Genomic DNA, 43,624 nt, shown 5'->3' on the forward strand with positions numbered 1-43,624 from the left:
TTTTGCTTCATAGATCAATTACCTAAAGGTATGAGGGAATCTTTATATTTTAAAGATGATGATTCAAGACTTTCATTTTTACAAGGTAATTTTGTTACATTGACTAATATGAAAGATGAAGATATTGATAGAATAATAAAGTATAGAATAAGTCCTATAAATGTTTCTGTGCATACAACTAATCCTGAATTAAGGCAAAAGATGCTTCACAATAGGTTTGCGGGTAATATTTATGAAAGACTTAAAAAACTTGGTAGCGCTGGTATAATAATAAATTGCCAAATAGTACTTTGTCCAGGAGTAAATGATGGTGAAGAATTAGTAAAAACCTTGGAGGATTTGTATAAACTCTATCCAAGTGTACAAAACGTAGCAGTAGTTCCAGTAGGAGTAACTAAGTACAGAGAAGGGCTCTTCAATATGACCTTATTTAATAAAGAAAGAGCATTAAAAGAAATAAATGAAGTGAAAAAGCTCCAGGATAAATATATTAAGGAAATCAATAGTCCCTTTGTAAGATTATCTGATGAATTCTATGTTTTATCAGAGTTAGATTTGCCTAAAAGTGATTTTTATGAGGGGTATGAACAGTTAGAAGATGGAGTAGGTATGATAAGAATATTTAGAGATAATATAGAGGATAACCTAGCAAGTTTGAGGAAAAATATAAAAGGAAAGTTCACTTTTATAACTGGAACATTGGCCTATAATGAACTTGAAAAATGTAAAGATAAAATTGAAGAAAACAATAGTAATATAAAAATAGATGTAATTAAAGTTAAAAATAACTTCTTTGGTGAAACTATAACTGTAGCCGGTTTAATTACTGGCAAGGACATAATGGAAGCCTTAGATAAAAACCAGGTAGGGGATTACATATTCATACCTAGAAATATGTTAAGAACAGGTGATGATGTGTTTTTAGACGATATTACATTAAAGGATTTAGAAAGCTACTACGGTAGAAAAGTTATTGTATGCGAATATACAGGAGAAGATTTAATAGAAAATCTAAATGAGTACGGTAAGGAGGAGTAATAATGGCAAAACCTATAGTTGCTATAGTTGGTAGACCAAATGTAGGAAAATCTACATTATTTAATAAGTTAGCAGGAAAGAGAATATCAATAGTTGAAGACACTCCAGGTGTAACTAGAGATAGAATTTACGCAGAAGCGGAATGGTTAAAGTATAATTTTACTATGATTGATACAGGTGGAATTGAGCCTAGTAGTGATGATATCATACTAGCACAGATGAGAAGACAGGCGCAAATAGCCATAGAAACAGCTGACGTAATAATGTTCTTAGTGGATGGAAAAAATGGTTTAGCACCAGCAGATTATGAAGTAGCTCAAATGTTAAGAAAAAGCGATAAGCCTATAGTTTTGGTTGTAAACAAAGTAGATAGGTTATCAGAAGAAGATAATGCTTATGAATTTTACAATTTAGGTATAGGCGATCCAATAACTATATCTGCCTCTCAAGGATTAGGACTTGGAGATATGCTAGATAGAGTAGTGGAACATTTCGATCAGATAATTGAAGAGGACGAAAATGATGAGTATGTAAGAATAGCCTTCGTTGGAAGACCTAATGTAGGAAAATCTTCTTTAATAAATAAATTGCTTGGAGAAGATAGAAATATAGTAAGTGACATTCCAGGAACTACAAGAGATGCTATAGATAGTTATTTGGAAACAGATGAAGGAAAGTTCATACTTATAGATACAGCAGGTATTAGAAGAAGAAGCAAAGTTAAAGATGAAATAGAAAGATACAGCGTTATTAGAACATATACAGCTATTGAAAGAGCAGACGTATGTATACTAATCATAGATGCAGAAGAAGGTATCAGCGAGCAAGATAAAAAAATAATAGGATATGCTCACGAGATGAGTAAGGCTATTATGGTATTGGTAAACAAGTGGGACTTGATTGAAAAAGAAACTAACACCATGATTGAATTCAAAAAAGATTTACAATCAGAGTTGAAATTTATGAGTTATGCTCCATACCTATTTATATCAGCTCTAAGTGGTCAAAGGGTGCATAAAGTATTAGAATTAGCAAAAAAATGCTATGACAACTATAATAAGAGAATAAAAACTGGTGTATTAAATGATGTAATAGGTAAGGCAATAATGATGAAGGAACCACCGGTGGTAGGTATTACAAGATTAAAGATATTTTATGTAACACAAATCGGTGTAAAGGCGCCAACCTTTGTTTTCTTCGTAAATAACCCAAATGCATTACATTTTTCTTATGAAAGATACTTAGAAAATCAGTTAAGAGACAGTTTTGATTTTGAAGGAACTGGCATTAAAATGGAGTTTAGAGAAAGGAAAGAATAGCTATGAGTTGTAGTATTACTTTCATCGGTGGTGGAAGCTTCGGTACAGCTTTAGGTGTTATGTTGGGTAAGAAAGGCCTAGATGTAAAAATATATGATAGAAACAATAATGTAATAGAAGATATAAATGTTAAAAGAGAAAATATGAAGTATTTGCCTCATGTTATAATTCCTTCCAATGTAATAGCTTATAATAATATGGAAGAGGCCATAAATGGTAGCAAATATGTAGTCTTATCTGTACCATCTAATGCAATTAGAGAAGTTAGTAAAAGTTTAAAATCCTACATAAATGAAGATGTAATAATTATAAACGTATCTAAAGGGATTGAAGAACATACTGGAAAAAGATTATCTCAAGTTATACAAGAAGAGCTACCTGAAAATCATGTGGTAATCCTATCAGGACCGAGCCATGCGGAAGAAGTGGGTCTAGATATCCCTACAACAGTGGTAGTTTCCTCAGAGGATATGAAGTATGCAAAAGAAGTACAAGAAATATTTATGACTAGTAAATTTAGAGTATATACTAATGAAGATTTAATTGGTGTTGAAGTTGGAGGGGCTGTAAAAAATATTATAGCCCTGGCAGCAGGAATTTCAGACGGTATAGGCTATGGTGATAATACAAAGGCAGCTTTAATGACTAGAGGTATGAGTGAGATTATAAGAATAGGAGAAAAACTAGGGGGCAAAAGAGAAACATTTTCTGGGCTAACAGGTATGGGAGATTTAATTGTTACTTGTACAAGTATGCACAGTAGAAATAGAAGAGCCGGAATACTAATTGGTAAGGGCTACTCCATGGAAGAAGCCATAGAAGAAGTAGGCATGGTAGTAGAAGGAATAAAAGCTTGTAAGGCTTTCTATGAGCAGAAGGAAGAATTAGGAGTATCTATGCCCATAACTGATGTTTTATATAAAGTTTTATTCGAAGGAAAAGACCCTAAATATGGTGTATATGAATTGATGACTAGAGATAAAAAGAGTGAAATTCACTAATTACTCTAGTGAAAGTTGAAAAGTAAAAAAATATAAGAGGAGTTTGTTCTTTTTTAGAGCAAACTTTTTTTATTTAAATCAAAGAAAATTCCAACTCCTAACTGTATAAAAATACTTGGGATTTTTATTTAAATAGTTATATTTGTAAGGCCTTATCAATATATATATAGTGTTAATATTATATTATGGGAGGGTATAATAGCTTGGAAAATTTTGATATATACAAAGATATAGCAGAAAGAACCCAAGGGGACATTTATGTCGGCGTAGTGGGTCCTGTTAGAACTGGTAAATCTACATTTATTAAAAAATTCATGGAGCTTATGGTATTACCAAATATGGATAATGAATTTAAAAAGAAAAGAGCCCAAGATGAGTTACCACAAAGTTCATCAGGGAAATCCATACACACTACAGAACCTAAATTTGTGCCAAATGAAGCTGTTGAAATAAAGCTCAAAGAGGGAGCAAAATTTAAGGTTAGGATGGTAGACTGTGTAGGGTATGTAGTTAAAGGAGCTTCTGGTCACATGGATGGGGAAAAAGCTAAAATGGTTTCAACACCATGGTATGATTATGAAATTCCCTTTGAAGAGGCAGCAGAGATAGGTACTAAAAAAGTTATAAATGAACATTCAACCATAGGGCTACTTGTAACCACTGATGGTTCAATAACAGACATTTCAAGGGAAGACTACCTAGAGTCAGAAGAAAGAGTAGTCAATGAACTTAAAGCGATAAACAAGCCGTTTATAATGGTTTTAAACACTAGACATGCATATGAGCCTGAAACAATAGAGCTAAGAAAGGAATTAGAAGCTAAGTACGACGTTCCAGTTCAAATAATGGATATATTAAATATGAAGGCAGAAGATGTAACTCATGTGTTTAACAGAGTACTTAAAGAATTCCCTGTTAAAGAAATTAACATAGATATGCCAGAATGGATAGAAAAATTAAAAGGAGAGCATTGGCTAAAAATTAATTTTATGAATCTCGTTAAAGACATGTGCAAAAACATATATAAAGTTAGGGATATTGGTAAAACTCTAGATGGATTTAAGGAGTTTGAATTCCTAGGAGCTTCAGAGCTAAGTGAAGTTAACATGGGTGAAGGAACAGCAAGAGTTAACTTGGCACCAAAATCAGGTTTGTTTTATAAGATTTTAGGAGAGCTTTGTAACAGAGAAATTAATAATGAAAATGAGTTAATGTCAATAATGGACGAGATGCATAGGGCTAAAGTTGAATTTGATAAGATATCTCAAGCTCTACAGGATGTAAAGGATACTGGTTATGGATTAGTAGCTCCTCAGCTTACTGAGATGAGATTAGAAGAGCCAGAAATAGTTAAGCATGGAAGTAGATATGGTGTAAAATTAAAGGCCAGCGCTCCATCATTACACTTCATAAAGGCAGATATACAAACAGAAATATCGCCTATAATGGGGACTGAAAGGGAAACTGAAGAGTTGGTAAAATCCTTATTAGAACAATTTGAAAATGACCCTTCACAGCTATGGCAAAGTAACATATTTGGTAAATCTTTAGAAGTATTAGTTAGAGAAGGACTTCAAAATAAATTATATAAGATGCCAGAAGATGTTCAAACAAAGATACAAAGAACTCTTCAGAAGATCATAAATGAAGGCAGTGGCGGACTAATTTGCATTATCCTTTAGGGGTGTCTCTTTATAGTGTTTTACAGTAAAATATTTATGAGTGGAGAACCAAGGTTAAAAGTAATAATAAATTACTATAAACTGAAAGGTTTCCACTCTTAATTATCATTGAAACCATCTATAACTAAAATGCAGATATATTGATTTATTGTATAATTATGTTATAATATTAGTATTATCTGGGTATGGCGCAGATGGTAGCGCGCATGTATGGGGTGCATGAGGTCGCTGGTTCAAGTCCAGTTACCCAGACCAGTGAATTCAAGGACTGTATAAATACAGTCCTTTTATTTTTGCTTTTATTTGACATACCTTGATTATCTAAGTATAATTATACTTAGATAATCAAGGTATAATTATTGGAGGTATTCATATGAAAATTGATAAAGGTCTAATAGGCGGAAGTACTATTTTGCTATTGCTGTCTTTACTAGAAGAAACCGATAGATATGGGTATGAGATAATAAAGGAACTTGAATTACGTTCTGATAAAGCTTTCCAATTCAAAGAAGGTTCGCTGTATCCAGTTTTACATAAACTTGAAAATAGCGGCTATGTAAAATCTTATATAGCTAAAGGCGATACAGGAAAAGAGAGAAGATATTATCAGATAACTAAAAACGGGAAAAAACAGCTTGTAGAGGAAAAGAAAAAATGGGAAGTGTTTTCAAGGTCTGTTAATAAAGTTATAGGTGGTGAATCAAATGCCTTCGCCTAAAAAAGAAAAGTTTTTAGAAGAGGTCTTGTCCTATATTAAATTTCCTTTTGATAGAGGTGATATCAAATTCGAGCTTGAGTGCCACATATTAGAGAAAATAGATTATTATACTGAACAGGGATATGATAAAGAAACAGCGGAACAGCTATCTATAGATGATATGGGAGATGCTAAGGATATTGGAATTGAACTTAATAAACAGCATAATCCATTTCTTGGTTGGATATGGAAGATAACTAATGTAATAGTTACCTTATTTGTAATATTTAATGTCTATATTATAGGAGCTCACTTTGTAATTACTTTATTTAATAATAATTCTATTAATGACATTCCAAAGTCAAATATAGTCTATAAAATTGATGTAGATAAAAAAGTTAAACTAGATGATAGGATTATTCATTTTACAAATGTTGCTTATGACAAAAATGGAAATATGAATATTTTTTACGAGTATTACAATACCAAGTTTTGGAGAACCGGATGGAGCCTTGGCACAATTGGGGATATAACTGATAATTTAGGAAACAAGTATGTCACTGGTTCAGGCCGAGGTGGTGGTGGAGTAAAATCCAAATGCATATGGACAGCTGCCAACTTTTCAAAGGAAGCAGACACATTAATTATAAGCTATGACAGCTATAATAGAAAATACAAAGTAGAAATCCCTCTACAAGTAGGTGATAACAATGAGTAGATCTAAAAAAGTTGTGAGAAATATTATTCTTTTAACAATATTATTCTTTTTATTTCTTATGGGGTCAGGCCTTTATTTGAGTCCATTATCAGCTCATGAACATTCTGAACGTAGTATACATTACGGTCCATCAGAAGTGGTACATGTAGAAGATTTTGGTGAAGGCAAATATATACTTGGCAAATATGACAAATGGGTCTCATGCAATACAGTGAATAGAAAATTGTTTTTTCTTTGGGGATTTGGTAATCAGGTAACTGGATTTGAAAATGATAAGACTAAAGCTGTGGATTATACTTGGGGCATGTCTAGACCGTATTATAATCTTTACGGTATTATAAATGATGATAAGGCGAAAAAAATCGAAATTACTTTAGATAATGGAAAGATTTTTACACAAACAGAGTTTTATGATGATTTGTTTTTGTTTACTTGGAGGTCAGATAATAACGAAGGCTGGAATTTTAAGAGTATTAAGGTATATGACTCTGATAACAATATAATTTTTGAAGATAAATATTAACATAAAATATAAAAAAGTATGCTAATAAAAGTTTTAGCATACTTTTGCAGTTATCATTAATGTGATTTAGAATTTTACCATAAAACCACTATTTTTCTTTCTACATAATAACTCTATAAATTCATATATTTCAATCTTCATATCCTCACACCTCTTGTATTTCTTTTAGCTATTTATAGAGTGTCAAAACCTTATTTATTGAATATTAATAATATATAAGGAGGTGTTGTCATGTCTAATGAGAACTTAAAATCTCAAAATTGTAATTGTAATGATCCTAGTAGTGATACTCAAACTCACGTTCATGAATTTGAAGGAAGTACAAGGTTAGCTGAACAAGGTGATGAAAGACACAACCATCGTTTTGCTGGTGTTACAAGTGAAGTTATTCCTAGGGGGAACTCTCACGTTCACGCTATTCTTACTAATACTGACTTTTTTGATCATCATCACGAAGTAGGTGTAACTACAGGACTAGCTATTGATGTTGGCAATGGAAAGCATGTTCACTTGGCAACAGGTGTTACTACAATAGATGACGGTCATAGTCATTCTTTTATTTTCGCAACCCTTATCCAAAGTCCATTAACTTAATAATATATTAGGTTATTACCTATTTAAAATATACGTAGCACTTGGATTATTTCCAAGTGCTACAAGTTTAGGTTTCATATATGAGAAAGAATTCATTACAAGAATATTATATAGTTTTTCTATTAAAAGAAATCTTAAAACTACTGTGTAAAACTATTTGGGAATTGCTTAACAATTCCTTGCGTCATCATATCAGCCATTTCCAAAGCTTGCTTCTCAATTTTATCAAATAGCTTGATACCCTCCGCATAGTTCTTTGTAATCATGGCAACAGCTTCAGATTTGGTCAGTGCTAAGTGCTCATGTAACATCTTTTTCCAATCTTCCTCTGACCAATATGGGTTGATACTAGCAAGGAAAGCTGCGATTTCATCTGCGTTAGCATACCATCTTTTTTCAGCATCCGCTGCTGTCTTGTTATCACCTGCATTAGCTGCCTTGACAAGTTCTGCAGCAATGACAAGATGCTGAGTAAATAAATCAGCAAATTTGGAGGCATTTTTATCTCCATAAAAAGGTCTCAAGGCTGCCTCGAAATCTTTAGGATTTCTGAGGAGACGATTGGTAACAAGCTCTACATCTGGCAAATTAAAAACCATGCTGAGTATAGTTAACCTGGTCCAGACAACGTGTTGCTCCCAAAGCATACGTAGATGATTGCTTAAAGTTGCTTCTGCTTTGCTGATTCCTTTAGGAACAGGATTAAAATTTTGACAGTAATATCTATATCCAGGGCATATATAAATAACTTGGCCAATATAAAGATTGTTTAAATCTATCCCTGGATTAAGGGAAGCAATTGCATAAACGGTAGTATAATATCTTTGAGCTAATAACCATAATGTATCATTTGGTTTAATAGTATAAGGGAATATTCTTGTAGGACATTGAAACATAATTAATCACCACTTTAATAATCTTTATACATTACTGTATGATTATGGAAATAAAAAGGTGTCATATATTTTGTAATATATTTGAGTTTATACAAGAATTGGATAATTTCAAATTTTTCTAATTATATGTTATAATTATGTATGCAAATATTGATTTATATTATATATTACATTCCTGAGGAGAGAGTAATGAGTAGCGATAATATTTCAATAAATAATTTACCAGAAGAATCTTCTGATAACAAATCTATCGATGAATCCCATGATATTAATCCATCAGTTAAACCTTCTGATGATAAGGCGAAAAATGAAAGTAAGAAGCCAATAAATCAAAATCTTTCTAGTTTGCTTTCAGATATTGAAAATTCAAAGAATTTAAACAATATATTAACTAAAAGTAATGTAGCTGAAAATCCATGTGCTGATTTGTCGATAAATACTACTATTAGTCAAACAGCAGATACATTAAAAAATATAAATTCTATCAAGGATGAATTATGCAAATTGCCTTTGGATCCATGTGAAAGTGAATATATTGCTAATAGTGTTTTTCCATTAGCAAATATACTATATTTGGTTTCAACAGCATCTTTAAATTTATCAACTTCAGTTAATGTTTTAACTACATCCTCTATAGTTCATCCTAAGAAATCGGACATTAAAGATACAATTGGTTTGATATATGATATTAATGAAGAGTGTGAGGATTTATTTAAGGTAATAAAAAAAAGATTAAAAATATTATTAAATGACTAAGAACAAAAATAGCACTTAAGATATCAAATTAAAATTGGCGTCATGGATGGGGTTAATACCTAGTCGATGGCCTTTTTATTTTATAAGCAAAGACAAATTTGGAAAGAGTTAAACAAGAATCGCTTATGCGATTTTTTAAATTTTTAAAGTGGTAGAATAAAAAAATTATAAAAGAACACTCTAAAATTAAAAGAGGAGGAATGTATATGGTTAATAAACGTAAAGTTACCAAGAAGCAAATGCTTTCGCTGGGGTTAAGAAAAACTGAAAACGGTGATTATGATTATATTGATTCAGGAGAAAAGGAAAGATCAAAATATAAGCCTATAAGAAAAGAGTCTAAATAATACTCTTTTTAATTGGAAAGTATAGTATGTCCCTTCATTATATGAATAAACAAATACATATAGAAATGATATAGTGGTATAATATAACAAAGAGGTGATTAACTTGGGACGTAAAAATAACAGAGGAAAAGGTAAAACACCCACTGACTTTAGCCATTTAATTGACAAAGTCGAGGAAAAAGAAAATACTAAAGAAATAAAAAGTGAAAAAGAAGAGTAATAACCTTCTTTTTTATTTTAGAGAAAAAGGGAATATGGTTAAGAAATATATTATTTGATATATGATTTTTAAATGATAGGAACATTATGTTGATGTTAATAATATATTAGTTAATAAGAAAGAACCTAAGCTTAAAGCAGTTACTGTGATTAAATATCCAGAATTGACTCCATAAGTAAAGGTTCTTTTTATATAAAATAGAAAGAATAATAAACATTTATTATGGATAGCCTAATACTAAAAGAGGTGAAGGCTATGGCAGATAAAAAGGTAGGAGATTTAGATAATCTTGAAAATGTTGCGGAAAACACCATTGCTTCCTTAGCTAATATGGGAGTATTTAATCAAGCGATATCAGGAATATCACCAATTACAGTATTAACTCCACCACCACCGTATTTTAGGCCAAATGAAAATAATAGTAGAGATAGTGAAGAAATTAATCCAGAAAAAGATACTTTTAAAGAATAATATATAAATAGATAAAAGAGGCAGTAAATGCCTCTTTTTCGCTTTAAAATAGATGTATACAATAGTTGAGTTAATTGTAGTAAAATTCATGCATATGAATAAAAAGGAAAATAACTTCTTATATAGAAATATATAAAGTGTAGAATATTATTTGAATAATTAATTAGAAGGTGAAAACCCTGTAAGAAAAGATTACAGGGTTTTGATTTTGTGCAAATAGCAAAAAATATTAATGATTTTTTATTAGATAAAAGTTAAAATAATTTTTGATTCAGTGTTCAATAAATCTAGGTGCTAAAATTTTTATATTCATACATACATTGAACAACCATAATATCCTGATTTTGATAGTATCAAATAAGAAAGGAGGGATATTATGGAAGTTAAAAAACTTATGAAAAAAATTGATGCACTTAGGAAGTATATGTACGAATTAATCGAAGAAAAATCAGACCTAGTAGACCCGGAAGTAGTTGAAGCAAGTCAAATGTTAGACTCGGCTCTTTATGAGTACTACAAAATTCTTGAAAAGAAAAGGAATACGTAGTAACTAGCAACTAGAAAAAAAAGGGGAGAGGTTACTGAATACCTCTCCTCCTCTAAATTATATTTTAATTAATTAGTAACTACATTTAGTATATAAAAGGTATTTATTTGGAAAACTAGCATTAGGAGGTGACTCAATTGTCAGAAATAGAAAATTTATTGAAGGATGTTAATATTCTAAGGGATAAATTAGAATATTTAATAGATAAAAAAAATGGTAATCTTATTGATCCAGAGGTGGTAGCAGCTAGCAAAGTATTAAATGCTGCATTAAACAAATATAATGGACTTATAGAAGGAAAGACTAAAAAGTAGCCTAAAGGCTATTTTTTATGTTTTGAGAATAATATCAAATGCATATTATGAATCCTCTTGTCTGGTTAATACAAAAGGCCAAAAATATAGTTGCTTTATTCACTAATATTTAACAAAGGGGAAGGTTATAATTATTTTATACTAATAAATTAATATAAAAAGTGTGAGGTGAATTATGGGACAATTTTTAGAGGACTTGAAAAATAATATTACTAAAACCTATGGAATAAGGTTTTTTCCTAAGCAAAAGAAAAGATTTTTAAAATATGTAGGAGATGAACTTAAAAAATTAGGACTTGAATATACTGTAATAAAAGGAAATTTGGTAGTTGGAAATGTGGATGGGGCAGAAACTATATTTACAGCACATTATGATACTCCGGGAATTATGCCTCATTGGATAAATTATATTATGAAACTATCAGGCCATACTAGGCAGATTAGCATGGTAATATTGATTTTTGTAATAATTTCAATTCTAAACTATTTTAATCTCAATTTTATAAATAATATATTATTTTTGTGGTTTATAACTATTTTAATTCCAAATAGAAATAACTATAATGATAATTCATCAGGAATAGTGACTTTGCTTAATATAGCTAATGAAATTTGCAATAATGATGATTATAAACATAAGAAGCATAAAATAGCGTTGGTGCTTTTTAATAACGAAGAGTGGGGATTGCTAGGGTCGGCATACATGAAAAAATATTGGACAAGTAACGAAGTTTTATTAGAAAATAAAAAAAATATAAATATAGATTGCATAGGAACAGGAGATAATGTTATGATTACCCATGGAAAGAATGAGGAATTAGCAGGAAGTATAGAAAGGGCTTTAATAGAATCTGGCAAAGGAAAAGAAGTTATAAAGTATAAATATAAACTAATACCTCTATCTGATGAATATAACTTTAGAAGGTATAATATATCAGGAATAATATTCTGCAATAAGGCATTAATTCCTGGGGGATATTATATTCCACTAGTACACTCATATAAAGATAAGGTATTAGATTTAGAAAATGTAGTGTGGCTTACGGAAGAATTATTAAAGGTGGTTTAATATTAACCACTAATATTTAGAATATGTAGCATTGAGTATGATAATAATAAACAATAACTAAGATTAATAAAAACACTAATGATAAGAGGTAGAATTAATGAAAGAATTAAATTTTAAAGATTTCCATATAAGCGAAGAAATATCAAAAGCTTTAGCTAAATTAGGTTATGAAGAACCTACAAAGGTGCAAAAGGAAGTTATTCCAGAGGCATTGAAGGAAAGAGATATAATAGTTAAATCAAAAACAGGAAGCGGTAAAACTGCCTCCTTTGGTATTCCCATATGTGAAAAGGTAGAGTTGGAAAAGGGAAATCCTCAAGTACTGGTACTTACTCCAACTAGGGAATTGTGTATTCAAGTAAAAGAAGATATATCTAATATTGGAAGGTTTAAAAAAATAAGAGCTACAGCAGTTTTTGGAAAGCAACCATTTAGCGTTCAGTCAAGGGAATTAAAACAAAGAACTCATGTGGTAGTAGGAACCCCTGGAAGAACTTTAGATCATATTGAGAGAGGGACTTTACAATTAGATGAGATTAAATATCTGATTATTGACGAAGGAGATGAAATGCTCAATATGGGATTTATTGAGCAGGTAGAATCAATTATTAATAAGCTACCTTCAAGCCGGGTGACCATGCTATTTTCTGCAACAATACCAGAAGAATTAGAAAAACTATGTAAAAAGTATATGAAAAACCCCATTACAATAGAGGTTACTCCAGAGGAAGTCACAGAAGGAAATATAGAACATATACTTTATGAAGTTCAGGATAAATATAAACCTAAAGTTTTAAATAAGGTAATAATCACTGAAAATCCAGACAGTTGTATTATATTTTGCAGAACCAAGGAGAACGTCGACAATGTATACAATGGTCTTAAAAATAAAAACTATCCCTGTGGTAAAATTCATGGAGGAATGATGCAAGATGAGAGATTAGAAGCCATGAAAAGATTTAAAAGAGGAGAGTTTATATATTTAGTAGCCACAGATGTAGCGGCTAGAGGCATTGACGTAGAAGAGGTAACCCATATCATTAATTATGATTTACCTATGGAGAAGGAAAGCTATGTCCATAGAACAGGAAGAACAGCTCGTGCTGGCAAAGAAGGGAAGGCCATAACCTTTGTAACACCATATGAAAATAGATTTTTAAAAGATATAGAAGAGTACATAGGATTTTCTATACCTAAAAGAGAGGAACCTATGGAGTATGAGGTTGATAATGCAAGAGAAGCTTTTCTAGAAAAAATAAAGGCTGCACCAAAATTAAAAAAGGATAAGAGTAGAGAATTGAACAAAGATATCATGAAAATATACATAAATGCTGGTAAAAAGAAAAAGATAAGACCAGGAGATATTGTAGGAGGTATTACAAGTATTCCAGGGATCACCGCTGATAATATTGGAATAATAGATATACAAGATAATATTTCCTATATAGATATATTAGAAGGAAAAGGAAAAGTTGTATTAGAAGGATTAAAATCTGTAACCATAAAAGGTAAGGTTTTAAAAGCAGAAAGAGCAAGAAAGTAAGGTAGATAAAATAACTAAGTAAAATAAATAGCCATCGGAGAATAGTAAAGTCTCAGATGGTTATTTTTTAATGGGAAAATTTTCAATCAATATAAGTTTTTCATTTCTTCTAAATTGCTTAATTTCATACTCTCTCTTTTGGGCAGATATCTTGTCCTCAAATTCCTCAAAATAAACAAGCTCTACAGGCAGTCGACAGCGAGTATACTTAGCTCCTTTACCACTAGAGTGAGTTTTTATTCTTTTGTTCAAATCATTAGTCCATCCAGTATACAAAGTATTATCTGAACACTGAAGTATATATACATAACACATACTTAATCACCAAGGTTATTATATCACAGTATATAACTCTTTATCTATTAGCATATTTCAGTTTTAAACAATAGAAATATCTATTTATATAAAATACATCAATAGATAACCATTAACACAATGATTTTACTTGCAGAAATTCAACAAAACAACCATACTATATATAAGTATATAATTAAAATCACTAAGAACTTATTTGCCCTATGCATAGAAGGTTAGTAGATAAGGCATTATAGGTGCTTTGGATTTGGGAATAAATGAAATAAAGGTATAGGGAGGTGCACTAAAATATGAGTACTATTTTTGATAGACCAATAACTGAAATTATAAAGATGCGACACTCGGTAAGAAGTTATGAAAATAAAAATATTCCAGAAGAAATTATTAAAGACATTGAAGGCTATATTAGTACTTTAGATAATCCATTCAATATTAAAATAAGAGTTAAGTTAATGAAGAATGAAGATTTAAATGGAAAATTAAAGCTTGGAACTTATGGCGTAATAAAAGGGGCTAGGTATTTCCTTGCTGTTAGTTGCGAGAAAGAAGAGTTTGCTTTGCAGGCACTTGGGTATACTTTCGAAAAGCTTGTTTTATACTGCACATCTTTAGGATTTGGAACAGTATGGCTTGGTGGAACTTTTACTAAAGGGACATTTGCAAAAGCTATGAATCTAAAAGAAAATGAGGTGCTACCAATTGTTTCTCCTTTAGGATATGAAAGTGGAGAACTTTCATTTTTAGCTAAACAATTTAATAAAAACACAAATAAACGTAAAGATTACTCAGAAGTATTCTTTAATGAGGAGTTTAGTTGTGGTCTTACAAAGGAAGAGGCAAAAGAATATGCAGAAGTTTTAGAAATGGTAAGGCTAGCACCGTCAGCTATTAACAAACAGCCTTGGAGAATATTAAAACAAGGAAATACATTTCATTTTTACCTAGAGGGATCTATAAAGTTAAAAAAAATTGATATAGGAATTGCTCTTTGTCATTTTCATTTAACAGCATTAGAAAAAGGTCTAAATGGAGAGTTTAAAATTGAAGAACCTAAGATAAATACTAAATTTAACTATGTTATTTCTTGGATAGAATTATAATATAAGAAATAGTAGCATCCAATTGCGACATGGGGCTACTATTTTCTGTGGAATTTTATAAGATTATAAAGCCTAAATTCACTATATCACTATAAAGGGACTATCATAATCCCTTTATTAATTTATATCTATTTTTCAAGTATATATTTAAGCTCCATCAAATTAGAAATTTCATAAGTAGGTTTTATTCCAGTTTTATTTACAATTTTATTAGAATTAAGCCAGCAGGTATCTATACCGAAATTTATCCCGCCTTGTACATCAGAGGTTAGGCTATCTCCTACCATCAATACCTTGCTCTTGTCAGTATACTGCATATTGTCTAAAGCTAGCTCAAATATTTTAGGATCTGGCTTTGATACCTGAGCCTCCTCGGATATTATTATATCTTCAAAATATTTTGCTATAATAGATTTTCTTATTCTATTATTTTGAACATCCTTAAGTCCATTAGTAATTATAGAAAGTCTATAATCTTTATGCAGACTTTCTATAAGATCTATACTATCATCATATAAAAAGGATGCGAAAGACAAATGCTTCATATATGATTTTGCAAATTCAACCTCATCAAATCCAGCATTTAATTTATCTGATAATCTTTTAAATCTTTCAACTTTTAATTTTTTCTGAGTAATGAGTCCATCTTCAAGCTCTTTCCATATAGCAGTATTTATTTCTTTGTATACTTTTAAATGATGATTTTCATCGTATTCTATATTAAATTCAAGCATAGTATTTTTAAGAGCATCTCTTTCGGATTTTTTAAAATCAAATAAAGTTTCATCTGCATCAAATATTATAATCTCGTACTTCATAATAATTCTCCTCCATATAGTTAGTTTTTCTAATTATACCATACTGCACTTTACAATCCTTTATAAATAAATTACAATATTCATATGAATTTTCACATGACATATGTCATGTTTAGGAGGGTTTATGAGAAGAATTTGGGATGATAAACTTTTAGAGCATTATATTGTTAAGCATAATATAGAAAATATATTTGATAAAGATATACTAAAGCATGCACAGCTTCATTTTTATGGAAAAGATGAGTATATATTAGAAGTAGAGTCTAATCTTGAATATTACTATCTACTTGTAGATGGAAAAATTAAAATTTCTTATCCTTTTGAAAACGGTAAATCAATGTTTTTAAAGTTTTATAAAGAATTTAATACAATAGGAGATTTAGAACTTTTAAAAAACATTCCTATACTCTGTAGCATTGATGCAATAGAAGATACTTATTTGATAGCAATACCTTCAGATATACTTAGAAAAAAGTATTTAAATAACCTAAAGTTTTTACACCATTTAATAGACTCTTTAAGCGAAAAACTTTATGCAACCATTAATAATAGTTCATACAACTTTGTATATCCCCTTATAAATAGATTATCTAGCTATTTAGTTGAGCATATAACAGATAAAAACTATGTAATTTTGAATTCGTCATTCATAGAGATTGCTCAGTTCTTAGGTACAACTTACAGGCACTTAAATAGAACCTTTAAAGAACTTGAATCAAAATCAATTATAAAATGTGAGGATAAAAAAATATATATATTAGATGAGGATAGACTTCGAGAATTATCTAAAAACTTATATATAAAATCTCTCTAAATATATTATAATTGCAATAGTATATTAAGATTGAAAAAATTCAGAAAACAATATTGAATTTAGAAAATATCTTTGAATATAGTGTAACTGTATTTAAAGGTATTTTTTATAAAATTATAATGTAAAATTATAGATACAAATGAAAGTGTAGTATAATAAATTAAAAGACTTACATATGAAGTAGGAAGGGAGCTTTTAAATGAGATTTGATGATGATGCTAAGAGTTGGGATACTGAGGAAAGGATTAATAGAGCAAAAATAATAGCAGATGAAATAAGTAAATCCATTGATATCAATGAAAATTATTCTGCTATGGAGTTTGGGTGTGGAACTGGTCTTATAAGCTTTAATCTTTATGATAGATTTAAAAGTATTACTCTCATTGATTCCTCAAAAGGAATGATAGACATATTAAACTCTAAAATTAATAAATACAGTGTAGAAAACATGTTTCCCTATCATATAGATATCTTTAATGAAAATACATTAAATAAGAAGTTTGATGTTATTTATAATTCCATGGTGCTCCACCATATTCATGACACTGAATCTACAATAAAAAAACTTTATGAATTACTTAATGAAGATGGCCAATTATGTATAGTAGATTTAGATGGAGAAGATGGCAGCTTTCACAAAGAACATAAGAATTTTGATGGACATAATGGTTTTAATCAAAAGGATTTGAAAAGTATTTTAATTGCTTCTGGATTTAAGGATATAGAGTCAAATACCTTTTTTTATGGTGAAAAAATTATAGGAGAAGAAAAGGCTAAATATTCATTGTTTTTAATGAAGGGAAGAAAGTAATTTAGAGGTGGAAATTATGAAAGGTGTATTACATCATGTTGAAATTTATGTAAGAGATTTAAATATAAGCAATGAATTTTGGGGATGGCTATTACAGGAATTAGGATATAGAGAATATCAAAAATGGGAGAAAGGCATAAGCTATATTTTAAAGGACACATATATTGTATTTGTACAAGCTGAGGAGAGGTTTTTAGATACACCTTATCATAGATGTAGAGTAGGATTAAATCATCTTGCTTTCCATGGGGAAAGTCGTGAGTTTGTAGATAGTATAACAGAAAAATTAAAAGAAAAAGGCGTAAAAATATTGTATGAAGATAGGCACCCCTATGCAGGAGGGTCAAATTATTATGCTGTATACTTTGAGGACCCAGATAGGATGAAAGTTGAAATAACTGCTAATTAAAAATACGCTAAAATGTGAAGTGAAAATTATTTATATTAGATTGGGGAATTGAAATGAAAAAGCATAAATTTTTATTTCTGTCCATGATTGTCATAGGAGCAATTATTCTTTCTATCTCATTAGCAAATATGGTTGGAGGAAAAGGATTTTATATATTTTATAATCTGATCTATGGATTATTGTTAAGCACAATTTTACCTGTATATTTTACATATAAAAGCAATGAGTATGAAATATTTTATGATCTTGGTGTTAGAAAAATTGGCATAAGGCAAATTGTTGTTTTAGTTGCCTTTGTGATTTTTTCCATAGGTGGTCAATGTATTCCCTTAATTATAAATTCTATTTCTATTCCATTTGAACTGCTTTCCCTTTGTATAGTGCCACTTATTATGACTACATTTTTTGAGGAATTTCTTTTTAGAGGATTTATGCAGACCAGACTTGAGAAGCAATACGGATGGTTACCGGCAATACTGATATCCGGTTTTTTCTTTTCCATCTATCATTTAGGATATCCAGGTTTTAGAACTATAAGTGATTTGCTGCTCTTGCTCGCTGTTGGTATAGGGTTCGCAGTGGCTTTTAAACTATCAAATAACAATGTTATTGTTTCATATTTTGTAAATTTGCCCAATGCAATTTTAACGTATTTATTAAAAAGAGATCAGTTTCCTGTCTTTGATAATTTCTCTACTATAATTGCAGGAGGGACAATTTTATTGATTATCTTAATTTTTATTTTTTCATACGAAAAGATAAGAAACAGGACTACGTAAAATGAGTATATATAAAAATATTGCAAGGAGGCTTATAACCTATGAAGACTATTATTGATAACAAAGAGTATACTATTGAATTTAAGCATGTAATTAGACAAGATATGATAAAACAAGTTAGGCAACTTTTCTTAGAATATACCCAATCATTAAAAATAGATCTTTCTTTTCAAAACTTCGAATCAGAGGTTGAGACACTGCCAGGAAAATATGGACCACCTGATGGAGATTTAATATTAGCATTAGTTGATGGTGAAGTAGCTGGGTGCATTGCTCTACGCAAGATCTCTGAAGGAATATGTGAAATGAAAAGATTATATGTTCGTGATAATTATAGAGGAATAGGAATCGGTAAAATGCTTATCGATATGATAATTAAAGAAGCCTCAAAGTTTAATTATCATTATATTAGGCTTGATACTCTTCCAATGATGGGAAAAGCGCAGGATTTGTATATATCATTTGGATTCTATGATATTGAGCCCTATGTATATAATCCGATAAAAGGAGCAAGATTTATGGAGTTAAAGTTAACACAACCCTGTTAATGAAATCAAAAGATGTATGAGAATATGCTCATGCTATTAAACAAAGGTTACATATTTAAAATTATATTATGGAGGCATTAAAAATATGTGGAAGTTATTTGCAATATTATCAGCAGTGTTTGCTGCGTTGACATCAATTCTTGCTAAAATTGGTATAAAGGGTGTGGATTCTAACCTTGCTACAGCAATTCGTACAATTGTTATTATATTTTTATCATGGGGTATTGTATTTGCAACCGGTGCACAGCATGGAATTAAAGGTCTAACAAAACAGAACTGGACATTTTTAATTCTATCTGGATTGGCAACAGGTTTATCATGGGTATTTTATTATAAAGCGATATCTCTTGGTAATGTATCACAGGTTGCACCAATTGATAAATCCAGCATTGTTCTTACACTAATATTATCTTTCTTCGTCTTAGGAGAGCAATTTACTGTAAAAACTTTAATTGCAGGTATACTCATTACTGCAGGTACATTTGTAATGCTATGGAAATAGATTATTTAAGATAAAATTGCGTCACAATTATTAAATATTGTTTATTAAAATCAAGGTTTAACTTTATTTGAAAGAGAGTTGATTATTTTGCAATATAGATTACTTGAAAGATCAGAACTTACACTACTAGGTGAAATTGATAGGAAAGAAATTGTAAATGAAGTTTATTATTTTAGAAGTAATAAGCTTGAAATAGTAGATGAATTTTATAATATTGAGGGCTGGATCTTGAAAGAACTCCATGAATATATTGATAGATTACAAGACATATATGATAGAAATGGAACTATATATGGGGCCTTTGACAATAAAACAATTGTAGGTTTAGGGGCTTTAGAAAGCAAATTTATTGGAAGAAATAATGACCAACTTAAACTTGATATGTTATATATAAGTAATAGTTATCGTAAAAAAGGTATAGGTAAAAATCTAGTGAATTTGCTTTCTAAAAAAGCAAAAGAATTAAATGCTAAAAGTCTATATATATCCGCTACACCTTTTAAAAATACAGTAGATTTTTATTTTGCTATGGGTGCAAAAGTGACAAATGAGATAAATAAAGACTTATATGAATTGGAACCATATGATATACATATGGTCTTGCAATTATAATAAATACCATGTTGATATTTTCACTCAATGTAATAATGAAACCTTCTATAGTAAAAGTATAATTATAGAAAATGTTACTTTATATAATGGGGTTTTATAAATGTAATACAAATAAAATATACCGCTTTGATTGATTATATTAAGAGTAGTAGAAAATGGGGTGTATTAATAATGTTAAACAAAATTGATTCAGAAACCATTAGGACGGAAAATGATGTATTTATTATGCTGGACAATCTATTGGACAGAAGAGAAAGTGAATGGTGGGATAAGTTTTATTCTGATAGAGATAAACCGATTCCATTTTTTAAAAACGCTCCCGATGAAAATCTTGTTTCATATGTAGAGACAGGGCTATTTAAACAAGGAAAAGTACTTGATATTGGTTGTGGATATGGTAGAAACTCTTTTTATCTTGCAAAAGAGGGGGTTGAAGCTCATGGAATAGATATTTCAATGACTTCTATAGAATGGGGAAAACAAATAGCAAAAGAGCAATCTATAAAAGTAAATTTATTATGTGAATCTATATTTAATTTTGAAGCTGAAAAGGAGAGTTTTGATTATATCTATGATAGTGGTTGTCTCCATCATATAAAACCTCATAGAAGAAACCTGTATCTAAAAACCATTTTAAAGTATTTAAAGCCAGAAGGATATTTTGGTATGACATGTTTTAATTTAAAAGGTGGAGCAAACATCTCTGATTACGATGTTTATAGAGAATATTCAATGCATGGAGGTATTGGATTTTCTGAATATAAAATAAAAAGTATTTTAGAGACTTATTTTGAAATAGTTGAATTTAGAGAAATGAAAGAAAGTATTGATGATAATATATTTGGAAAAAGTTTTCTTTGGACAGTATTAATGAAAAAGAAATAAAAGGTTTAAATCTATAAGAGAGATAAAAGACATTCTCATTGGGTATAAAAAAATGGGGAGAGGACATATGCTAAGACATTTAGGCACAAAGGTCTTAGAAACCGAAAGGCTTATATTAAGACCATTTAGGAAGGAGGACGCTAGAGATGCATATGATAATTGGACATCTGATCCAGAGGTCACTAAATATTTAACATGGACAACTCATGAAAATGCAGAAGTAACAAGAAAAATATTTGAAATATGGGTTAGTGAATATAATATTTATGAAAACTATAATTGGGCAATAGAGTTAAAAGATAGGGAAAGTGTAATAGGTTTAATTTGCCTTATGAATATTAATGATTATAAAGAAAATTGTGAAATTGGCTATTGCGTAAGTAAAGATTATTGGAATAGAGGTATAACAACTGAAGCTTTTTCAAGAGTAATTAAATTTGCATTTGAAGAAGTTGGATTTGAGCGTATAACTGGTAGACATCATATAAACAATTTAGCCTCAGGGAAAGTTATGGAGAAATGTGGTTTAAAATATGAAGGAACTTTGAGAAAAATTACTAAAACCAATACAGGATTATTAGTTGATTGTAAATATTATTCTATACTAAAGGAAGAATTCTGATCATCAAAAGAATACACAACAAAGGAGATAATTACAACCCAACCTTGTTGTGTATTTTTAAAGATAGCCGCTTTCTGTTTTATTTGGTGTTTTTAATAGTCATTTTACCGCCGTCTTCGGAGATTTGGAATCCATCGGGCGCATTTTCACTCCAGGTTTTGCCACCATCCGTGGAATAGCTCATGATGCCGTTTTTATTATTTACCATCAAGCCCTGGCCTTCACCTTCAGCGGGCGGAGTGTTGTGTGTGATGAGAGATTTTTCTCCACTGCCTTCAGATGGTAAACCCTCATTCCATGTTTTACCTTCGTCCAGAGAATAGCGTGTATCGCTGTTTGACGGAAGACCCTCATTCCATGTTACACCATCATCAGTGGAGTAGCGTGCAACACCATTTTCTATTTTCACCATATTCTTTTCATTGGCGACTGCTTTCTTGTCATTTGCATTCGCACTTGCGGCGAAGGCCGTAGTGGCTCCCACTGCGAGAATAAGTGTGCTGCATAAGATAGCGGTACTCAATTTCTTTTTTACCGGGGGCATGTTTGCAAATAGTTTTTTCATATTGATTACCTCCATTATTTTGTATAAGCAGCTGTCTTATAAGTATTAGTATAACTTCCTTAGCTTTAATGAACCTTAAAAATGAAGAACTAACCAAAGTATAATGTAGCTAATTACGTAATAGATTAATTTATGGAGACTATACTAATTGTAAATATCATTTTATACTAAAGGAAGAATTTTCATTATGAAAAGAGGAGTATTTTAACATGAATATAACCATAAGACAGGAAACCGAAAAGGATTATAAATTATCGGAATATACTATAGAAAAAGCTTTTGAAAACGCAGAGTATAGCGATCATAAGGAACAGTTTTTAGTTGAGAGATTGAGAAAAAGTGAAGTGTTCGTACCAGAGCTTTCTCTTGTTGCAGAGTTTGATGGAGAAATTGTAGGTCATATTATGCTTACAAAACTTATTATTAAAAATGGTGTAAGGGAATATGAATCATTAGCATTAGCTCCTGTTTCAGTCCTGCCCCAACATCAAAATAAGAGTATCGGTAGTATGCTAATCATTGAAAGCCTGAAAATTGCAAAAGAACTTGGCTTTAAGTCAGTAATTGTTCTAGGGCATGATAAATATTATCCTCGATTTGGATTTAAGCCTGCAGACTTGTGGGATATAAAAGCCCCCTTTGATGTACCAAAGGAATTCTTTATGGCATTAGAACTTGAAAGTGGTAGGCTTGCTGATGTGTCAGGAGTTGTAGTTTATCCTAAAGAATTCTTTTAACTTAGCTTTAGGATGTGCTATAGAGAAATAATAACCACATAAAAATACCGTAAAATTTGTTTCAGAGTTTTACGGCATTTCTATAAAATAGTTTATTCCTCAATAAAGTTCATCAATTCCATGTTAAACTTATCACGCTCTTCCCAGAACAATCCGTGACCACTATATTTAAACGGTACTAGCTTAGAGTTTCTAATTCCTTTATTTTGTGCAATAGCCAATGGAAATAGGGAAACTTTATCATGAATACCATGAAGAATTAAAGTGGGAACGTGAATTTTTCCTAGATCAGAAAATAAGCTTTCATCTCTAAGTGTGGTAGCAAGCGCAGCAGTTGACCAACCTGCTCCCTGTAGTCCTAATTGGAAGAACCAGTCTGAGAAAGGCCCTGTTGTATATTGAAAGAAAAATATGTCTCCAAATCCCTGCAGCATTTTAGGACGGTCACTATATGTTCCCTGAATAAGTTTAGTTACTTCCTCCTTTGGTAATCCATATGGAAAATTTGGCCGCCTAGTGAAACTAGGAGCGGCAGCAGCGAAAAGGGCAAGTTTGGATACTCCATATCCATTGTGGCGAGCCATATATCGAATTGCAATTGCTCCACCAACGGAATGGCCTGCCAGTGTGAAATCTTTTAATTTTAGTGCTTCAACCACACATCGAACATCGTCAGCCAATCTATTGTAGTCATATCCTCCCCAAGGCTTATCTGAATTACCGAATCCTCTAATGTCCATTCCGATGCATCGATATCCCATTTTAGGAAGCTCATTAAATTGATATTCAAATAAATTATGATTTGCTGGCCAACCGTGTATAAACAAGATTGTTTTGCTTCCATTAGGGTTAACATCTTCTACATAAATTTTTACATCAGGTTCTACTTTAATATAGTATCCCATATAAATTTCTCCTCCATTAATAGAATGATATTCAATAATATGTTATGTGCAAGCACATAAGAATGTGATTTGTAATATTTTTGAAATTAGTTTTAATCTTAGTTATATATTTTAGACTACCCAGAAAAATATGGAATAATAGCTAGAGGAAAATAAATTGGCAATGTTTACATTACATTTATATAATGTAATGTAGCCAATGCACTTCCGTTTATTTTAGGGGATAGGGCTATGTTTTTTGAAAATTATAATGTAAAATTATAGATATATAGGATTAAAATAGAACATAAATATAAAAATCATATATTATGTAAGGAGTTGGTAGGAAATGAAAAAAGTATGGAATTAATTAAACCTCGTAATAATTTTGCACATAATAATTTAAACAAAGCAAGATTATGGGTTCTTCCTTTGATGGTACTTGCTATACTGTTTCCACTAAGTTTTACTCAAACAGGTGAACTAATATAGGATTTTAGTATTAAAAATATAATGTTGAATGAATCAGCAACAGCCTATTGCCTTGTAACACCTACAATATTAGGAATACTTATTTTATTTTCCCAAATATAAATATAGAATTATTTAGGATTTCATCCTTTGTAGGACTTATTTTTGGTATATTGAACTGTATTATATGGTTTGTATTCTATCCAGAGTTGTATCTAATGGGAATACTTCATTTGCCATTACTAATATTATCTTTATATGGATGTGGTTTAAGCCTTACGTATAATAGAAATAAGAAACTATTATCAGCTGAAAAAATTTATTAAATATATTACAGGAGAAAAATTTATGAGCAAATTTAATTTTATAGCTTCTGATATTGAATTATCAAAGCTTACAGAAGATGATTTGATGGAAATAAGTACAAAAGAAATTTGCATTTGTGTTATAGCAAAATAGAATGATTATATAAAATCAATGAATTCAACTTGGCATTAAAAATTAGAACTTTATGGATTTATCATGATGATGACAAATTTATAGTAAAAGAAGAAAATAAGAACCTTAATATACTCAATTTATAATAAATATATAGAGGGGATGGAAGGTTACATGAGATACGGATGGCTTGATGAATACTGCTTTTCTAAAAAAGGAGCAGAAAAAGACTTTAAGGTAGAATGGGACGCAACAAGATATCTTATCCGAGGAAAAATGTTCGCTATGCAAGGTGGCGATAAAAATAAAAAAGCTATTATTACATTGAAATGCAAGCCAATGTTTGGCCAGCTTTTAAGAGAGAAATATGAACATATTATTCCCGGATATTATATGAATAAGGAACATTGGAATTCTGTATATTTAGAGGGAGATGTACCTGATGATGTTTTAAAACAAATGATAGATATGTCATATGAATTAGTATTAAATTCTCTAAGTAAGAAAAAGATACGAGAAATTTATGAACACACTAATGATTGACTCAAATAAAGAAGGAAAATACAGAATAGGTTGAGTTTAATTCGTTAAGGAAGTAGAAGTGGAGAGAAAATATGAATTGGATTGAACAAATAAAAGAATATAAGTCTTACAATGAACAAGAGAAAAAGGATAAAGAAATAATTTTGCATTCCATAGATACTTTAGATAATATTCTAACTAGGGATAACGAGATTGCACATATAACAAGTTCAGCCTTTGTAGTAAATAAAACAAAAGATAAGGTATTGATGATACACCATAATATATATAATTCATGGTCATGGACAGGGGGCCATGCAGACGGTGAAGAAGATTTATTAGAGGTTGCAATCAGAGAGGTAAAAGAAGAAACGGGAGTGAGTTGTGTTCATCCTGTTAAAACTGATATGTTTTCATTGGACATACTACCTGTATTAGGGCATATAAAAAGAGGAAAATATGTATCTTCACATTTACATTTATCCGTTGCTTACTTACTTGAGGGGGATGAGAGTGAATTGTTAATTGTAAAAGCAGATGAAAATAGTGATGTTAAATGGATACCTATAGAGGAAGTGAATTCGTATTCTAATGAACCTCATATGATAAAGTTATATAATAAATTAATATCAAAAATTAAATATTTATAAAATTAAATTTGCCAAACGCTTTAAGGAGAGAAGAAGATGGAAAAAATAATATACCAAGCAGATGCCTTTACAGAGGTTTTGTATGGAGGCAATCCTGCAGCTGTTGTACTAGATGCCAGAGGATTAAATGAAGAAGAAATGTTGAAGATTGCAAAAGAAATGAATTTATCAGAAACAGCATTTGTTTTTCCTTCGGATAATGATACTACAGAATATACATTAAGATTTTTTACTACAACTGGAGAAGTAGATTTATGTGGACATGCTACTATCGCTTCTTTTTTTCTATTAGGTACAAAGGGATTAATACAAGGTAATAACAATGTAAAAGTTGTTAGACAAAAAACAAAGGCAGGTATATTACCTGTTGAATTGTTTTTTAATAATAATAGAGTTGAAAGAGTGTTAATGACTCAAAGGAAACCTGAATTTGTTTCAAAGATTAAAGAGAAGGATATTTTGGCTGAAATTATGGGGATGAGCATTAAGGACATTGGTATAGAAAATTTTGATGTTGTTCCAGAGATAGTTTCTACAGGATTAAAAGATATTATGTTACCAGTGAAAAGTTTGAAAGCATTAAAATCAATTTCTCCTAATAATCAAAAGCTAAAAGAGCATTGTGAAAATTTAGATGTAATAGGAGTACATGCTTTTACACTTGAAACGGAAGAGAAAGACTCAACAGTATCATGTAGAAATTTTGCTCCTTTAGTTGGAATTGATGAAGAATCAGCTACTGGAACATCAAATGGTGCAATGGGTGCATATCTTGTAAAAAATAATATTCTTAAATATGAAAATGACATAACTATAGTATCAGAACAAGGACATTATATGGGCAGACCAAGTAAAATAATTATTAAAATAGAAGGGCCAAAAGAAAATTGTATTGTTAAAGTAGGAGGAGCAGCCGTAATAACAATTGAAGGAAAGATTATATTGTGAAAGAATATTGAAACTCAATATTAATTTTAGAAGATTTGGAGAGTGATATTTATCAAAAGAATATATTTTACTAGTATAGTTTTGCTTGCTTTTATAGCGTGCATGATAAGTAAGAGCTCCTATGTAATATTTATAGTTTTATGCTTAATAACTGATGCAGTTTCTTTTTTTAATCCTTACCACAAAAAGGATTTATATTATAGTAGACCAATGCATATAAAGGCAATATTAATTGGTATATTAATAGCTTTTGTGATAGAACATAGCGGAGAGCTTATAAAATATTTTATTTAATTTTTATAAAGACTTGTGCAGTTGCATTAGTAGATGCATTTAGCGGGGAATAAACTCGTAGGGATATTTAATATAGTTATATATTCTATTGGATGTATGTCAGCAACAATTATATTCTTATGTATAACTAGTTTTTTGAGTAAGTATATTAAAAAATTTATAAATGTTAAAGTTTTAAAATTAATTGACTATGCAGTGGGAATAATTTCAATTTGTTTTGCTATAAGGGTTGCTTTAGGGTAGCAAAACATAAAGATGTTCATATGGAGGGTTAGCATGAAGATAAGAATACTACATACCAATGATATTCACAGTAGATTTGAAAATTTTGCAAAAATAGTTAGTAAAATCAGAGAGCTAAAGGATGAAAATACTTTAATTCTGGACGCAGGGGATTTTAATGATTTTATGAGAATGGAGCTTCAGGGGACAAGAGGTAAAGCAGGATGTAGTTTATTAAGTGTTGCAGAATATGATGCTATCGCTGTAGGAAATAATGAAGGTTTTGCTGGATTAGAAGCTCTTGAAACCATGACATCAGCAAAAATAATTCCTTTTCTATCTTGTAATTTATATAAAGATAATATGAATAAAATTAAGGGATTAAAAAGAAGCATTATTATAAAAAGAGGGGGAGTGAAGTTTCTTATTATAGGAATAACCCCTCCTTATAATGAGTTTTTTTCGTTACTTAATATGTATGCTTCTGATCCTACTGAAGAAATTAATAATGAACTTAAAGAAAATAAGGGTAAATATGATATATGTATACTCCTAAGCCACTCTGGTTTGGAAAATGATTTATTATTAGCTAAAAAGGTAAAAGGAATTGATATAATAATAGGTGGTCATAGTCATACTCTTATGGAAAATGCTAAAGTAATAAATGGAACAATAATTCATCAATCAGGAAATTACGGAGAGTATCTAGGACTTCTCGATATTGAAATTAATGATGGAAAAATTATGAGTTTTAGCGAAGAAAATTTAGAGGTTGAGGATATAACTCCAGATAGTGAGATTATTAAAGAACTCTCAAAACAAAAGGAAATTGCAGTTGAAGTTTTAAGCCAACCTCTATATAAATTAGAACGTCATATATGGCATGATGTTGTTGAAGAAAATCCAATGACTAATCTTATAGCAGATGCATTAAGGGATGTGATACCTTGCAATCTAAGTATAATTAACAGCGGTATAGTAAGTGGTGGTATAAGAAAAGGTGACGTTTCTAATAAAAAGCTTCTTGAGATAGGGCCTTCTCCTTTGAACCCTACATACATGGAGATTAAAGGGAAATATATAAGAGAGGCATTGGAGTTATCTCTTAAGGCTGAAGTATGTTTACAGGATGGGAAAGGAGCAGGATTTAGGGGAAGGTATCTTGGAAGACTTCATGTGTCCAATGCCACTATTGAACATGATGGTAAGAATATACTAAGGGTGAAGCTTGAAAATGGTGAACTTGAAGAAGAAAAGATGTATAAAGTAGCAACTTCTGATTATCTTCAGAGAGGTACAGGTTATCCTAGCCTAGCAAATAATAAGAATGAAAGATATAATCCAGAATATATAAGAGATATTTTAAGAGATTACTTAAGTAGGAAAGAATTTGTAGAAAAATCCTTTATAGATAGATGGGTATATGCGGAGTAGTGCTTAAAAGAGAATAGGTTGAAATTCTTAATGAACTCTCAACCTATTTTTATATAAAATGCTAATTGATCTAGAATTTTATAATATTTAATGAACTTAAAAATACTATTATTAATAATACTGGAGTTATTCCCATCAATATATAGCGGTATAATTTGATTATGAACATATTTTTAAGATTTTCATTGTTACTTAATTCATTAATCAGGTATTGCTTTTTAACAAAGTAACCTATTAATATAGCGATTAAGAATCCTCCTACAGGCAATAATATATTGGATGATATAAAGTCAAATGTATCAAAGAAACCTCTGCCTAAGAATACTGGTACATTTCCTAAAAGGCTTGCTTTATCAGCAGATAATGTTGCCAGAGAACCGATTGATAATATTATAATGGCATTAATTATTACAGCTTTGCTTCTCTTCATGCCTTTTTCTTCAGTAAGGTAAGCAATTACTACTTCCACTATGGAAATCATGGCTGTAGTAGCTGCAATTGCAGTTAAGAAAAAGAAAGCTACTAAAAGAAGATTGCCAAAAGGAAGTTTTGAAAATACTAGTGGTATAGTCATGAATAATAATCCTGGTCCCGCTTCAGGTTTCATACCAAAAGAGAATACCGCAGGGAATATAGCTATTCCTGCAAGTAGAGATACTATTGTATCAGCAATAGCTACTTTAGCTGATGTGGTGAATAAGTTGGTATCTTTTGTAAAATAACTACCATAAGTAATCATAGCTCCCATGCCTAAAGAAAGCTTAAAGAAGGCTAACCCCATTGCAGATAATACTACTCCAGGAGTAATTTTTGAAAACTCAACTTTAAATAAGAAGCTTAATCCTTCATAAGCGCCAGGAAGAGTCAATGATCTAACACCACAAACAATTATTAATATAAATAATAACGGAATAAGAGTTTTAGTAACTCTTTCGATACCTTTTTCTACACCTTTAATTAGAATTAATGAAACCACCGTTATAGCAATAAACTGCCATACTAATGGAGGTAATGGACCTACTACTGTTTTATTGAAAAGTGCACTGACAGAATCGGAAGTTACATTTGAAAAGTCTCCTCTTAAGGCTTTAAATACATAGGAATAAACCCAGCCAGCAACAGAGGAATAAAAGAACATAATAAAATATGCAGAAATTATACTAAAAATGCCTATACTTTTCCAAAATGGATTAGGAGATAATTGCTTCACAGCGCCCATAACATTCTTATGAGTTTTTCTACCTATATAAAATTCGCTTACCATAACAGGAATACCAATGAAGATTATACATATAAGATAAACTAATAGAAATGCCCCGCCTCCATTTTGACCTACTACATAAGGAAATTTCCATATGTTTCCTAAGCCTACAGCAGAACCAAGAGTAGCGAAGAAAACAGCAATTGTACCAGAAAAACTTTCTCTTTTAATTTTTTTATTTTCCATTCTATCGAACCACCTCCATGTAATAGAAATAATTTATCATACATTAAATGACAAATCAATATTTTTACGACATATAATTATAATAAATTCATTTTTTAGACATTATCAGACAAATAAAGCCATTGCACTTCTATAATTATCTAAAAATAGAATATTTACTCATAAGGTATATCAATATTTTTAAAAATTAAGATTCCGTATTGGTAATTTTAGATTTATCTCATAAACAAGAAAAATATTTTAAAATTATACTATGCAGATGGCTTAAAAATATTTCTATATCAGGCAAGTAAAAAGGAGAAATTTTTTAATTTGAAATATAACGTAAAAATACCGTAAAATTCATTCCTGAATAATACGGTATTCAAAAGAGACTTAACTCTAACATAATGATATAGAATTAAAACTTACATATGCGCTTGTTCTTTTGTAATAAATGTTGCACAATCCGTTTCTTGTGTATTAGCTGCATTCTTAGGTTGAACTTCTATCTTTTCTGCTGTGCAATGGTCACCGGACATATAATAATGGCAAGTGTTAACAACACATTTAATTCCTTCATTAGGACGGCTCATTTTTTCTGGTATCATTCTTCCCACCTCCTGTATAAAAGTATTGAGTACATATGATATTATCTGTAAAATTAAAATTTTTATGCATGACGATAATCTCAAAACAATTAACAATTTGCCCTTAATTTATTGCTTTTATAAGATAATCATTATTCTTAATAATCAGCTTTTGAATTAATAAGCTATTTTTTTATATGTAATTATTCTATATTATGGATTATAATGTAATTAAAGCTTGCGGCATTAAAAGGAGAGGGAATATTAATTTAATGTTGTTGCATACATGTGTGCTAAATCTATAGTAGGAGGTGATATTGTGCTAAGTAAAATAGCCAAGGTATTATTGGTTTCTACATCTTTTTCTCCAGTTTTATTAACATATTCATTTGTATTATGGTTGGAAAATAAGCCCTGGATGAATATCATATCACCATTAATTATTACTATTGGATTGCTAGTAATATGTATGTGCTTATTAAAATTTGCTGGAGAAAATATTCAAATTATTGATTTCAATATTAATTCTATTAAAACTGCTGACGGTGAAGTAGTTGGATTTTTAGTAGCATATCTCTTACCCTTTGTCAATTTTGCCTCAAATGAAATAAACAAAAAAGTTTTAATATTCATTTTCATATTATTTTTTATTGTTGTATGGGGTACAAATTCATATCACATTAACCCTTTGATCACTTTACTGGGATATCATTTTTATGAGGTAACAACATCAAATAATATCACTTTTTTATTATTAACAAAAAAAGATTTAAGAAACACCACCAGTATTAAAAAAGTAGTTCAATTAACAGAGTATATGGTATTAGATACTAGGAGGTAAGGGAATATGTTTATTAATACAACATTTTTTATAATAATAAAAGAAGAAAGTGGAGAATTAATCATAAAACGATTAAATGTGAATAGAGAAGGACAAAACAGCTTATGCCATTTATTTTCACAGGCAGTAAATACTGTTTTAGAAGAAAATACTGAAGTTATCGACTTTGAGGTTGGCTATAATGCAGATATATATCAAATTCAACAAATTGTTGATTACAAAATCGATGACTTCATTTTAAATGCATTAAAGGAACCTACCAGCGTTGATATATTTGTTCCTGTAGACAATGAATACCCAGATATAAAATGTATATTTACTGGCACAATTGAAACTGAAACATTAATAGCCTTTCAAAGATTTAATAAAAGTCAATACATAACAAGTAAAGGATTGAGCTTTTTACATATAAATGGCACTCTCAAAAAAGTTAATTCCTTTGGAATAAGCATAAATACACAAATAGATTGTATCTATAGAAATAATAATCTATTATTTAAGTCTTATTACAATGCTAGACAAGTTTTCGATTTATCTATGTATTATAGAAGTGCAACAGATAAGGACTTAAGAACTTTTATAAATAATGATAAATTTTTTGTAATGGATAAAGATAATTTTAAGGAAAATGCAGATTCATGGGTTAGAAAAAAAGTGGCGCTAATTCAAGATTCTCAAGTTTTGCAAAAGAATGAAGTTAGTGAAATTGTAGAAGTAGCAAAAAAGTTTAATGTACCTTTAAATGTAGTAAATAGAGAAGGAACGGAAAGAATTCTTCTTCCAAATGAGAAGAAGGAAATGAAGGCAGTATTAAAGTTCTTAGATGAAGACATCTATAAGGGAGTATTTTCAGATATTACATTTGAAACAAATTCAAAAAGAAGATTTAGAAAATAATAAATACTAAAAAATTTTTAATATATATTATAGATAAATATGGATTTATTAACTACAGGAGAAATTGAAAGTGTTAATTTAACTGAATGGTTAGCAGTTGATCATGAAATTCTTCTAGGTAATACACTACAAGAAATTAATCTGCAAGCTTATTTAGAAGATATGCTAACTGAAATTAGGAACTTTGGAATAAATAAAGGCTTAAAAGCCATCCGATTTATTGGAGCAAACATATAGATATATTGAAAGAATAACCTGAATTAGCATTGGCTTAATTGAGCCCGTTAAATCTGATAAGTCTAAATATGTTCAAGATTCTGCTGGGAACTGATTAAATGATGCCAGCAAATCAAAATCTGAATGAGTTTTAAAGATTTGTAACGAATAGCTAGAAGAATCTAATATAAAAAACAAAAAGAATTGTTACAAGGGCAAGAAGAACTATAATAAAGAGGGAAAATCATAATAATTAGTAATTGTATATTTTTAAAAATTACAATGCTAAATCATGGATTTATAAGGAAATATAGTATAATGGATCTAATGACACTTAATTTTTATAATTTAGAAATTTAAAAAAGATTAATAATAAAAGGAGAAAAAATATGAAAAAGCTGTTGATAAGTATTTTGATTATTATGTCATTAATATCTATAATTGGATGTTCAAGAAAAGAAATTTCTAATCAAAATGAAGCAAAAGACTATAAAACTGAAGCTGAAGTAATTGTAAAATCAGATGAATTTAAAAGTCGTAATTTAGGTTTTTCACTTGTCTTCCCTGAAAGTTGGAAGAATAAGTATAAAATTGTAGAAGATGATACAAGCATTACCGTTTACTTTAAGCCAAAGGAAAAAGTAGAGGATGGTATGGGAATGTTTTTTACTATAATTAAAAAAACAGATGACTTAGATGAAAATATGTATGACTCAATTTATGGTTGTGAGAAATATTATGAAATAAATGGTGTAACCTATTTTTTAGGTGGAACAACAGACTTAGGGTTTTATGAAAACCATCCTGAAATAAATACTTTTCTAAATATGAAATCAGAAGTATCTGAAATTATAAAGACACTTAACTATTAAAGAATTATTAGTAACAAGTTTAATTTTATATTTTGGAATATTAATTGAATCATTAATAAAGTATTTTTGTACTAATGAATACAAAGTATAACTTTATATATGAAATTTATTAATACTTTAATATTAAGTTGCAAAAAGACATTAGAGAAAAGCGGAGGGAATATTGGAAAGAGTAAAATTTAAAAATTCGAGAAATTTAACTTTGGTAGGAAATCTTTATCCATCTGTTTCTAGTTCAATAATTATAATGTGTCATGGATTTTTGTCTGATAAATATTCAAAAGGAAGATTTGAGAGATTAGCAAAGGCGTTCAATGAATCTAAATATAGTGTTGTAACCTTTGATTTTAGCGGTTGTGGAGAGAGTGACGATGATAGTTTAACCGTAGATAAAAGGGTTGATGATTTGAATTCAGCAATTGCATTTGCAAAGTCAAAAGGGTATAAAAAGATTACTTTATATGGTCATAGCTTGGGTAGTCTTATTTGTCTAAAGTGTTATACTCCAGAAATCATAACAATGGTGTTATCGGGAGCCTTAACTGATTCAATGAAGTATGATTGGTATGAATTTTTTACAAAAGAACAAATGAAAGAATTAAAAGAAAAAGGATATATAACAGAATACTTGTCTGAAGGAGTAAGAAAAGAAATTATAATTGATAAGCAAATGCTTATAGATTTTGAATTAATCAATCAAAAAGAGCTTTTAAAAGATATTAACTGCCCTATTTTAATAATTCATGGTAATAATGATGAAGAAGAAAATCTTCTTTGTAAGAGATCTCGAAGCGGCATGTCATTGCTCTCTAAGGATTCTAGATTAGAGGTTATCCATGGTGCTGATCATAGTTTTCTTGAACATTATGATACTTTGATTCATCTAGTTAATAGGTGGTTTTTAAAGCAAAATTTATAAGGAGAAAAAACGAAAAAGATATATAGATTAATGATATTTTGTAAAGGAGAAATTCATGAAAATAATTACACTTATAGAAAATATAAATAATGATTCAAAGGATTTAATTAATGAGCATGGATTATGTCTTTATGTGGAAAAAGACAACAAACGTATACTCTTTGATACAGGTAGAACTGATGCATTTATTACTAACGCAAGGAAATTAGGAGTCTCCTTAGAAGATATTGACGTTGTAGTAATTTCTCATGGCCATTGTGATCATGGAGGAGGGCTTTTATCATTTTTAAAAATAAATAGTAAGGCAAAAGTATATATGAAAAGAGAAGCTTCAAAAGACTATTATTTTCATTATATGTTTTTTAATAAAAGCGTTGGAATTGATAAGAAGGTCTTTGAGGAATACTCCAATAGAATTAATTATATTGATAGTTTTAGTGAAATAGCTGAAGATGTTTATATTATTACAGATATAGATAAATCCTATAAGATTCCTAAGGGCAATAACTATTTATACTCGAGAGAAGAAGATAAACTAACTAAAGATAAATTTAAGCATGAGTTAATTATGGTTATAAGGGAGCAGGACGGGATATGCATATTTACAGGATGTTCGCACAATGGTGCTGCAAATATGATACAAGCATCCAAGAATGCTTTTCCTGATATAAATATTAAAGCTATCATAGGTGGTTTTCATCTAGTTAAATTGCCAATAATAAAGTCATCAAGTGCTTCACAAGATGAGATTAACATAATTACAGAAAAGATTATTTCTGAGAATATAGAAAAAGTATATACAGGACATTGTACTGGAGAAAAAGCATACAAAACATTGAAGGGTATTTTAGGAGACAGGATAGAGTATATTAAAACAGGGACAAGAATAAATATTTAATAACCATAGATTTACAGATAATTATAAGGTATTGGAGAATAACTATCGATAATAGTGATATGTAAATATAATATATAAATTTCTAAAATAAACTTTTAACATATGATTTAAGGAGAGTAATTATTATGCTTTTTAAAGATAATAAAAATATAAAAGAAGAGGAAATAGAAATAGGTGATGAGAATAACTCCATTCAAAATGAAATCAGGATTAAGCAACCACCGGTTTTATTTCAAGAAACTCAACATTTAATATCCAAAATTGAAGATATGTTGGGGCATAAGATGATCGTCTATTGGACATCAGAAAGAGGAGGAGTTTGCCAAAATGACGTATTAGCCCTCTATGAAATATTTAGGCAAATAGGAAAAAATGAGAAAATATCAATTTTTATTAAATCCGATGGAGGAGATGTGGAAGCAGCTCTAAGGATAGTAAATCTCATAAGGACTTATAGTAATAATGTTACGGCACTTATTCCATTAGAATGTGCTTCATCAGCTACAATGATTGCATTGGGTGCTAATGAAATTTCCATGGGACCTTTATCCTTTCTTACAGCAATAGATTCATCTATAATGCATAATTTATCTCCTATAGATGAGCGTGACAATAGAAGAGTGAGAGTAAGTCAAGATGAGCTTTATAGAATTGTTAAACTTTGGGACAATAATTCAAAAGAACATCATGGAAATCCTTATTCAGATATATTTAAATATGTTCACCCTCTTGTTATTGGAGCATTAGATAGATCTAGCTCTCTTTCTATTAAAATATGTAAGGAAATTTTGTCATATCACATGAATGATAATGAAGAGTGTGACAGAATAAGCAATCATTTAAATGGAGATTACCCATCTCATGGTTATCCTATAACATCAAGAGAGGCAAAGTCTATAGGATTAAATATAACAAATCTTAGAGAGGATATTAATAATCTTTTATTGGAGTTAAATAAATGCTATTCTGAAATGGCTCAAAGAGCTTTAACAGATTATGATGAGTACAATTATCATGATAATGAGATATTAAATATTCTAGAAGCATCAGACATTCAAGTATTCTATCAAAATGATAAAGACTGGAATTATATAAAAGATGAAAGAAGATGGCAAGTTCTCAATGATGAGAGCTCATGGCGTAAAAGTGAAGTGGTAGATGGGAAAGTTATTCACGATATATTTTACATAGCTTAAAAATACTATACAGAGTATATCTCAAATTATATAAAGTTTATAAAATTAATAGACGTTGGTATAAAAATTAAAAATAAAGTTTTAATAAGAAAGAGAATTAAATTCATCACTGGAAGGCAAAATAAAAGAAATGAAATTAATAAGATAGTAAAAGGTAATTTAAAAAAATCTAAGGAGGCGGCAGTCCAGTGAAAAGTGAGAGTAGTATAAAAATCATTCCTTTAGGGGGACTTGGAGAAATTGGCAAAAATATAACGGCTATTGAGTATAAAGATGAGATTATTGTTATAGATTGTGGAATATCATTTCCAGATGAAGAGATGTATGGCGTAGATTTAGTAATTCCTGATATATCCTATCTACTAGAAAACTCAAATAAAGTTAAAGGCATTTTTTTAACTCACGGTCATGAAGACCATGTAGGATCTTTACCATATATTTTGAAGCAGCTTAATGTACCTGTTTATGGTACAAGATTGACATTAGGTATAGTTGAAAACAAACTAAAGGAACACGGTATAGATTCAGATTGTGAGCTTAACACAGTAAAGGTTGGAGATACAATAAAAGCAGGAGAGCTAGATATAGAATTTATAAGAGTTACTCATAGTATAGCAGACTCATGTGCTATGGCAATTCACACACCAGTAGGTATAATATTGCATACCGGTGATTTTAAAATAGATTATACACCTATCGATGGAGCAGTTATGGATTTAGAGCGAATTTCAAGTTTAGGCAAAGAGGGTATACTATTGCTTATGGCTGATAGTACCAATGTAGAACGTCCAGGACATACAATTTCAGAAAAAGCTATAGGAGAAACTTTAACTAGAATATTTTCTAATGCTATAGGAAGAGTTATTGTGGCTACCTTTGCATCTAACATTCATAGAATGCAACAGATAATAGATGCATCTTTAAAGTATGGAAGAAAGGTAACTTTTAGCGGAAGGAGCATGGAAAATATATCACAGTTAGCTATGGAATTAGGTTACCTTCATATACCTGAAGGCCATATTATAACTGTAGATGAAATAAACAATTATCCTAACGAACAGATAACAATAATAACTACAGGAAGTCAGGGTGAACCTATGTCAGCTCTTGCAAGGATAGCTTTTTCTACCCATAGAAAAATTGCCATTGAACCAAAAGATTTGTTTATTATTTCAGCATCGCCAATTCCAGGAAACGAGAAATTAATATCTAGAGTAGTTAATCAGTTATATAAAAAAGGTGCAGACGTAATTTATGAAGATTTAGAAGAAGTGCATGTATCAGGTCATGCTTATCAAGAAGAGTTGAAATTAATTCATACATTAGTTCATCCTAAATTTTTCATGCCTGTTCATGGTGAATATAGGCATTTGAGACATCATGCTAATTTAGCTAAAAAACTAGGTATGGAAGAATCAGATGTATTTATTTTAGAAACAGGTGAAGTTTTAGAGTTATCTAGTGAAGAAGCTCAAATATCAGGAAGAGTTCCTACAGGGGCTGTATTTGTAGATGGACTTGGAGTAGGCGATGTGGGAAATATAGTACTTAGGGATAGAAAACATCTAGCTCAGGACGGCATGATTACTATAGTTGCGACCATAGAAAGAGAATCCTATAACATTATAGCAGGTCCAGACATAATCACTAGAGGATTTGTGTATGCAAAAGAATCAGAAGATTTAATTAATGAATCAAAAGAAATTGTTAGAAGAGAGTTGGAGAACTGTTTAGACAATAGAATTATTGAATGGTATGTATTAAAAGCAAATATGAAAAAATCTCTAGAAAAATTTCTGTATGAAAAGACAAAAAGAAGACCAATTATACTTCCCATTATTATGGAAGTTTAAAGTAATATTAGCTAATTTAGTTTACCCTTATATTAGTCGCCATGGAGTGTTAGACCATAGGCGACTTTTTCTATTGACAAATGCATAGAGGTTATATATTAACTAGATATAGTTTTCCTGTAGATTTTTAAAGTATTTTTAAGAATATATTTGCAGTATTCTTAAAATAGTAGCCTTAATTATGGTATACTTTATTATTATAAAAAGGAAGAGGAGGATATTACATATGAATACAGATAAAATATTATTTATATTAGTAGTTATACTTGCTATAAGTATTGTGGTATGCCTAATTAAAAAGGTAGCCAAGTTTATTATATTTGTTTTAGTAGCACTGTTTGCTTTTATTGTAATAAAAGGAGTTATCGATGGGAAAAGTCCAATGGATATATTTAATTCAACAAAAGCTAATGCTATTTATACAAAACAGCTCTATGATTACACAGGAAAGATAAAGAAATCAATCGATAATAGCTTAGATGCTATAGATAATAAATCCTTTGAAAAGTTTAAAGAGGAGAATAAGAAACTCAATGAATACTTAGAAGAAGTTCTAAAATTACCTCATGAGGAAGAATTAAATTCTATTCATGAAAAATACTGTGATTATCTGAAAGACATAGTAAAATCTTCAAATGCTTTAGTGGCCTCAGGAAAATTTACGGAGGATACTTTAAAGGACATGGAGCAGGTTAAGTTAAGTTTAAATGAGTATTTAAAAGGCTTAATGAGTGTTGAAAAAAAAGTTAAATAATTAAGGCACATCATGCACAAAATAAAGGGAGTAAAAATCTTTATTATGGCATGGTGATAAAAATGGAAAGCATAAGTTATAAGAAAGTAGTTCTTAAAATTTTATTAGTATTAGTGTGCATATTATATTTTTTATTTCTATATATGGATTGTTTCAATGTGAAGATGTTTATATCATCTGATGGAATTAAATATATATGTACAATACTTTGTTTTATAATATCCCTTATGATAGGTGAGGATTCTTTTAATAAGAGAGATTTATTTTTGCTTCAAGGAGGGCTTTTTTTTACTGTTATTGCAGATTTATGTCTTCTTATTCTAAATTATTTTACTTTAGGAGTAGGCTCTTTTTGCATAGTTCAAATACTTTACTCTATTAGATATGAACTTACTAAAGCTAAATTCACAATCTTAAGTTTTGTAATGGTATCTTGTACTATAACAATTCTCTATAGGATAATTAATTTTTGGGTTGTAAAGCTTGATATATTACTTGTAGTAGCATTCTTTTATTTATTATGTTTAATTACAAGTATTGCAAGAGCTATAAAGGTTTATAAAAACAACCTATATCCATCTCCAAATCAATATATGATAGTATTAGCTATGCTACTTTTTCTTTTAGGAGATATAAACGTAGGTTTATATAACATAACCAGATTAATAGATTTATCTGGAGAATTGTCTACACTATTACATAGAACCTCAGGACTATTAATATGGATTTTTTATCTTCCTTCTCAAGTATTGCTTTCATTAAGTGGATACAGCTTTTCTTCGACTAGATAATTAGATAAAAGCTTATATCAAATTTGATATAAGCTAAAATTGTTACTAGGGATTATAATAGTTTTATTGTAAGGTGCTTGGATTTAAATTTAGACTTTTTATAAGTGTATCTGTATCTCCTTGAAAGGTGAAAAAAATCATTCTATCTTTATCATCAAAGACCATTAAATATGGTTCTTCTCCTTTGGGGAATATTATAATTACCACATCAACAAAAGTATTTATAAATTCATTCTGTACCATTGCTGGATTTTCTAAAGGAATTTTAATCATGTATCCTTTATCAGGGATAGGATTGAATTTACAATACATACTCTTTATTCCTTCGAGATAATTTTCAACTTCTTTTTGCATTGTGGGATTTGAAGGAACGTTCATTATAACTTTTTCTTTACTTATATCAAAAATTTCAATATCTATATTTGTTTTAGCAGAAACATTTGATGATATTAATATGAATGTAATTAAAAGGACGGTCACTTTTTTAAACATGGAGAATCACCTCATCTTAATGTTCCCTAAAATAGCGTAAGTTATTTTAAAATAAATTGTAACTATAAATTAAGTGATTATGAAAAAATAATTATATTAGAATAATTGTTTATTGTATATGAGAATATTATAAGAGATATATTTATAATTTTAGAAATAAATGATATAATAATTATTATTCGATAATAGTGATTATTGAATTTACAGGAGGTAAATATATGGAAAACAATACAAATGAAGCAATAATGGATAAATTGAAGAAAGTATGTGTATGTAAAAACGTAAATAGAGCCACTATTAAAAGTGTTATAAAATCAGGTGCAAGAACATTAGAAGATGTTAAAACTGCTACAGGTGCGGGTACTGGTGCTTGTAAAGGAAGAAGATGTTTACATGTAATTGAAGAATTATTAGAGGAGTACCACAAATCAAAATAAATAAGTAAAAAGCTCTCAGTTTTTTAAACTGGGAGTTTATTATTTTTAGCATATTATTAAGATTAAAAAATTGTAACACTAGATAAATTATTATACAATAATAGTAAATGGTAAAATTTTAATACGCAATTTATTATATATATATATAGGAGGACAAGATGATTAAGACTATAATCTTTGATTTAGGAAACGTATTATTAAATTTTAAGCCTATAGAATATTTAAGAAGTAAGTTATCTGATGAGATTAAAGTTCAAGAAGTATACAAAGAAATATTTTTAAGTGAAGAGTGGATTTTACTTGATAAAGGAGATATAACAGAAGAGGAGGCTGTAAACAGAATATGTAATAGAAGTTTCAATAATAAAGAATTAATAAAGCTTTGCATGGAGAACTGGTATGAATTGCTTACTCCTATAGAAGAGTCAGTGAAAATTTTAGAAGAGGTTAAATTAAAAGGCTATAAAACATTAGCTCTATCTAATTTTCATTTGCTTGCATACAAAAATGTAATAGAAAGATATGATTTTTTTAATTATTTTGATGGAGGTATAATTTCCTTTAAAGAAAAGTTACTTAAGCCAGAAAATGAAATTTATGAAAAACTCATTATGACATATGAAATCAATCCAAAGGAAACTATATTTATAGATGATACAAAAAGTAATATAGAAAGTGCTAAAAAACTAGGATTTAAAACTATACTTTTTGATAACTCCGTAAATTTAAGAAATGAGTTAATAGAATATAAGGTTTTAAATGATTATTAATTGAGGTGTACTTAAGTATATGCTTCATAAAATTTGTGGGGAAATACAATTATAATATAATTATTTTGATGCAAGAATAAAACAAGATGCATTTTTGCATCATTTGAAAAATATTCTTGTAATAGGGGCTTGTAATTATAATTATGATATAACTTAATTTAAATGGTTAGTATTTGTTGCAATTTTGCAACAAATACTAACCATTTTGTGTCTTTAAGCGTTGGTATGATATTTGCTATATTTTAAGTATAGATAAAAATATATATGGTAGGAGGGCTTTTTATGAACAATTTAGAAAAACTTAATGAAATATTATGTGATGTTTTTAATATTAAAGATGAATCCTATACAAATGATAAATTAGGACCAGATGAAATTGAAGGATGGGATTCCTTAGCACATGTAGATTTAACAAATAATTTAGAAGAATACTTTAATATTTCAATAAATGTTGTGGATATATCTAGAATGTATACAATAGGAGATATAAAAACTATTCTTAAAAAATATGGCGTGGAAATATGACCTTTACAGATTATATTTTTGAAACATCAAGATTTTATGATAAAGTTGCTGTAATAGATAAGGAAGGATATTCCTATAAACACATACATTTTAAAGTAAATAGTATTTCCAATTGCTTAAAAAACAAAGGGATAGAAAAAGGGAATCCAATCCTTTTAATGGCAGAAAACTCTCTTTTTTTTATTGAAGCTTATTTTGGGATAATAAAAAGTGGGGCAGTTTGTGTTCCTATAAATCCTAGTTTATCTATGGACCATATAGAATATATATTAAAATCCTTAAATATAAAATATGTCTTTATTCAAAAGAAGCTAATGAATAAAATAGAAAATCTTATATCACATGATATGGAGATATATACAGAAGAAGATATGGATAAATTAGATATTTATAAAGAAGATATAGATAACAATGTAAAGATCCATGATGTTGCATTAATTTTGTTTACTTCTGGTTCTACAGCAAAACCTAAAGGAGTAGTTTTAACCCACAGCAATTTGATTTATAATACTAATTCAATTATAGAATATTTAAGATTAAGTGAAAAAGATAGAATAGAAGTAGTGTTACCATTTTATTATTGTTATGGAACTTCACTTCTACATACACATTTTAGAGTTGGAGGGAGCTTAGTTATAAATAATAAATTTATGTTCCCACAGACAGTATTAGATGACATAAACAAATATGAATGTACAGGTTTTGCAGGTGTACCAAGTACTTTTCAAATATTATTGAAAAACAGCGATATAAAAAATACAAAATTTCATTCATTAAGATATATAACTCAAGCAGGTGGGAGGATGGCTAATATTTTTATAGAGGAATTAATGAATATCCTTAAAGGTGTGGATATTTATATAATGTATGGACAAACAGAAGCAACTTCAAGATTATCATATCTTCCACCAAATTTATTAAAAGAAAAGTTAGGTTCCATAGGTAAAGGAATTCCAGGAACTAAATTGAAAGTAATCAATGAACATGGAACATCAGTAAAACCTGGAAGAGTTGGAGAAATAGTAGCTATGG

Annotated in this window: 52 protein-coding genes and 1 tRNA gene (1 of these 53 running past the window's edge); 45 read left to right on the top strand and 8 right to left on the bottom strand. The window is 29.5% G+C overall.

What is annotated here, in order from left to right; genetic code table 11:
* The 9 genes from RYO54_RS09660 to RYO54_RS09700 form a co-directional block, all read left to right on the top strand.
* On the top strand, positions 1-1,038 hold the 3' portion of the coding sequence (locus RYO54_RS09660; RefSeq protein WP_315118083.1) for a DUF512 domain-containing protein. The gene continues 276 nt to the left of window position 1, outside the view; 1,038 of the gene's 1,314 nt are visible here — the last part of the coding sequence; the start codon falls outside the window, past its left edge; the stop codon is at positions 1,036-1,038.
* A gap of 2 nt (positions 1,039-1,040) precedes the next feature.
* Complete coding sequence (der, locus tag RYO54_RS09665) at positions 1,041-2,357, top strand: ribosome biogenesis GTPase Der (RefSeq protein ID WP_315118085.1); 1,317 nt, start codon at positions 1,041-1,043, stop codon at positions 2,355-2,357.
* A gap of 2 nt (positions 2,358-2,359) precedes the next feature.
* Positions 2,360-3,358, top strand: a complete 999-nt coding sequence (locus RYO54_RS09670; RefSeq protein ID WP_315118087.1) for an NAD(P)H-dependent glycerol-3-phosphate dehydrogenase — start codon at positions 2,360-2,362, stop codon at positions 3,356-3,358.
* A 203-nt stretch (positions 3,359-3,561) separates the two neighbouring features.
* Positions 3,562-5,040 carry a stage IV sporulation protein A gene (spoIVA, locus tag RYO54_RS09675; RefSeq protein ID WP_315118089.1) on the top strand — a complete coding sequence of 493 codons (1,479 nt, stop codon included), beginning with the start codon at positions 3,562-3,564 and terminating at the stop codon, positions 5,038-5,040.
* Positions 5,041-5,219: 179 nt separating this feature from the next.
* A tRNA-Pro gene (locus RYO54_RS09680) sits at positions 5,220-5,295 on the top strand.
* 118 nt (positions 5,296-5,413) lie between these two features.
* Positions 5,414-5,758, top strand: a complete 345-nt coding sequence (locus tag RYO54_RS09685; RefSeq protein WP_315118091.1) for a helix-turn-helix transcriptional regulator — start codon at positions 5,414-5,416, stop codon at positions 5,756-5,758.
* Complete coding sequence (locus tag RYO54_RS09690; protein WP_315118094.1) at positions 5,745-6,455, top strand: permease prefix domain 1-containing protein; 711 nt, start codon at positions 5,745-5,747, stop codon at positions 6,453-6,455. The genes RYO54_RS09685 and RYO54_RS09690 overlap by 14 nt, the downstream gene beginning before the upstream one ends.
* Positions 6,448-6,978 carry a hypothetical protein gene (locus RYO54_RS09695; RefSeq protein ID WP_315118096.1) on the top strand — a complete coding sequence of 177 codons (531 nt, stop codon included), beginning with the start codon at positions 6,448-6,450 and terminating at the stop codon, positions 6,976-6,978. The genes RYO54_RS09690 and RYO54_RS09695 overlap by 8 nt, the downstream gene beginning before the upstream one ends.
* A 231-nt stretch (positions 6,979-7,209) precedes the next feature.
* Positions 7,210-7,572: a YmaF family protein gene (locus RYO54_RS09700; protein ID WP_315118099.1), complete on the top strand. Its 363-nt coding sequence runs from the start codon at positions 7,210-7,212 to the stop codon at positions 7,570-7,572.
* 140 nt (positions 7,573-7,712) lie between these two features.
* Here RYO54_RS09700 and RYO54_RS09705 read toward each other — a convergent pair whose 3' ends face one another.
* Positions 7,713-8,468 (bottom strand): LysM domain-containing protein, encoded by a 756-nt coding sequence (locus RYO54_RS09705; RefSeq protein WP_315118101.1) that lies wholly within the window; start codon positions 8,466-8,468, stop codon positions 7,713-7,715.
* A 189-nt stretch (positions 8,469-8,657) separates the two neighbouring features.
* On the opposite strand from RYO54_RS09705, the gene RYO54_RS09710 reads away from it, so the two are divergent.
* The 7 genes from RYO54_RS09710 (at position 8,658) to RYO54_RS09740 (ending at position 13,735) form a co-directional block, all read left to right on the top strand.
* Positions 8,658-9,224 (top strand): hypothetical protein, encoded by a 567-nt coding sequence (locus RYO54_RS09710; protein WP_315118103.1) that lies wholly within the window; start codon positions 8,658-8,660, stop codon positions 9,222-9,224.
* Between the two features lie 206 nt (positions 9,225-9,430).
* Entirely contained in the window at positions 9,431-9,571 is a 141-nt protein-coding gene (locus RYO54_RS09715; RefSeq protein ID WP_315118105.1) for a hypothetical protein, read from the top strand.
* 475 nt (positions 9,572-10,046) lie between these two features.
* Positions 10,047-10,262, top strand: coding sequence for a hypothetical protein (locus RYO54_RS09720; protein WP_315118107.1), 216 nt, complete (start codon positions 10,047-10,049; stop codon positions 10,260-10,262).
* Between the two features lie 376 nt (positions 10,263-10,638).
* Positions 10,639-10,809 carry an aspartyl-phosphate phosphatase Spo0E family protein gene (locus tag RYO54_RS09725; RefSeq protein WP_315118108.1) on the top strand — a complete coding sequence of 57 codons (171 nt, stop codon included), beginning with the start codon at positions 10,639-10,641 and terminating at the stop codon, positions 10,807-10,809.
* Between the two features lie 137 nt (positions 10,810-10,946).
* Entirely contained in the window at positions 10,947-11,123 is a 177-nt protein-coding gene (locus tag RYO54_RS09730) for an aspartyl-phosphate phosphatase Spo0E family protein (RefSeq protein WP_315118110.1), read from the top strand.
* A 175-nt stretch (positions 11,124-11,298) separates the two neighbouring features.
* Positions 11,299-12,192 carry a M28 family peptidase gene (locus RYO54_RS09735; protein ID WP_315118112.1) on the top strand — a complete coding sequence of 298 codons (894 nt, stop codon included), beginning with the start codon at positions 11,299-11,301 and terminating at the stop codon, positions 12,190-12,192.
* Between the two features lie 97 nt (positions 12,193-12,289).
* Positions 12,290-13,735, top strand: coding sequence for a DEAD/DEAH box helicase (locus tag RYO54_RS09740; RefSeq protein WP_315118114.1), 1,446 nt, complete (start codon positions 12,290-12,292; stop codon positions 13,733-13,735).
* A 60-nt stretch (positions 13,736-13,795) separates the two neighbouring features.
* On the opposite strand, the gene RYO54_RS09745 is transcribed toward RYO54_RS09740, so the two are convergent.
* Positions 13,796-14,050, bottom strand: a complete 255-nt coding sequence (locus tag RYO54_RS09745; protein WP_315118115.1) for a GIY-YIG nuclease family protein — start codon at positions 14,048-14,050, stop codon at positions 13,796-13,798.
* A gap of 290 nt (positions 14,051-14,340) precedes the next feature.
* Between RYO54_RS09745 and RYO54_RS09750 the strand changes: the two genes are divergently transcribed.
* Positions 14,341-15,150 (top strand): nitroreductase family protein, encoded by an 810-nt coding sequence (locus tag RYO54_RS09750; RefSeq protein WP_315118117.1) that lies wholly within the window; start codon positions 14,341-14,343, stop codon positions 15,148-15,150.
* Positions 15,151-15,278: 128 nt separating this feature from the next.
* Here RYO54_RS09750 and RYO54_RS09755 read toward each other — a convergent pair whose 3' ends face one another.
* Entirely contained in the window at positions 15,279-15,968 is a 690-nt protein-coding gene (locus tag RYO54_RS09755; protein ID WP_315118119.1) for a YjjG family noncanonical pyrimidine nucleotidase, read from the bottom strand.
* Between the two features lie 124 nt (positions 15,969-16,092).
* Between RYO54_RS09755 and RYO54_RS09760 the strand changes: the two genes are divergently transcribed.
* From RYO54_RS09760 to RYO54_RS09800, 9 genes are all read left to right on the top strand, one after another.
* Complete coding sequence (locus tag RYO54_RS09760; RefSeq protein WP_315118121.1) at positions 16,093-16,782, top strand: helix-turn-helix domain-containing protein; 690 nt, start codon at positions 16,093-16,095, stop codon at positions 16,780-16,782.
* Positions 16,783-16,981: 199 nt separating this feature from the next.
* Positions 16,982-17,593, top strand: a complete 612-nt coding sequence (locus RYO54_RS09765) for a class I SAM-dependent methyltransferase (protein ID WP_315118123.1) — start codon at positions 16,982-16,984, stop codon at positions 17,591-17,593.
* Between the two features lie 16 nt (positions 17,594-17,609).
* Positions 17,610-18,002 (top strand): VOC family protein, encoded by a 393-nt coding sequence (locus RYO54_RS09770; RefSeq protein WP_315118125.1) that lies wholly within the window; start codon positions 17,610-17,612, stop codon positions 18,000-18,002.
* Positions 18,003-18,055: 53 nt separating this feature from the next.
* Positions 18,056-18,781: a type II CAAX endopeptidase family protein gene (locus RYO54_RS09775; RefSeq protein ID WP_315118126.1), complete on the top strand. Its 726-nt coding sequence runs from the start codon at positions 18,056-18,058 to the stop codon at positions 18,779-18,781.
* A 41-nt stretch (positions 18,782-18,822) separates the two neighbouring features.
* A complete protein-coding gene (locus RYO54_RS09780; RefSeq protein WP_315118128.1) occupies positions 18,823-19,329 on the top strand; it encodes a GNAT family N-acetyltransferase in 507 nt (168 codons plus the stop codon).
* 85 nt (positions 19,330-19,414) lie between these two features.
* Positions 19,415-19,831, top strand: coding sequence for an EamA family transporter (locus tag RYO54_RS09785; protein WP_315118130.1), 417 nt, complete (start codon positions 19,415-19,417; stop codon positions 19,829-19,831).
* Positions 19,832-19,918: 87 nt separating this feature from the next.
* Complete coding sequence (locus RYO54_RS09790) at positions 19,919-20,443, top strand: GNAT family N-acetyltransferase (protein WP_315118132.1); 525 nt, start codon at positions 19,919-19,921, stop codon at positions 20,441-20,443.
* A gap of 171 nt (positions 20,444-20,614) precedes the next feature.
* Positions 20,615-21,328: a class I SAM-dependent methyltransferase gene (locus tag RYO54_RS09795; RefSeq protein WP_315118133.1), complete on the top strand. Its 714-nt coding sequence runs from the start codon at positions 20,615-20,617 to the stop codon at positions 21,326-21,328.
* 67 nt (positions 21,329-21,395) lie between these two features.
* The gene (locus tag RYO54_RS09800) at positions 21,396-21,950 is read left to right on the top strand and encodes a GNAT family N-acetyltransferase (RefSeq protein WP_315118135.1); all 555 of its coding nucleotides are present in this window, start codon (positions 21,396-21,398) and stop codon (positions 21,948-21,950) included.
* Between the two features lie 79 nt (positions 21,951-22,029).
* On the opposite strand, the gene RYO54_RS09805 is transcribed toward RYO54_RS09800, so the two are convergent.
* A complete protein-coding gene (locus RYO54_RS09805) occupies positions 22,030-22,515 on the bottom strand; it encodes a sialidase family protein (protein WP_315118137.1) in 486 nt (161 codons plus the stop codon).
* Between the two features lie 209 nt (positions 22,516-22,724).
* Between RYO54_RS09805 and RYO54_RS09810 the strand changes: the two genes are divergently transcribed.
* Positions 22,725-23,252 carry an N-acetyltransferase gene (locus RYO54_RS09810; RefSeq protein ID WP_315118139.1) on the top strand — a complete coding sequence of 176 codons (528 nt, stop codon included), beginning with the start codon at positions 22,725-22,727 and terminating at the stop codon, positions 23,250-23,252.
* 92 nt (positions 23,253-23,344) lie between these two features.
* Here the strand turns inward: RYO54_RS09810 and RYO54_RS09815 are convergent, their stop codons facing one another.
* A complete protein-coding gene (locus tag RYO54_RS09815; protein ID WP_315118141.1) occupies positions 23,345-24,157 on the bottom strand; it encodes an alpha/beta hydrolase in 813 nt (270 codons plus the stop codon).
* A gap of 1,062 nt (positions 24,158-25,219) precedes the next feature.
* Between RYO54_RS09815 and RYO54_RS09820 the strand changes: the two genes are divergently transcribed.
* From RYO54_RS09820 to RYO54_RS09835, 4 genes are all read left to right on the top strand, one after another.
* Positions 25,220-25,588: an MmcQ/YjbR family DNA-binding protein gene (locus tag RYO54_RS09820; RefSeq protein ID WP_315118184.1), complete on the top strand. Its 369-nt coding sequence runs from the start codon at positions 25,220-25,222 to the stop codon at positions 25,586-25,588.
* A 71-nt stretch (positions 25,589-25,659) separates the two neighbouring features.
* The gene (locus tag RYO54_RS09825; protein WP_315118143.1) at positions 25,660-26,217 is read left to right on the top strand and encodes an NUDIX hydrolase; all 558 of its coding nucleotides are present in this window, start codon (positions 25,660-25,662) and stop codon (positions 26,215-26,217) included.
* A gap of 36 nt (positions 26,218-26,253) precedes the next feature.
* A complete protein-coding gene (locus RYO54_RS09830; protein WP_315118144.1) occupies positions 26,254-27,165 on the top strand; it encodes a PhzF family phenazine biosynthesis protein in 912 nt (303 codons plus the stop codon).
* Positions 27,166-27,735: 570 nt separating this feature from the next.
* A complete protein-coding gene (locus RYO54_RS09835; protein ID WP_315118146.1) occupies positions 27,736-29,115 on the top strand; it encodes a bifunctional UDP-sugar hydrolase/5'-nucleotidase in 1,380 nt (459 codons plus the stop codon).
* Between the two features lie 70 nt (positions 29,116-29,185).
* Here RYO54_RS09835 and RYO54_RS09840 read toward each other — a convergent pair whose 3' ends face one another.
* Together RYO54_RS09840 and RYO54_RS09845 are read right to left on the bottom strand one after the other, a co-directional pair.
* Complete coding sequence (locus RYO54_RS09840; RefSeq protein WP_315118147.1) at positions 29,186-30,562, bottom strand: sodium-dependent transporter; 1,377 nt, start codon at positions 30,560-30,562, stop codon at positions 29,186-29,188.
* A gap of 407 nt (positions 30,563-30,969) precedes the next feature.
* Positions 30,970-31,152 (bottom strand): DUF1540 domain-containing protein, encoded by a 183-nt coding sequence (locus tag RYO54_RS09845; protein ID WP_315118149.1) that lies wholly within the window; start codon positions 31,150-31,152, stop codon positions 30,970-30,972.
* 298 nt (positions 31,153-31,450) lie between these two features.
* Between RYO54_RS09845 and RYO54_RS09850 the strand changes: the two genes are divergently transcribed.
* From RYO54_RS09850 to RYO54_RS09895, 10 genes are all read left to right on the top strand, one after another.
* Positions 31,451-31,972, top strand: coding sequence for a hypothetical protein (locus RYO54_RS09850; protein WP_315118151.1), 522 nt, complete (start codon positions 31,451-31,453; stop codon positions 31,970-31,972).
* Positions 31,973-31,978: 6 nt separating this feature from the next.
* Complete coding sequence (locus tag RYO54_RS09855) at positions 31,979-32,869, top strand: Kiwa anti-phage protein KwaB-like domain-containing protein (RefSeq protein ID WP_315118153.1); 891 nt, start codon at positions 31,979-31,981, stop codon at positions 32,867-32,869.
* Positions 32,870-32,908: 39 nt separating this feature from the next.
* On the top strand, positions 32,909-33,106 hold the full coding sequence (locus tag RYO54_RS09860; protein ID WP_315118155.1) for a hypothetical protein: 198 nt from the start codon (positions 32,909-32,911) through the stop codon (positions 33,104-33,106).
* Between the two features lie 368 nt (positions 33,107-33,474).
* The gene (locus RYO54_RS09865; protein WP_315118157.1) at positions 33,475-33,957 is read left to right on the top strand and encodes a hypothetical protein; all 483 of its coding nucleotides are present in this window, start codon (positions 33,475-33,477) and stop codon (positions 33,955-33,957) included.
* A 163-nt stretch (positions 33,958-34,120) separates the two neighbouring features.
* A complete protein-coding gene (locus RYO54_RS09870) occupies positions 34,121-34,876 on the top strand; it encodes an alpha/beta hydrolase (protein WP_315118159.1) in 756 nt (251 codons plus the stop codon).
* Positions 34,877-34,931: 55 nt separating this feature from the next.
* Positions 34,932-35,774 (top strand): MBL fold metallo-hydrolase, encoded by an 843-nt coding sequence (locus RYO54_RS09875; protein WP_315118161.1) that lies wholly within the window; start codon positions 34,932-34,934, stop codon positions 35,772-35,774.
* A 125-nt stretch (positions 35,775-35,899) separates the two neighbouring features.
* Complete coding sequence (locus RYO54_RS09880; RefSeq protein ID WP_315118163.1) at positions 35,900-36,970, top strand: SDH family Clp fold serine proteinase; 1,071 nt, start codon at positions 35,900-35,902, stop codon at positions 36,968-36,970.
* Between the two features lie 188 nt (positions 36,971-37,158).
* Positions 37,159-38,823 carry a ribonuclease J gene (locus RYO54_RS09885; protein WP_315118165.1) on the top strand — a complete coding sequence of 555 codons (1,665 nt, stop codon included), beginning with the start codon at positions 37,159-37,161 and terminating at the stop codon, positions 38,821-38,823.
* Between the two features lie 226 nt (positions 38,824-39,049).
* The gene (locus RYO54_RS09890) at positions 39,050-39,577 is read left to right on the top strand and encodes a hypothetical protein (protein WP_315118167.1); all 528 of its coding nucleotides are present in this window, start codon (positions 39,050-39,052) and stop codon (positions 39,575-39,577) included.
* Between the two features lie 50 nt (positions 39,578-39,627).
* The gene (locus RYO54_RS09895) at positions 39,628-40,368 is read left to right on the top strand and encodes a lysoplasmalogenase family protein (RefSeq protein ID WP_315118168.1); all 741 of its coding nucleotides are present in this window, start codon (positions 39,628-39,630) and stop codon (positions 40,366-40,368) included.
* A 63-nt stretch (positions 40,369-40,431) separates the two neighbouring features.
* Here RYO54_RS09895 and RYO54_RS09900 read toward each other — a convergent pair whose 3' ends face one another.
* Positions 40,432-40,860, bottom strand: coding sequence for a hypothetical protein (locus RYO54_RS09900; RefSeq protein ID WP_315118170.1), 429 nt, complete (start codon positions 40,858-40,860; stop codon positions 40,432-40,434).
* Positions 40,861-41,078: 218 nt separating this feature from the next.
* Here RYO54_RS09900 and RYO54_RS09905 point away from each other — a divergent pair, with 218 nt between their 5' ends.
* The 4 genes from RYO54_RS09905 to RYO54_RS09920 all read left to right on the top strand — a co-directional run.
* A complete protein-coding gene (locus tag RYO54_RS09905) occupies positions 41,079-41,297 on the top strand; it encodes a (2Fe-2S)-binding protein (protein WP_315118172.1) in 219 nt (72 codons plus the stop codon).
* Positions 41,298-41,455: 158 nt separating this feature from the next.
* The gene (locus RYO54_RS09910; RefSeq protein ID WP_315118174.1) at positions 41,456-42,067 is read left to right on the top strand and encodes an HAD family phosphatase; all 612 of its coding nucleotides are present in this window, start codon (positions 41,456-41,458) and stop codon (positions 42,065-42,067) included.
* Between the two features lie 282 nt (positions 42,068-42,349).
* Positions 42,350-42,592 carry an acyl carrier protein gene (locus RYO54_RS09915; RefSeq protein WP_315118176.1) on the top strand — a complete coding sequence of 81 codons (243 nt, stop codon included), beginning with the start codon at positions 42,350-42,352 and terminating at the stop codon, positions 42,590-42,592.
* A partial coding sequence (locus tag RYO54_RS09920) for an AMP-binding protein (protein ID WP_315118178.1) occupies positions 42,589-43,624 on the top strand: 1,036 nt, incomplete at its 3' end. The genes RYO54_RS09915 and RYO54_RS09920, both read left to right, overlap by 4 nt.

This window comes from uncultured Clostridium sp. (genome assembly GCF_963515715.1).
Taxonomy (GTDB): Bacteria; Bacillota; Clostridia; order Clostridiales; family Clostridiaceae; genus Clostridium_AW.

What these genes read in the sequence shown, in the direction of transcription:
- RYO54_RS09800 (WP_315118135.1), top strand. Translation starts at nt 21,396, where the DNA reads ATGCTAAGACATTTAGGCACAAAGGTCTTAGAAACCGAAAGGCTTATA.
- RYO54_RS09880 (WP_315118163.1), top strand. Translation starts at nt 35,900, where the DNA reads ATGCTTTTTAAAGATAATAAAAATATAAAAGAAGAGGAAATAGAAATA.
- RYO54_RS09755 (WP_315118119.1), bottom strand. Translation starts at nt 15,968, where the DNA reads ATGAAGTACGAGATTATAATATTTGATGCAGATGAAACTTTATTTGAT.
- RYO54_RS09760 (WP_315118121.1), top strand. Translation starts at nt 16,093, where the DNA reads ATGAGAAGAATTTGGGATGATAAACTTTTAGAGCATTATATTGTTAAG.
- RYO54_RS09710 (WP_315118103.1), top strand. Translation starts at nt 8,658, where the DNA reads ATGAGTAGCGATAATATTTCAATAAATAATTTACCAGAAGAATCTTCT.
- RYO54_RS09745 (WP_315118115.1), bottom strand. Translation starts at nt 14,050, where the DNA reads ATGTGTTATGTATATATACTTCAGTGTTCAGATAATACTTTGTATACT.
- RYO54_RS09725 (WP_315118108.1), top strand. Translation starts at nt 10,639, where the DNA reads ATGGAAGTTAAAAAACTTATGAAAAAAATTGATGCACTTAGGAAGTAT.
- RYO54_RS09690 (WP_315118094.1), top strand. Translation starts at nt 5,745, where the DNA reads ATGCCTTCGCCTAAAAAAGAAAAGTTTTTAGAAGAGGTCTTGTCCTAT.
- RYO54_RS09805 (WP_315118137.1), bottom strand. Translation starts at nt 22,515, where the DNA reads ATGAAAAAACTATTTGCAAACATGCCCCCGGTAAAAAAGAAATTGAGT.
- RYO54_RS09720 (WP_315118107.1), top strand. Translation starts at nt 10,047, where the DNA reads ATGGCAGATAAAAAGGTAGGAGATTTAGATAATCTTGAAAATGTTGCG.
- RYO54_RS09890 (WP_315118167.1), top strand. Translation starts at nt 39,050, where the DNA reads ATGAATACAGATAAAATATTATTTATATTAGTAGTTATACTTGCTATA.
- RYO54_RS09785 (WP_315118130.1), top strand. Translation starts at nt 19,415, where the DNA reads ATGTGGAAGTTATTTGCAATATTATCAGCAGTGTTTGCTGCGTTGACA.
- RYO54_RS09775 (WP_315118126.1), top strand. Translation starts at nt 18,056, where the DNA reads ATGAAAAAGCATAAATTTTTATTTCTGTCCATGATTGTCATAGGAGCA.
- RYO54_RS09700 (WP_315118099.1), top strand. Translation starts at nt 7,210, where the DNA reads ATGTCTAATGAGAACTTAAAATCTCAAAATTGTAATTGTAATGATCCT.
- RYO54_RS09860 (WP_315118155.1), top strand. Translation starts at nt 32,909, where the DNA reads ATGGATTTATTAACTACAGGAGAAATTGAAAGTGTTAATTTAACTGAA.
- RYO54_RS09825 (WP_315118143.1), top strand. Translation starts at nt 25,660, where the DNA reads ATGAATTGGATTGAACAAATAAAAGAATATAAGTCTTACAATGAACAA.
- RYO54_RS09830 (WP_315118144.1), top strand. Translation starts at nt 26,254, where the DNA reads ATGGAAAAAATAATATACCAAGCAGATGCCTTTACAGAGGTTTTGTAT.
- RYO54_RS09740 (WP_315118114.1), top strand. Translation starts at nt 12,290, where the DNA reads ATGAAAGAATTAAATTTTAAAGATTTCCATATAAGCGAAGAAATATCA.
- RYO54_RS09705 (WP_315118101.1), bottom strand. Translation starts at nt 8,468, where the DNA reads ATGTTTCAATGTCCTACAAGAATATTCCCTTATACTATTAAACCAAAT.
- RYO54_RS09770 (WP_315118125.1), top strand. Translation starts at nt 17,610, where the DNA reads ATGAAAGGTGTATTACATCATGTTGAAATTTATGTAAGAGATTTAAAT.
- RYO54_RS09765 (WP_315118123.1), top strand. Translation starts at nt 16,982, where the DNA reads ATGAGATTTGATGATGATGCTAAGAGTTGGGATACTGAGGAAAGGATT.
- RYO54_RS09670 (WP_315118087.1), top strand. Translation starts at nt 2,360, where the DNA reads ATGAGTTGTAGTATTACTTTCATCGGTGGTGGAAGCTTCGGTACAGCT.
- RYO54_RS09875 (WP_315118161.1), top strand. Translation starts at nt 34,932, where the DNA reads ATGAAAATAATTACACTTATAGAAAATATAAATAATGATTCAAAGGAT.
- RYO54_RS09810 (WP_315118139.1), top strand. Translation starts at nt 22,725, where the DNA reads ATGAATATAACCATAAGACAGGAAACCGAAAAGGATTATAAATTATCG.
- RYO54_RS09715 (WP_315118105.1), top strand. Translation starts at nt 9,431, where the DNA reads ATGGTTAATAAACGTAAAGTTACCAAGAAGCAAATGCTTTCGCTGGGG.
- RYO54_RS09815 (WP_315118141.1), bottom strand. Translation starts at nt 24,157, where the DNA reads ATGGGATACTATATTAAAGTAGAACCTGATGTAAAAATTTATGTAGAA.
- RYO54_RS09750 (WP_315118117.1), top strand. Translation starts at nt 14,341, where the DNA reads ATGAGTACTATTTTTGATAGACCAATAACTGAAATTATAAAGATGCGA.
- RYO54_RS09685 (WP_315118091.1), top strand. Translation starts at nt 5,414, where the DNA reads ATGAAAATTGATAAAGGTCTAATAGGCGGAAGTACTATTTTGCTATTG.
- RYO54_RS09865 (WP_315118157.1), top strand. Translation starts at nt 33,475, where the DNA reads ATGAAAAAGCTGTTGATAAGTATTTTGATTATTATGTCATTAATATCT.
- RYO54_RS09840 (WP_315118147.1), bottom strand. Translation starts at nt 30,562, where the DNA reads ATGGAAAATAAAAAAATTAAAAGAGAAAGTTTTTCTGGTACAATTGCT.
- RYO54_RS09905 (WP_315118172.1), top strand. Translation starts at nt 41,079, where the DNA reads ATGGAAAACAATACAAATGAAGCAATAATGGATAAATTGAAGAAAGTA.
- RYO54_RS09900 (WP_315118170.1), bottom strand. Translation starts at nt 40,860, where the DNA reads ATGTTTAAAAAAGTGACCGTCCTTTTAATTACATTCATATTAATATCA.
- RYO54_RS09915 (WP_315118176.1), top strand. Translation starts at nt 42,350, where the DNA reads ATGAACAATTTAGAAAAACTTAATGAAATATTATGTGATGTTTTTAAT.
- RYO54_RS09795 (WP_315118133.1), top strand. Translation starts at nt 20,615, where the DNA reads ATGTTAAACAAAATTGATTCAGAAACCATTAGGACGGAAAATGATGTA.
- RYO54_RS09835 (WP_315118146.1), top strand. Translation starts at nt 27,736, where the DNA reads ATGAAGATAAGAATACTACATACCAATGATATTCACAGTAGATTTGAA.
- RYO54_RS09855 (WP_315118153.1), top strand. Translation starts at nt 31,979, where the DNA reads ATGTTTATTAATACAACATTTTTTATAATAATAAAAGAAGAAAGTGGA.
- RYO54_RS09820 (WP_315118184.1), top strand. Translation starts at nt 25,220, where the DNA reads ATGAGATACGGATGGCTTGATGAATACTGCTTTTCTAAAAAAGGAGCA.
- RYO54_RS09780 (WP_315118128.1), top strand. Translation starts at nt 18,823, where the DNA reads ATGAAGACTATTATTGATAACAAAGAGTATACTATTGAATTTAAGCAT.
- RYO54_RS09735 (WP_315118112.1), top strand. Translation starts at nt 11,299, where the DNA reads ATGGGACAATTTTTAGAGGACTTGAAAAATAATATTACTAAAACCTAT.
- RYO54_RS09845 (WP_315118149.1), bottom strand. Translation starts at nt 31,152, where the DNA reads ATGATACCAGAAAAAATGAGCCGTCCTAATGAAGGAATTAAATGTGTT.
- der (WP_315118085.1), top strand. Translation starts at nt 1,041, where the DNA reads ATGGCAAAACCTATAGTTGCTATAGTTGGTAGACCAAATGTAGGAAAA.
- RYO54_RS09695 (WP_315118096.1), top strand. Translation starts at nt 6,448, where the DNA reads ATGAGTAGATCTAAAAAAGTTGTGAGAAATATTATTCTTTTAACAATA.
- RYO54_RS09910 (WP_315118174.1), top strand. Translation starts at nt 41,456, where the DNA reads ATGATTAAGACTATAATCTTTGATTTAGGAAACGTATTATTAAATTTT.
- RYO54_RS09895 (WP_315118168.1), top strand. Translation starts at nt 39,628, where the DNA reads ATGGTGATAAAAATGGAAAGCATAAGTTATAAGAAAGTAGTTCTTAAA.